Genomic DNA, 50,768 nt, shown 5'->3' with positions numbered 1-50,768 from the left:
CATGACTTGACCTACTATGTATTTCCTATACAAACCTTCTTGAGTTGCCCCGTGGAAGTGGATGCGCATTCTAGAGATTTTATTGGCTGGGTCAACCCCTAAAAGCAAATTATTTACTAATACTAGTCTAAGTGTTCAAAGGTTGCACAATTTAATCAAAAAACAACCTTTTATTAAGACATTTACTTTGCATACACTATTGTTACATGCATAAACCGCCATCTATTTCTACCACACGACCAGTAAAGAAATCATTTTCAAAAATATATTTTGCCGTGTGAGCTATTTCTTCAGCTTCACCAAGACGCCCGACTGGTTTCATTTTTTCTAGCCTATCTCGCATTTCTGGTTTCATTGCATCGGTCATAGCAGTTCTAATAACACCTGGAGCAATAGCGCCCACACGAATATTGTGTCGCCCTAACTCTCTTGCCCACGTCGTCGTCATTGCAACAACACCGGCTTTAGCTGCAGCATAATTTGTTTGACCTATGTTGCCACCTCTTGCGATGGATGACATATTTATGATCACACCTTCACCACCAGAATTAACCATATGAACGGCAGCTTCACGGCCACACAAGAACACGCCTGTTAAGTTAACATCAATTACTGATTGAAAGCTTTCTAGTGACATTTTCTTCGCAACTTTGCCGTCTTTCACTTTAACGAACATGCCATCGCGTAATATACCCGCATTATTGATTAAGCCATCTATACCATTGAAATCATCATTAATCTTACTGAAAATTGTTTCAACATCACTTTCAACACTAACATTAGCAATGTAATAGCGTACCTTTACACCCTCTTGCTCAATTAATGCTGCACTTTCTTGTAATAATTCTTCATTTAAATCAATTAGCGCAATGTTTGCTCCATTTTTTGCCAAACTGATCGCCATTGTTCTACCAAGGCCTTGTCCGCCACCTGTGATAACAATTGTTTTATCTTGTAAATTCATTTTGCTTCACTTTATTCTTTATCAAATAATTTAAAAATACTGGAGAAATCCTTACTACCTTCACCCGATGCAGCATGCATAGCATATAAACTTCTTGCTAATGCGCCCATCGGTGTTGAAGACTTACTCAATAGAGCAGTTTCCATAGCAAGACCTAAATCTTTCGCCATTAAATCAACCATGAATCCACCTTGGTAGTCATTTGATGATGGCACACCATCCATAACATCAGGACAAGGATTGTAGACATCTAAAGTCCAGTTACTACCTGAGCTTTTACTCATGATATTTGATAGTACTTTAGGATCTAACCCGTTAGCTATTCCTAATTGTAATGCCTCACTTGTACCAACCATCAAAACAGATAAAAGCATGTTGTTGCACACTTTCGCCACTTGACCAGCTCCATGCTCACCCGCATGAAATATATTTTTACCCATGGCTGATAGAATTGGCTTAACTTTTTCAAATTCATTGATTGAGCCACCAACCATAAAGCTTAATGTTCCAGCGACAGCTCCACCAACACCACCAGATACTGGGGCATCAACAAATTCAATGCCCTTTTCTGCTAAGGCTTTTGCAACATTTTGTGATGTTTCAGTATCAATTGTAGAAGAATCTATTACAATACTGCCTGGTGCTATATGATTTATTAGTCCTGAATCTTCACTAAGGTAAACTGCATCTACATGTTTACCCGCCGGAAGCATTGAAATTATAAAATCAGCCCCCTTAACGCAATCTGATGCGTTCGTCGCTGTTGTAGCGCCTTGTTCAACCACTTGATTTACAGCTGTAGCAGACAAGTCAAAGACACAAACCTGATGACCCGCTTTAACTAAATTGATAGCCATAGGGCCACCCATATTACCTAATCCGATAAATGCAATCGTTGCCATTAACCTATCCTCTTAAAGTTCTTAAAAATCTTATTTTATTGTAAGTGATTGGAGTGGGTGTTTACCTTCATCCCACTTGTCGATGAAAAACCAATCGATTGTGCTTTCATCTACTTCTTCAATTGATGAATAACGCCATTTAGGCTGGTTATCTTTATCGATCAACAAAGCACGAACCCCTTCGACAAATTCACCAAACTGGCCTGATTTAACTGAAAGGTTCAGTTCCATTCTAAAACAATCAACAAGCGTTAACCCACGTCCTTTCTCTAATTGTCGATACGTAAGCTGTGCACTTAATGGGCTACCGTGTTTCAGTGATTTCTGGCCTCGGTTAAACCATTTATCATCAATATCATGGGTTACAATATTTTCGACTATTGTATTTAGATTATCAGCATCAACTAATTGTGAAATTAATGCTTGGTGCTCTCTTAAAAACGATTTTGGTAACTCAGTTTGACTGAGTTGTTCTAACTCGAGGGTTAACGCAGAAAGTTTTTCGTGGTTTAGTGACACCGAATCACCCCAGTTAATCGTTTTTAAATTCGCAATAAACTGAGTTTCTTTGTCTTGAGAGATAAAATAGTCGGCTAACTTGCTGTATTTAGCATCTGCAGCATTAATACTCGCACCAGTAAGTCCTAAAAATAAGCCTACACCATTTGGCATTTTATTTAGAAAATAGCTTCCACCAACATCAGGGTATAACCCTATGCTTATTTCAGGCATGGCAATACGTGATGATTCAGTTACAATGCGATGACTCGCGCCAACCATCATTCCTAGCCCCCCTCCCATAACAATACCGCTACCCCATACAACAAATGGCTTATTATAGCTGTGAATTAAATAATCTAATGTGTACTCTTTAGTAAAGTATTCTTCTATACCAGGCGCGTAATCACCGAGATGATTCTTCATTTCTTGAAAGAGGTGAACTATATCACCGCCAGCACAAAATGCTTTTTCACCTTCACCTTTTAAAACGACAAGGGCAATATCATCCGCTTTTTGCCACGCTAATAATTGCGGATATAGCAAGTCGATCATTTCACCACTTAACGCATTTAATGAGCGAGGTGAATTTAACGTTGCTATCGCGATTTTTTTCCCGTTATCGCATAACTGTTCTTCAAAAAGAACGACATCGGTAGTCTTTGTCATAGTAGATGCCTTATTTATTTTGCCAAACGGGTTTACGTTTTTCTAAAAATGCTTGCACGCCTTCTTTTTGATCTTCAGAATCAAATAAGTCAACAAATGCTTTTCTTTCTTGAGGTAACGCTTCACTGATAGGCATATGACGATTTTTTTGTACTAATTGCTTACACGCAGCCACAGCAACAGGGCTTTGTTTAGCTACTTTCTTAGCCAACTCAATAGCTGATGTTAAACCTTCACCTGATGCAACAACGTCTTCGACTAAACCTATAGTTTGTGCTTTAGTCGCGTCGAGTCTTTCACCACATAAAATCATACGCTTGGTCCAACCTTCACCTACTAATATAGCAAGGTTTTGTGTACCACCAGCACAAGGTAATAAACCTACCGTTGCTTCTGGCAATGCCATTACAGCATGCTGCTCTGCAATTCTGATATCACAAGCTAAAGCGACTTCAAGACCGCCGCCCATGGCATAACCATTAATCGCTGCTATTGATACACCTCTAAATTGAGATAACGTTTCAAACGCTTGACCAAAAATATCACTCATATCACGCGCTATCGCTTTATCACCACTGGCAAAAACATTCAAATCAGCACCTGCTGAGAAGAACTTTTCCCCACCACCTGTAAGTACTAAGGCATATATCTCTTTATCGTCATTTAATGCTAAAACTAAATCACGAAGTTCTGCTAAGCTTTGCGCTGTCCATGTATGTGCAGGTGGGTTATTAAACGTTACCACCGCAGTATTACCTTTTTTTTCAACTAATAAATAATCAGACATTTAAAATCCTAAATATAAAATGTTTTTGTGCGGTTAAAGTAGTTGACCTGCACCATCAGTAAGCAGTCGTCTAGCTATAATAAGACGCATGATCTCATTCGTTCCTTCAAGGATCTGATGAACCCTTACATCTCTAAAGTGGCGCTCAATTGGATATTCTTTGATATAACCATACCCACCATGGATTTGCAGGGCTGCATCACATACTTGAAAACCTATATCGGTTGCAAAACGTTTGGCCATGGCACAATAAGCTGTTTTTTCAGGATCATTTTTATCTAATTTATATGCCGCTAAACGAACAAGCTGTCTTGCTGCAACTAGTTCAGTTGCCATATCAGCTAGTTTAAATTGTAAGCCTTGGAAAGCGGCAATAGGTTTACCAAATTGTTGGCGCTCTTGCATGTATTCCATCGCCGTATTCAATGCTTGTTGTGCAGTGCCGATAGAGCAAGTCGCAATATTAATACGACCGCCATCAAGCCCTTTCATCGCTAAAGTAAAACCTTCACCTTCAGACGCAAGTAAGTTCTCTACAGGAACTTTAACGTTATCAAAGGTAATTAATCGCGTTGGTTGAGCATTCCAGCCAAGCTTTTCTTCTGCCTTACCATAAATAACGCCTTCAGCATCTGCAGGAATAACAATAGCAGAAACACCTTTAGGTCCCGCCTCTCCTGTTCTTGCCATTACAACAAGTACATCAGTTTCACCAGCACCTGAAATAAACATTTTAGAACCATTAACCACATAATGGTCACCGACTTTTTTAGCACTTGTTCTTAATGAAGCCGCATCAGAGCCAGAACCAGGCTCAGTTAAACAGTAAGATGCTAGTTTTTCACCTGTGACTAATTCAGGACACCAAGTTTCTTTAACAGAATTTGTTCCCCATGTGGCGATCATCCATGTAGCCATATTATGAATGGTCATCATCGCTGTTGTTGTTGTACAGCCCATAGCCATTTGTTCAAAGATGATGGAAGAGTCAAGACGACTTAACCCTAATCCACCTGCATCCTCAGGTGCGTATAAACCACAAAAGCCTAACTCTCCTGCTTTAGTAATAACGTCTTTAGGGAAAATGTGCTCCTGATCCCATTTCGCTGCATTAGGAAGTAATTCACTATCACTAAATTGTTTTGCCGTATCAGCAAACATTTGCTGATCTTCAGTTAAATCAAAATTCATTTTCTATTCCTAATTTTTGCTTATAACATTTCTAACGCTATTGCTGTGGCTTCTCCGCCACCAATACATAAAGAAGCAACACCTTTAGATAAGCCTTTATTTTTTAGTGCGTGAATTAATGTCACCATAATTCTAGCACCACTTGCCCCCAAAGGATGACCTAAGGCACATGCACCGCCATTAATATTGACTTTATTCATGTCTAAATTTAAATTTTTAACTGCTAACATGGTAACCATGGCAAACGCTTCGTTGATCTCAAACAAATCTACGTCATCTGTTGTCCAGCCAGCTTTATCAAGCAACTTATTCATGGCACCAACAGGTGCGACGGTAAATTCAGCAGGTTTTTGCGCATGGGTTGCGTGGGCGACAACTTTACATAAAGGTGTTAAACCTTGCTCTTTCGCTTGAGATAACTTCATCATCACTAAAGCCGCGGCACCGTCAGAGATAGAACTTGAATTAGCTGCTGTTATAGTGCCATCTTTTTTAAAGGCTGGGCGAAGTGACGGTATTTTATCAGGACGGGCATTACCAGGTTGCTCATCAATATCAATCACTGTTTCGTTACGCCTTGATTTAACAGTTACCGGAGTAATTTCGTTAGCAAACGCACCTGTTTCAATAGCACTATTTGCGCGCTCTAATGAACGAATTGCAAAAGCATCCATTTCTTCTCGGCTAAAGCCCGTTTCATCCGCTGTTTCTTGTGCGAAACAGCCCATTGAAATGCCATCGTAGGCATTTTCTAAACCATCCAGCATCATGTGATCAATAACTTGTCCATGCCCCATTCGCATACCACTTCGTGCTTTGGGTAAAATGTACGGTGCATTACTCATGCTTTCCATACCACCTGCAATAGCGACATTTATTGAGCCAGCAATAATTGCATCGTGCGCTTGCATGGCAGCTTTCATTCCTGAACCACACACTTTATTAATAGTGGTACAAACTGTCGATAAATCTAATTCTGCGGCAATAGCGGCTTGACGAGCTGGTGCCTGTTTTAAACCAGCAGGTAATACACACCCCATAATAACTTCATCTACTTGATCGTTAGCAATTTTAGCATCAGTCATAGCAGCTTTGATTGCAGATGCCCCTAGCTGTGTTGCATCTACACCTGACAAACAGCCACCAAATCCACCCATAGGTGTTCTTTTAGCTGAGACAATGACAATAGGATCGTGAGTCGACATGAAAAATCTCCAAAAATGATACGCAGCTCACCACATAGATAAGCTTATAAATTACGAAAAATAATCTATTAAGCCTAACTTAATATTACCTTTACGCCAACGTAAACTTTAGTACTAGTCTTTATGTTCGATTTAGAGAGTGTAAGCTATGAGTTACAGTTAGCGGATGGTATTTGATTAATAGCCAACTTTTTACCGGTATTTTACTGCGGTATGAATAAAAACCACAGCTGCAAACTTTACGTTTACGTAAACTTCATGTAAGGTGAATTCATTATAGCTTTATTTAATGATAACCACGGCAAGACAATGAATACGAAAGTTAATCAAACAAAATACTCAATAAGTGAATTGTCAAAAGAATTCGACATAACAACACGAAGTATACGTTTTTATGAAGACCAAGGTCTATTGCATCCTAGCCGCAAAGGTCAAACACGAATTTATAACCAAAGAGATAGAGTTAGGCTAAAGTTAATTCTACGCGGTAAACGCTTAGGTTTTTCGCTTGCTGAAACAGGAAGGCTTTTCGAACTTTATGACGCGGATAAAACCAGTGTTACTCAGTTATCTACGATGATGAAATTGATTGCACAAAAGAAAAATGATTTAAAGCAACAACTTGAAGATATAAATGCCGTTCTTCTAGAGCTTAACGATCTAGAAAGTAATTGCCAAAACACATTAGCTAAAATAACTGCTGACCAAAATTAAGGACACCCCATATGATTTCACAATTCAGCTCACTCAACTTTAATTTAGGCGAAACCGTCGAAATGATTCGTGACACTGTTAACGCCTTTGCTCGAGATGAAATTGCACCACGTGCCGCGCAAATAGATATAGACAATGAATTTCCTGCTGACTTATGGCGTAAATTTGGTGATCTAGGTCTGCTAGGAATGACTGTCGATGAGCAATACGGTGGTTCGAATTTAGGCTACTTAGAACATATGGTTGCCATGCAAGAAATTTCGCGTGCATCAGCTTCGGTGGGTTTAAGTTACGGTGCCATGTCTAACCTTTGTTTAAATCAGTTAAACAAAAATGGTTCTCATGAACAAAAAGCAAAGTATTTACCTAAACTATGTACTGGTGAGCATATTGGTGCCTTAGCGATGAGTGAACCTAATGCAGGCTCTGATGTCGTTAGCATGAAGTTACGTGCAGACAAACAAGGTGATAAATACATTTTAAATGGTAATAAAATGTGGATCACTAACGGGCCTGATGCAAATGTTTATGTTATTTATGCCAAAACAGATACCTCAGCAGGCTCTAAAGGCATCACTGCTTTTATCGTTGAACGCGATTTCCCAGGTTTTTCTCGTCATCAAAAACTCGATAAGTTAGGTATGCGTGGTTCTAACACCTGTGAGCTCGTGTTTGAAAACTGTGAAGTACCTGCTGAAAATATTTTAGGTGAAGAAGGTAAAGGTGTTCGTGTTCTAATGTCTGGCCTAGATTATGAACGTTTAGTTCTAACTGGCGGCCCTCTAGGTATTATGGATGCTTGTATGGATCTTGTTGTGCCATATATTCATGACAGAAAACAGTTCGGTCAATCTATTGGTGAATTCCAGCTTATCCAAGGGAAAATAGCTGATATGTATACGCAAATGAATGCGGCAAAAGCATACGCGTATATGTGCGCACAAGCTGCTGATCGCGGTGAAACAACCCGTAAAGATGCTGCAGGTGTTATCTTATATTCTGCCGAACTTGCAACCAAAATGTCTTTAGATGCAATTCAATTACTCGGCGGTAATGGTTATATCAATGAGTTCCCTGCTGGTCGCTTATTACGTGATGCTAAGTTGTATGAAATTGGTGCAGGAACATCTGAAATTCGCCGTATGTTAATTGGTCGCGAACTATTTAACGAATCGAACTAATCATACAGAGAGCTATATTTTTCTAAAATTAATATAGCTCTTCACCAACTTGCTATTCCTATATAAAGGTCTTTATTGTGGCTAAAATAATTTCTAAAATTAATACTCGCAGCCAAGATTTCATTGATAATGCTGCACATATGCAAAGCCAAGTTGATGACTTGCGCGAAAAATTAAGTGATGTTAAACAAGGTGGTGGCGATAGAAGCCGTAAACGTCACACCGATCGAGGTAAATTATTACCTCGCGATAGAGTGAATGCATTACTCGATAATGGCTCACCTTTTCTTGAGTTTTCACAACTAGCTGCCTATAAAGTTTACGAAGACAATGTACCTTGTGCTGGTATTATTACTGGTATAGGACGTGTTGGTGGTCAAGAGTGTGTCATTGTTGCTAATGATGCCACTGTTAAGGGTGGTACTTATTACCCATTGACGGTTAAAAAACATATTCGAGCACAAACCATTGCTCAAGAAAATAACCTGCCTTGTATTTATCTTGTCGACTCAGGTGGAGCAAACTTACCTAATCAAGATGATGTTTTTCCTGATAAAGAGCATTTTGGCCGTATTTTCTTTAATCAAGCCAATATGTCTGCGCAAAATATTCCACAAATTGCGGTTGTCATGGGCTCATGTACTGCTGGTGGCGCCTATGTACCTGCTATGGCAGATGAGTCAATCATTGTTAAAGAACAAGGAACAATTTTCTTAGCAGGCCCACCACTGGTTAAAGCTGCAACAGGTGAAGTGGTTAGTGCCGAAGATCTAGGTGGCGCTGATGTTCACTGTAGAACTTCTGGGGTTACTGATCACTATGCTCAAAACGATCACCATGCACTAGAGATTGCTCGTAGTGCTGTGAGTAACTTGAACCGCGAAAAGCCTCTGTCTATTAAATTCGAAGCAGTTAGCGAACCTGCATACGATAGCAGTGAAATTTATGGCATTATTCCTAAAGACACTCGCCAACCTTACGATGTGAGAGAAATTATCGCTCGTATTGTAGACGGCAGTCATTTTGATGAATTTAAAGCACTTTATGGCAACACCTTAGTATGTGGTTTTGCCCATATTTATGGTTACCCTGTTGGTATTGTTGCCAATAACGGTGTGCTATTTGGTGAATCAGCTGAGAAAGGGGCTCATTTCATACAACTTTGTGCTCAACGCAAAATTCCACTGGTCTTTTTACAAAACATTACTGGTTTCATGGTAGGCAAACAGTATGAATCAGGTGGTATAGCAAAGCATGGCGCTAAAATGGTAACTGCTGTAGCTACCGCACAAGTACCTAAATTTACCATTTTAATAGGCGGAAGTTTTGGCGCGGGTAACTACGGCATGTGTGGTAGAGCGTATGATCCGCGCTTTTTGTTTATGTGGCCTAATTCTCGTATCTCTGTTATGGGAGGTGAACAAGCAGCTGGAGTAATGGCACAAGTAACTCGAGATAAGAAAGAGAAACTTGGCGAAAGCTGGAGTGAAGAAGAAGAACAACAGTTTAAAAAGCCAATTATGGATAATTATGAGCATCAAGGACATCCTTATTATGCTTCAGCTCGTCTTTGGGATGATGGCATTATTGACCCTGCCGACACTAGGCAAGTATTAGGTCTAGCCATTTCTGCATCACTTAATAAGCCAATTGAAGATACCAAGTTTGGTATCTTTAGAATGTAGGTGCCCCATGACTAGTCAACAAAACAACAAAGTGCTATTAAAAATTGATTCTCAAGGTGTTGCTACTGTAACTTTAAACAACAGTGAAAAACACAACGCCTTTGATGATGAAATTATCAAACAATTAACCAAAACCTTTGAGGCACTTTCCAGTAGAGATGATATTAGAGTTATGGTTCTCGCTTCTGAAGGCAAAAGTTTTAGTGCTGGTGCAGACCTTAGCTGGATGAAACGCATGGCGGGCTATTCTTATGAAGATAACTTAAAAGATGCCAACGCCTTAGCAAATATGCTTAAAGCCTTAAACTTTTTACCTATGCCAACCATTGCTAAAATTCAAGGAGCTGCTTTTGGCGGCGCCGTTGGTCTTGCAAGTTGCTGTGATATTGTTATTGCCAGTTCTAAAGCAAGTTTTTGTTTAAGTGAAGTCAAATTAGGTCTCATCCCTGCAACTATTAGTCCGTATGTTGTATCAGCAATAGGCTTGAAAGCCGCTAGACGATACTTTCAAACAGCAGAGCGATTTTTTGCCGATAAAGCATCGCAGTTAGGTTTAGTTGATGAAGTTGTAGAACCAGAATCACTAGCAAACGAAGTTGATAAAATGATTGCTACCCTGTTAGCTAATGGTCCTCAAGCGATGCAACAAGCTAAACAATTAGCTTTTGATGTAGCTTATAAAGAAATCAATCAAACGCTACTAACTGATACTAGTGAAAGAATTGCCAACATTAGAGTCTCTGATGAAGGTCAAGAAGGGCTTAACGCTTTTTTTGAAAAGCGCGCTGCAAATTGGCACCTTGGCACTCATGATAAAAGGAATACATAAATGTTCAGTAAAATATTAATTGCCAACCGTGGCGAAATTGCTTGTCGTATTATTAAAACTGCAAAAGAAATGGGTGTATTAACAGTTGCTGTTTATTCAGATGCCGATCAAGATGCATTGCACGTACATATGGCTGATGAAGCGGTATATTTAGGCCCGTCTCCATCAAGAGAAAGTTATCTTGTTGGCGAAAAGGTTATTGAAGCCGCTAAAATGACAGGCGCTCAAGCAATACACCCCGGTTATGGCTTTTTGTCAGAAAATGCTGATTTCTGTCGAGCTTGCGCTCAAGAAAATATCACTTTCATTGGACCACCCGTTGCTGCAATTGAAGCGATGGGTTCAAAGTCAGCTGCAAAATCCATCATGGAAAATGCCAATGTACCATTAGTTCCTGGTTACCATGGTAACGACCAATCGCCTGAGATTATCAAAGCTGCTGCTGATGATATGGGCTACCCGGTATTATTAAAAGCAACTGCCGGTGGTGGTGGTAAAGGCATGCGCCAAGTATGGAGTGAAGCAGAATTCAACGAAGGCTTAGCCGCCGCTAAACGTGAAGCTATGTCTTCATTTGGTGATGACACTATGCTCGTTGAAAAATATCTAACCCAACCTCGCCATGTTGAAATTCAAGTTTTTTGTGATAATCATCAAAATGCCGTCTACTTATTTGAACGTGATTGTTCAGTTCAACGCAGACACCAAAAAGTGATAGAAGAAGCACCTGCATTTAAAATGAGTGAATCATTACGTGCGCAAATGGGTGAAGCAGCAATAAAATCTGCTCAAGCTATCGGTTATCAAGGCGCAGGGACGGTAGAGTTTCTGCTTGATGTTGACGGTTCTTTCTATTTCATGGAAATGAATACTCGTTTACAAGTTGAGCACCCTGTCACTGAATTAATCTGTGGACAAGACTTAGTTGAATGGCAATTACGTGTTGCTGCAAATGAACAATTACCTAAAAAACAAAACGAATTAATCTTAAACGGTCATGCCTTTGAAGCGAGAATTTACGCTGAAGATGCTAATAACGATTTTTTACCTGCTACAGGGAAATTAGCGTTGTTAAAAACCCCTATCGAAAGCAAACATGTGCGAATAGATACTGGGGTTAGACAAGGCGATGAAGTCAGTGTTTTTTATGATCCTATGATAGCTAAACTTATCGTATGGGATGAAAACCGCGAAAAGGCATTACAACGGTTAGCAAAAGCATTAAGTGAATATCGTATTAATGGCGTAACCACGAATATTGATTTTCTTTACAATTTAGCTACCTCTAAGCCTTTCATAGATGAAGATATTGATACTGGCTTTATCGAAAAAAATAATGATTTAATTTTTCATAAAAACAGCCAATCTCTGGCAAATGAGCTGCCCATCGCAGCCCTGTATCTAGTGCTATCTTTACAGAAAAAAGCGAGTGAAGCAGCAAACTTAACGACAGATCCTAACTCGCCTTGGCATTTAACTAATGCATGGCGACTCAATGAAGCTCACCTGCATCAATTAACCTTATCCCATCATGATATTGAGTACGATGTTACTGTTGAACAAAAAAGGCAAGGTAGTGATAGTTACTATTTAATTAACATCAGCAATCATGACGAAGTTTTACAAACGGTTGATTGCCAAGGCGATATTTTTAATGATGTCATCACAGTTAATATAAATGGTCATCGTAGCCAAGCAACAGTATCACATGTCGAAAATAGCTTAAGTATTTACCGAGAAAATGGTGTCTTTAGCTTCACCCACATACTACCTGATTGTGGTAACCATGATTCACAAGACGACAATGGTGGTTTAACCGCCCCGATGAATGGCACTATGGTAAGCATATTGGTGGCCAAAGGCGATAAAGTCGAAAAAGATCAAGCCTTAGTGATAATGGAAGCAATGAAAATGGAGCACACCATTAAAGCGCCAAGTAACGGTACTGTAAATGAGGTGTTTTTCTCTGCTGGTGACATGGTTGATGGTGGTTCAGAATTATTAGCGTTCACTGCAACTGAGGACGCATAATGACACAGAACCATTTTCCAACCTTACCTAACCGAGTAAAAATAGTTGAAGTAGGTCCGCGCGATGGTCTACAAAATGAAAGTATGCCTGTTAGTGCTAAAGATAAGGTAGCGTTAATTGAAAAGCTTGCTCAAGCAGGTGTTAATTACATAGAAAGTGGAAGTTTTGTCTCCCCAAAATGGGTACCTCAAATGGCAACTTCCAGCGAAGTGTTCCAAACAGTTAACCGTAACCCTTTGGTAACTTATGCTGCATTAACACCAAACATGAAAGGCTTTGAAGCTGCAATGGCAGTTAATGCCGATGAAGTGGCTATTTTTGGCGCGGCATCTGAAAGCTTCAGTCAAAAAAATATCAATTGCTCTATTGATGAAAGCCTTGAGCGCTTCCAACCTATAATGGACGCGGCAAACAAAGCAAATATAAAAGTGAGAGGCTATGTTTCTTGTGTGCTAGGTTGTCCTTATGAAGGAGACATTTCAGCGGAGCAAGTTGCTGATGTAGCAGAAAAATTATTCAAAATGGGTTGTTATGAAATATCTCTGGGCGACACCGTTGGCGTTGGTAATCCTGCTAGTGTAACTGAAATGATACGCGCTGTTAGCACCCGAGTGCCAACAGAAAAACTCGCCGTTCACTTCCATGACACCTATGGCCAAGCGTTAACAAACATTTACGCCGCATTACAAGCTGGTATTACCGTTATCGATAGTGCTATTGCAGGCTTAGGCGGCTGTCCTTATGCTAAGGGGGCATCAGGTAATGTCGCCACAGAAGATGTGGTGTACTTATTAAACGGATTGAATATTGAAACTGGCATTGATTTTAACCTCTTACTTGAAGCAGGTTGGTCAATAAGTGAAAAACTCAAAAAAACACCCGTATCAAAGGTTTCTAACGCCTATTTTGCTAAAGCACAATAGCAAAATGTAATTAAGCAGTTCATATACTGCTTTTACAGTAAAACGAAAAATCACACTGTTAGCGATATCATCGATTAACAGTATCAATAGCTTTAACGAGGAGAGTAATATGGCCGGATTTGACAAAGTAGTGTCAAGCTATGAAGAAGCCATGGCAGGTTTATCAGACAATATGACTGTAATTTCTGGTGGCTTTGGGCTATGTGGCATTGCAGAAAATTTAATTAATGAAATCAAGAAAAAAGGTACAAAAGGCCTTACTTTTGTTTCAAATAATTGCGGCGTTGATGACTTTGGTTTAGGTATTTTATTACCTAATCGTCAAATAAAAAAAATAGTCGCCTCATATGTTGGCGAAAACGCTGAGTTTGAGCGACAAATGATGGCAGGAGAACTTGAAGTAGAATTAACCCCTCAAGGAACCTTAGCAGAAAAAATGCGCGCTGGCGGAGCTGGTATACCAGCCTTCTTTACTGCAACAGGCTTTGGTACCCCCGTTGCTCAAGGAAAGGAAGAAAGACAATTTAACGGTCGCGATTACATTCTAGAGGAATCGATTACTGGTGATTTCGCCATTGTTAAAGCGTGGAAAGCGGATAGATACGGTAATTTAGTTTTTAGAAAGACTGCCCGTAACTTCAACCCGCTTGCTGCGACAGCAGGTAAAATTACCGTTGTTGAAGTCGAAGAGATTGTAGAGCCAGGAGAGTTAGACCCAGATCAAATTCACACCCCCGGTATATATGTTGATCGCTTAATACAAGGTACGTTTGAAAAACGTATAGAGCAGCGTACCGTAAGACCAAGTGAAGCAGAGGCATAGGAGATTAAAATGGCTTTATCAAGAGAACAAATTGCACAACGCGTTGCTCAAGAACTTCAAGATGGATATTACGTTAATCTAGGTATAGGTATTCCTACCTTAGTGGCTAACTATGTACCACAAGGTATGGAAGTGATGCTGCAATCAGAAAACGGTTTACTTGGCATGGGGCAATTCCCTACAGAAGAGGAAATTGATGCTGACTTAATTAATGCAGGTAAACAAACAGTTACCATGGCAACTGGGGCTTCTATTTTTGATTCAGCAGAATCATTTGCAATGATCCGTGGTGGGCATGTAGATTTAACGGTACTTGGTGCATTTGAAGTTGATGTAAATGGCAATATTGCCTCTTATATGATCCCTGGAAAACTCATTAAAGGCATGGGTGGTGCTATGGATTTAGTGGCTGGTGCAGATAACATTATAGTTACCATGACCCACGCTTCAAAGCATGGTGTATCAAAGCTATTAACTGAGTGCTCTTTACCTCTAACCGGCAAAGGTTGTATTAAAAAGGTATTAACTGATCTTGCCTTTATTGAAATTAAAGAAGGTAAATTCCACTTGTTAGAAAGAGCACCAGGGGTATCTGTTGAAGAAATTAAAAACTTAACGGAAGGTGAATTAGTGGTTTCTGGCGATATTCCAGAAATGACCTTTTAATGACTTAAAAGCAAAATCGCCCAAACAGACAAGTAAATAATGTCAGTTGGGCGATTTGTAAAAACCCAACATTCTGGTCAACCTGTTACAGTAAACCATATGACAAATCAGTAACTTGTATACAATTAACCCGCTCTACCACAAGATAAACTTCAATATACAATAGACAAAACAAGCGTTAACCCTTGTCATACTTGCATTTTCTTCTGTTCTTGGTGATAATTAAAATTGACAAAGAAAAGGCAAAACCTGTGAAAGCGGGCGACGCAAAACCACCGGCCTAAAGTAATATAGATTATGTTTAGCATAATTTGTAATACCATGGTAGCGGAGTTACCACGTTCAAGGTACATCCCGTGGTTTTTTCTTTTATTAACTCAAGTATTTAAAAAGGTTACTAAAATGAAAAAATTATTAATAGCTTCTACTATCACTGTTTTAACTTTAACGTCTGCTGTAACGACGCCACAGGCACAAGCTGCTAACATTGCTCAAAGCATATGTGAGTACGTTGCTGCCGATGACAAGAAACGCATGCGTTCATTTTTAAAGACGAATAAATTAAAAATTCGTCGTATCTTCGATGGTATTCAGTGTAATGGTAAGAACTTATTAGAGTTTGCTGCGGCTTCTGGGTCTGTTAAAACTGGTTCTTTGATGATTTCTAAATTACCAAAGAAAGTAGTTTCAGCCAATTTAGCTTCAATACAAACTGGATCGCAACCATTGATTGATGCTGCTAACGCTCGCGTTAGTAGTTAATTATTTTCAAATAGGCACACTACTTACTCTTATTTTATAATAGTGAAAGTTAGAAGGTTTACTTGTTAATAATTCAATGTCATTTAAAAAAGCCAGCTTATGCTGGCTTTTTTTATTCCTCACTGAAACTAGAATAGTTTCTAAAAACATCATACACTTACGTTATAGCTATTGTCTTGTATAGCTTGTCTTTTTCGTGATACCTATTTAAAAAAGTTCATTTTATGACGAACAAACGCAATTATCTTGATAGTAAAAATGCACTTGTATTAACAGGCGGTGGCGCTAGAGCGGCGTATCAAGTCGGTGTGTTAAGTGCAATAGCTAAATTTGTTCCCAGAAATCATGGTATCCCCTTTCCCATTCTCTGTGGTACATCAGCTGGAGCAATTAATTCGACAGCACTAGCCTGTTATGCCTCTTGTTATCACTTAGGTGTAAAAAAACTCGAATGGGTATGGAAAAACTTTAATATTGAAAGCATTTATCATTGTCAGGCATCTAAAATAGTTAGTCATATTAGTTTGGGAATGCTCGCTAGCTTTCAGGCTGATTACGCCAACAAAAAACCCAGAAGTTTATTAAATAATGCGCCTTTAAGGCTATTACTCAACAAAATGCTAGATTTTCAGCGCATTGATAATAATATTTTAAGGGGCTATTTATCTGCTGTTTCTGTAACCGCGTCAAGTTACAGTAATGGCGACTCAATTAGCTTTTATCAATCTGTTGATAGCATTAAACCTTGGCATAGAGTAAAAAGGCGCGGAGAAGCAACCCAACTAAATACTGAGCACTTAATGGCATCCTCTGCTATTCCGATGGTTTTTCCTTCAGTTAAAATTAAAAACCAACATTTTGGCGATGGCTCAGTCCACCAGTTATCTCCTCTTAGTCCTGCGATTCATTTAGGTGCTAAACGAATTTTTGTCATCGGTGTAGAACAGCCCAAAGAGCCACTTTTTGGTAGTGAAAATAACCCTCACCCGCCAAGCTCTGCAACAATTGCTGGCCACTTATTAGACTCTATTTTTGCCGACACTATGCACAGTGATTTAGAAAGAATGAAACGTATAAATAATACATTAACGTTAATTCCTGAGGAAGTGAGAAATAACAATGATGGCTTACAACATATAGACAGCTTTGTACTGAACCCCAGTCATGATTTTAATGCAATTGCTGCCTCTTTTTATCAAGACTTACCTATGTCAGTAAAATTATTACTAAGAAGTGTTGGTATAGGCAATGATGCTGAATCAAGTATCGTTAGTTACTTACTTTTTGATAAAAACTTCTGTAGTGAATTAATCAAACTAGGCTTCAATGATGCCATGGCTAAAGAAAAAGAAATACGAGACTTTCTTTTTCTTTAGGGGCGGCTATTAATGGCCTTCTTGTAAAAAGCGCTCTGCCCTCTCTACCCGTCTAGGTTTACCGCGTAAAATCAATGTATCTTGAGGTAATAACTCCATCCCTATATCAGGGAATTCATATTCAGTTTCTTCTCTTCTTAGAGAGATAATAAAAACTCGTCGACTTTCTAAATCTAATGATTGCAGTGTTTTTCCGCACGCGTATGAATCATCAGTTAAAATAATGGCGTGAGCAAACTCTATCTTATCAATACCTGAAGAGCTCATATCAGTATGTTCACCCTGAAAAAAACCATGTAAATGGTTGTAATGATTCTTACGCTCTTTTTGAACTCTTCTCATAATTCGAGAAAACGGTACGCCAGATAACGAAAGTACTTGGGATACTAACATTAAACTTCCTTCTAGGCTTTCAGGTACAACTTCGTTGGCACCGGCACTTTGTAAAACACTGAGCTGATCATCATTACGTGTTCTTACTAAGATGGGTACAGATTCAGACATAGAACGAACTTTTTGTATTACCTCTACCGATTGCTTGTCTTCACCAAAAGCAATCACAACTAACTTTGCCTCAGTAAGATAAGCCGCATTAAGTATTTCCGTTTTGCGAGACGAACCAAACAGAACATTTTCACCGGCATCACGCGCTTTACGTGTTCGTAATGGGTCAATATCAATAGCAACAAAATCTATGCCTTCTTGCTTTAAGAAACGGCTTACCGTTTGACCGATACGGCCAAAGCCACAAATAATCACATGATCGCTCAACGTTTTATTTTCTGGTAGCGACTCTAAATCATGTTCATCAATGACTTTTTCCTGACTCAAAAACAATGACCAAGATCTTGCGTTGTCAATCATATAAGGCGTAATTGCCATACTCAGCACCCCTGCACCTAAGAGCATAGATGTTACATTTACAGGAATGATTTCGCTTTGGTTAGCTAAAGCAATTAATACGAAACCAAACTCCCCCATTTGCGCGAGCATAAGCCCAGATGCCCAAGCATCTTTTTTTGACTCTCCTGCTTTTACAGCCAGTAATTTTATAATAATAACTTTGACCAACATGAAACTAACCATCAGCGCAAGCAAGGAGAATGGAGATGACAATAACAAGCTAACATCTAACTTCATGCCAACAGTGATAAAGAATAAACCTAATAAAATATCTCGATACGGCCTAATATCAGCCTCTAGTTGATATTTATATTCACTTTCACCAAGCATCATACCTGCTAAAAATGCACCTAACGCCATTGACAAACCAAACCACTGAGTTAATGCAGAAGCCAGTAAAGTCACTAATAAAGTTGTTAAAACAAATAGTTCATCGGTTCTAACTTGTGCAATAACATTAAAAACCCTCGGTAATAACCATTTACCTATCATCATTAACAAGACAACAACAACAACACCTTTAATCATTGCAACCAATAATGCTAATAACATAGAGCTTTCGCTCCCTTGCGCTAACATCGGAATAATAATAAGTAATGGCACAACAGCTACGTCTTGAAACAATAAAACAGCCACTGATAATTGGCCTGATTTACGATTCATCGCTCCCGTTTCACTCAATTGACGAATAACGATTGCTGTTGAAGAAAGCGCTAAAATACCACCAATAACAAATGCGGCACTTAAACTTAAACCAAAAAATAGTGAGGCAATTAAGAATATTAACAACGAAATACCAACCTGCATACTTCCCACAGAAAGTACTAGGTGCCTCATGGCGATAAGCCTAGGTAAGGAAAACTCTAAACCTAAAGTAAAGAGTAAAAATACAATGCCTAACTCTGCAAAGTGATCGTAATCAACTTGTTCTTGAGCAATATTCAATCCGTGCTGACCTACCAACATACCTGCAACAAGGTAGGCTAAAATAGCGGGTAACTTTAAGCGACGAAATAACCATACAACAATCACTGCACTTGCGAGAATAGCTAGAATTTCAATATGTCCAGTCACGTAACATCCTTAAAAGATCACATCGATAAAATAATGTTTATAGGCGGCAATTCTTTGCCGCTAGTGAGAACAAAACATTTCATGTTGACGACGTTGTAAAAATTAATTGTCAATTTACTGACAAAACTCAAATTTTATTATTATTAATACTGACAATAATAGAATGATTAATCAATAAGTTAAAATAAGTTAACCTTATAACCGCTAAGCATCGCTTAACAGCATATCACCTTTAACTATATGGCACACAGATTGCTTAATAGGTAGATGGTAACGAATACACTGTAAGCGATGTAAGTGAGGTTATAATATGCAAACATTAAATGTACTTGATAATAGATTTTCACCTTTTAATACTTTTAGTACTTTATCAGCAGATACTTTAACTGCTGATGCTCTTGCCGCTCAAAATTTCGTTGATAGTAAAAAGTTAACCAAACGCAGTACATTATTAATTATTGAACAACTACAAACGACACTAGATTTAGAAGAGTTGTTAACGCTTTTTGCTCAAGAAGTCGCACGATACTTTGACTTCTCAGGATTATATTTCAAATGCCCGTCTTTAAGTAAAACACTAAGAGGCAGCAGAAAAGCAAAACAAGAGCGTCAGTTTCAATTAAAAGTAAACGATGACTATATCGGCACGCTTACTTATAGTATAAACGCGCCTATCAGCATTGCTAGCTTTAAAATCCTTGAACAATTACACCAGTGTTTATTACACCCGTTAAAAAATGCTATTGCTTACCATCAAGCAATGCAACTGGCGATGCAAGACGCATTAACAGGTTTAGGTAATAGACGCTACTTTAATGAGCAACTAAAGCGTGCTATGCATAATGCCAACAGACATCACAGCCTAGTCGGGTTAGTAGTTGGAGATTTAAATAAATTTAAGGCAATTAATGATAACTTTGGCCACCCTGCAGGTGATAAAGTGTTAATTGAATTTGCTAATGTGCTTAAAACTTGTATCCGAGATTCAGATAGTTTATTTCGCTTTGGTGGCGATGAGTTTGCCATTATTGTTGAAAATGCTAATGACAGCGCGTTAAATATAATTGAACAAAGAGTATTGCAAGCTTTACCTGAAAATGTGCTACTTGCTCAATACAAGCTAGGTTGTAGCCTAGGTAGTACTTTTATGAATAGAGCCGATGATGAACACAGCTTCTTCGAGCGTGCAGATCAAGCGTTATATAGAAAGAAAATAAATCAAACTCAAAGACTTTCTGTGGTATAGCACTGATTATTTAGTCTTTATACTTTACCAACAAGTGTAGAAAAAGCGCGTTTTCGCTCATCGGGGGTACTTCCTACAAGTAGCCGACAAAATCGTACTGCATGGGAAAAACATTGCTGAATAGTTAACCGTTTTCCATTTATCTTTCCCTTCTCTTCTAAAGATAAATGATGAAATACCGCTCTGAAAAAGGACTTTTCTAAAAAAAAAGCTTTGGCGTAATGTGAAATAGCGTCTTCAACACTTGGGTAGAATACTCCATCAAATTGAAATTGAGTTAAACTAATGGCAGGTTCAATAACAAGGCCCTTAATAACTAACGGCCAACCTTGATAATTGACCCTAGATTTAGCAACCTCATACATAAACCAAGCACTTCGTTGAAAACCGGCAAAATTACCCTCTTCAAATTGGCTTTCAGCTAATGACTGTTGCGTCCAATTTATACCTATAGCAAGGTCTTTTCGATAATGCTGAATTAAGAATTGTTTAACATGTTCTTTTACTTGCCAAATACTATCAACTTTACATTGAGTCGCCACTCGAAAACATTCATTACAGCTAGGTATAGATAATCGTACATGAGGGCAATTAAAAGTAAGGTGTAAATCCTCATCTAGCTCATGACTACTTTTAATGGGTGGAAAAACAAATAACGTTGAGTAGGGTTCACCGCAAAACCAACAAAGATGCCTTTTATCAAAAGGGGTTTCACACTGTTCAACGTTATCTTTACTTGATGTATTCATAACGATAGTACACTAACTAAATGCTAACGCTTCTTTTTAATTTTACTGTTATATTTACTATTAGTACGCATAGCTTTATTTTTTTGGTGTGCTTTCTTTTTATCACTTTTTTTGGCGATAGCCTGATTCTTTTCTTGTGTTGCACGATACCTATTTTTACTTTCACGCTTTAAGGTTTTTTCTTGATATTCAAGCGCTTCATTGCGGTTAAATTCATAACCAGGAACAATTATACGCTCAAATTTTCGGTTAAGTAATTCTTCTATATTGCCTAAGAATTTTTCATCTTTTGGACTAACTAACGAGATAGCAGTACCTGACTTTCCAGCTCGACCTGTTCGGCCAACCCTATGTACATAGTCTTCGGCTAAAAAGGGAAGATGAAAGTTAACCACGTAGGCTAAATTATCAATATCTAAACCTCGAGCTGCTACATCCGTGGCAACAAGTACCCTAACACTACCTGCAACAAATTGCTCTAACGCTTTGTTTCTAGCGCCTTGCGCTTTATCACCATGACATAATGCCACTTTAATGCCATCAAGCTTTAACTCTTTAGCAAGAATATTGGCACTTTCTTTGGTACCTGCAAACACTAAAACTTGTTGCCAATTATTTACCCCGATAAGCTCAGAGAGTAACTCACGTTTTCTTGCTTCACTTACCCAATAAACTGCTTGTTTAACTTTACCCGAGGTACTATTTTCTTTCGCAACACTCACTGTTTTAGGTGTCATTAAGAGTTGATTAGCTAACGATTTAACTTTTTCAGAAAAAGTTGCCGAAAACATTAAGGTTTGATGCTTGTGTTTAATAGACATCATTAGTTTTTCGATATCAGATAAAAAGCCCATATCTAGCATTCGATCTGCTTCATCTAATACTAAAAACTTCACTTGGCTAAGGTTGACATTCCTTAAGGCAACATGTTCTAACAAACGGCCAGGTGTTGCTACCAAGATATCTACCCCCTGTTTTAAAGTGTTTCCTTGTGACGCCATTTTACCACCACCATAGATTGCGGCACATTTTACAGGTAAGAATTCGCTATATGTTTTAATATTCTCAGCGACTTGAATTGCCAGTTCTCGTGTTGGCGTTAAGATTAATGCTCGAATATTATGCTCTGTGTTGTGCTCAGAGCTTTGTGTTGAACTGTCAGTTTTTTTTATTTTTTCACTGACAATACTGTCAATAATGGGCAATGAAAATGCCGCTGTTTTACCTGTGCCTGTTTGAGCACTAGCCAATAAGTCATGACCTTTTCGAATTAAAGGGATAGCTTTTTGCTGGATTGGAGTTAAGTTTTTATAACCGCACGCTTTAACCGCTTTTAATAAATCAGCCGATAAACCAATTGCATCAACACTCATATATCCTCCAAGGACAATACTAACCACTAAAATAAGGGTGCGGATTATAATACAAAGTGTGACAAAAAGCAGAATTATCCTTTACACTTTTTAAGAACCTTTCAGGTCTTGAAATAATAAAGGCCACCTAAGTGACCTTTATTATTGAATAAGCATACTAAAAACAATTCACAAGTACATAAAACGCATTAATGAGTAACATTAATCTTTTCTAGCATGTTTGAAGTATCCAAACTTGAATCAGGACCCATCCTAAAATCAAGTTGAACAAGCTGGTCTTTGTGATAGGAATCACTAGGCTCATATTTCCATTGACGTAGAGCAACCTTAGCCACTTTATCAAACACACCTTTGGGTAACGCTTTAACGACACTAACATTTTTAACATTGCCGTCAGCATTAATATCAAACTTTAACACTACAGCACCTTCAGTACCTTCTTTTGCTGCTTTAGTAGGATATTTCGGCTCAATCCTTATGACAGGATACGCCTCTTTTTTTATACCACCCTTTAAGTCTGACTTTTCTTTGCCAATACTTCCAGCAACACTAACAGCTGACAGAAGTGAAATCGATAAAACAGACACTATGGCTAGTGTTGTACTGCTACTTTTTGTAACTGTTTTTATGTGCTTTAAACGTTCAAACATAATTTTTTTATCTCCATATTCATTAAATGATAGCTTAGCAAAACTTAATGGTGGCGTAGTTTCTGCCGTCACAAGTAATGCTTTGCTATAAGTAACCCTGCTCTCTGTTTGTTTGCGCGCCAAAACAGTTTGATCACAGGAGAGTTCTTGATCTCGACGAAAGCGAAAGTAGCTCAGCCAAACCAAGGGATGAAACCAAAATAGCGTAATAAAACTAAACGCTAGTAAGTTCCAATAAATGTCATTGCGATCAAAATGACAAATTTCATGTTGCAAAATTAATTGCTGCTGTTCTATTGAATAAATTTCTTCAAAATCTTCTGGAATAACAAGCTTTTGTTTTAGTAACCCCACAAGCATTGGGCTATAGACATGACTGCTACGGTATAAAATAAGTCCTTTAGGAAAACAGACGTTTTCAATGCCTTTGGATACTTTTGTTAAAAATAGGTTGTTATTAAATTTAATATGACTTAGGCAAGCAAACACGATTAAGCAAGCACTAATACCTAGCCATACAGCGCCAAACAAGTCAGTATAATTAATCTGTTGTAATGCGACTTTAGGTAAAATGATATATTGGCTGTATAAGCTTTGTTCGCTATTAACTCTAATAAAATTATCAAAAGGAATATTAAAAAGTAATAATGCTAGTGGTATAGTTGCCCATAATGCATAGGTGCCGTTAGCACCGAGTTTTTTAAGCAATTGGTTGTGAGTTAATAGTGCAACCGTTAACAAGACGGTAAGTGGGTATAGCTGTAAAGCAAGAAAATCAATCATTCTCCTTCTCCCATTGAGAAATAATTTCTTTTAATTGCGATATATCTTCTTTTTTTAACTCTTGGTTTTTGGCAAAACCCGCAATAAGTGGAGATACTCGCCCGCTGAATAGTCTTTCGATTAAGCTTTTACTTTCGTATTGGGTATAAGCCTCTTTCTCTAGCAAAGGGTAATACAGGTACTTGCGTTTTTCTTTTTGAAAGCCCACCGCCTCTTTCTTAACTAAACGATTAAGCAATGTTTTAACGGTTTTATCATGCCAAGGTTTTATTATATTTAAGGTAGCAATAAGATCATTTGCGCTGGCAGGATACTTTTCCCAAAGCGCATTTAACACTTCATATTCAGCTTTACTAATGTCTTTCATTTTTGTTCTCGCATCTTAATTTCTTAGTAAAAAATATTCACCAATGATTACAAATGTAATCATTGGTGAATAGAATTACACTTGTAATCTATAATGTCAAATATCTTTTTTAAACTTTAAAGATGCGCATTCCCTGTATTAATGTTTATAATTAAATCATAATAATTCACTATTTATGTTCCCTTGTTTGTTTTAAGGATCCTGCTTGATAAAAAGAAAATTTTTAATTTTTATACAATTCACTTTTCTATTTACTTCTAATTGTTTGGCTGAACAAGGTGTTAGCTCTACAACAATAAAGCTAGGAATGTCTAATGCATTAACAGGCCCTGCATCACAATTGGGAAAAGAATTACACAAAGGCTCTAAAGTTTATTTTGATAAAATCAATAGAAATGGGGGAATATCAGGTAGAAAAATTGACTTAATAAGCCTTGATGATGGCTATGAACCCTTAAAGACTATAGCCAACACTCACCAATTAATTGCCCAAGAAGTGTTTGCCTTATTTGGTTATGTAGGAACACCAACCTCTCACGCAATCCTTTCTATTCTTAAACAAAAGAACACCTTATTTTTAATGCCGTTCACCGGTGCTGATTTTTTAAGAACACCTGAACATAAGAATATCTTTAATTTAAGAGCCAGCTACCAACAAGAAGCAAAGTTACAACTTGATTTTTTAATTAAGGAAAAGGGATTTAAAAAGATAGCACTGGTCATTCAAGCGGATCAATTTGGTTTAGCTGCGGAAAAGTTTTTTTTACACTACATGAAGGAGTTTAATCTTACTCCTACGGTAACAAGTAGGTATCGAAGAAATAGTGATGATATCTCTCAGGTGCTTTCAACGATAAAACCTAAAGACCTTGATGCGGTTATTTTCGTTGGTACGTACCAACCTTTAGCTAAATTAATTAACCTTGGTTTCGAACAAGGCTTTACTCCTTTTTATACTACGTTGTCATTTATTTCTAGTGCCGATTTGTACAGTCGATTAAAATATAAAAGTCGAGTGATGGTTTCAGAAGTAATGCCAGAGCCAACTCGTTGTTCTTGGAAAATTTGCTATCAGTTTATCGCTGATATGAAAAAAGCGGGAATTACTCAACCTAATAGAGTTCAATTAGAGGGGTACCTTAATGCTTATATTTTTTCAGAAGTTGCTAAGAAATGCCAAGCGATGTTAACCAAAACATGCTTTATCAATCAATTTGAGCAACTATCACTTAGAGATAAAACGATCCCTTTACAATATTCAAATCAAAACCATCAAGGCCTTCAACAACTGTACCGGTCGTTCAGTATTGGCGCATCAAAAGAAAAGAGCTAACTTTTAGTTTTTTCTTTGCTTATTGACCACGTTTCAAATACAGCTGCACTGACAACTAAACAACCGCCTATTATTGAAATTACACTAACTCTTTCTTGTAGTAACATAAAGGCTAAAATACTACCGTATAATGGCTGTAAACAAGAAATCAAACCTGCAGTTGTTGCAGATAAATGACGCAAACTTGATGCAAATAAGGCATGTGGTGTCGCGGTAAAAACGATGCCAACAAGTAGTATCAATAACCAATCATTATCACTGACTTGTGATACAGGCACTTCAACAAACATACATAACATCACAAAGGCAACTAACGTTTGATAGAGCATAGTGTGAGGGCCTGAATAATGAGAAAAGTAATTTTTATGAACGATATTCCTTAAAGCAAAAAATACAGCTGATACTATACCCGTAAGAATACCTAGCGTAGTTTCATTGCCTAAACTTACCTCAGGTATCAATAAGAAAATCCCTAATACAACAACAACGGCGATAAAAATATCTTTTACTTTAGGTTTTTGCTTACTAAATAAAGGCTCTAAAAAAACAGTAATTACAGGGTAAGTAAAAAATGAAATTATACCTATCGTTACACCTGCCATTTGCATACTAGCAAAATAAGTCACCCAGTGAATGCCTACAACCACACCTAGAAGTATTGCCACGGCATACTCTTTTTGACTCGCCAAGGTAAGTTTTTTTCGCTGTACTAGCAGTAAAGCCAGTAATGTTAAAAAGGCAACAGCAACCCGATATACGGTTATATCAAGTGCTGGTAATTGAATTAACTTTGAAAAAAGTGCCGTACCACCAAAAAGTAATACCGCTGAATGTAAATAAAATAAACTTTGCTGCTGAGCTTTCATAAAAATAGCTTAATATAAGGTAATAAATAGATTGGCAGGGTAAATCGTTAATCTAAATCACTGATCGCCCAAGTGACGATATGATCTTCAAAATCATCTAGGCTAACTTCATCATCTTTAACTATTTTCCCTCTGACTGACATACCAGCTTTATGCATTTCAGCCTTCTTACCTTTATGTAATAAAGGGTGCCATGATGGAAGGCCTCGACCCTCTTGTATACGACGATAAGAGCAACTTGGCGGCATAAAAAACACCCCCTCAATATTATCTTGAGTAAGTCTGACACAATCAGGAACAAGCTTAGTTCGTTGCTCATATTTAGTACACTGACAAGTTTTTTCGTTCAATAAGTAACAAGCAATATTTGAATAATATAGGCTTTCACCTTGTTGAATATGATCTGTCGGTAACAATGACACTTCATTATCGGCTTTATCATCATCAATAAAGGTATGTAAACAACATTTAGCACAGCCATCACATAACGATTCCCATTCTTCACGGCTCATTTCAGGTAACGTTTTCGTCTGCCAAAATGGCTCTACTTTTGATCTACTAATAGGCTTTTTATTTTTCTTCTTTGTCATGCTGCTTTCTATTTAATTGGAGGAAACTTGATACGATCAGATAAATGGCCTACTGAACTTACAAAGTAGTATGATAAGTTCCAATGCATTAAGCTCTTATAATTGTTGTAAGCTAAATAAACTCGACCATTTTCATCGTCAGGAAAAACCAGTGCCGCTTTAATATCAACAGAAGGTAAATTGGTTCCATCACTTCTTCTAACGCCAAGAGCTTGCCACTCAGCAAGAGGTTTTTCAGTTTTCGCCCAAGCCTTTAACCAGTTTTTTCTACTACCAGTATTTTTAGGAATAGCGAGAGTGTTATCAAACCCTTCAGGTAGCTTAACTTGGCGTCCCCATGTTAATTCATCGCTCCAACCTTCTTTTTGCAAGTAATTTGCCATTGAAGCAAACACATCGGCTTGATTAGTCCAAATATCTTTCTTACCATCGCCATCACCGTCCACAGCATAAGCTAAAAAAGAGGTGGGCATAAACTGGTTTTGCCCCATAGCACCAGCCCAAGAACCTTTCATTTTATCAATACTGATATGCCCTTCATCTAAGATTGTTAATGCAGCAAAAAGTTGCTTTTTAAAGAAAGTTTCCCGGCGACCTTCATAAGCTAACGTAGTTAATGCAGAGATAACATTATAGTTACCCATTATTTTTCCAAAGTTGGTTTCAAGCCCCCATAAAGCAACAATGAATCTAGGTTGAACATTGTACTGCTCGCTAACTTGCGTCAATAGCTCATAATGTTTTTTATATAATGTTCGCGCCTTTTCAATCTTCCAGTTAGGGACACGCTTTGGTAGGTAAGTATCTAACGTTTCTACTTTTTCAGGTTGACTTCTATCAGCTTTAACTGCACGTTTATGAAACTTAACTTTAGAAAAACTACTATCGACTAATGCTCGATCATAACCTAGTTCAAGGGCTTCTTTTTTTAATAAGCCGACGTATTGTGCAAAGCCTTCATCGGTTAACACTTTTTTCTCTGTCGCAGCCTGCACATGACTATTAACAGTAAATAAAGTCAGTAGAGAGAAAGAAATACAAGCTATTTTCTTGATCATGTTATTCAGCTCCTTGCTCTTTTTCAGCCGTCATTGCTGCTTTATGTTCTTTTAATAAATCTTCCGTTGGAGGTGGTAATTGAAGATAAAAACCATGTTCATCTAGGCTTTCTTTAACTTTATTAATGTCTGCCATGCCAAGTTTATCTTTAGTAGCCAAATTAACAATAGTAACTAATACGGGGGTTCCAAACGTTTTCATTAACGCTTCAGGTACAGCGCTGAAATCATCACGTTTTTTTATAAATAAATACGTTTGTTGTTTTTTGGGGCTTTTATAAATTGCACATAGCATAATGGAGACCTATAGATAATTTAAACAAGAGTTAACTAAGAGAATAATATCGAGCATATATCGCCTAAAAACAATATATCATGAGCTAAGAGCGATGTTCAGTGATTTATTGTTAACAATTCACTAAATTATTTCGCATTGAATGTTACTAAGTCTTATTTAGCAGCAATACCAACGGCTTTATTGAAAATTATTCGCTGAAAATTGCAGTAATTCATCACCTAGCACCTTGTTACGCCAGCCAGACAATAAATCAATATCACCTTTATTCAGTTCATCGTTTGAAAGTTTGAAATGCCATGTCAAAAACTGATTAATTTGTTTCTTTGAAGCGAGGTTTTCTACAGGAATCTCTTTTGTTTTCGATACTTTTGCCACAAACTGCTTAACACTTTTGAAAATTTGTTTATAACCTGGGTACTCGTCTAAACGCTTCACTTTTGCAGGGTAATTCTGTTCGCTTTCTTGTTCAGCTTTTTTTAGCACGTCAAGCATCGCTTTGCCTTTGTGGCGAATATCTAATTGCTCAGGTCCTTCCAACTGAAACATTGCAGCGGTACTTGAAGGGTTGTATTGCGCTAATGCCATGATGGTATGATCTTTAGCAATAAAGCCAATAGGTAAATCACGTTTTTGGGCTTGCTGATAACGCCAAATAGTTAAGTATTTAAGTCGGTTAAGCTGTACAGGGTTTAATCGCCACGCTAACTTAACAGAACGATATAGAGTGCTTTCTTCAACGGGAGTGAATTTTTTCTCAATTAACGCTTGTGACTCTTCTTGAGCATAATCAAGAAAACCTACTTGCTTTGTTTCAGCAAGCAAAGTTGGAAATAACGCATGAAGGTGTTCTACATCAGCACTTGCATACACAAGTTGTCGTTGACTTAATGGTCTTTTTGTCCAATCAGTTCTTGATTCTGACTTATCTAACTCAATATCAAGGTAATGTTTAACCATAGCAGCATAACCGATTGACAAGCCATGACCTAAAAATGACATCATGATTTGTGTATCAATCAAATTTTCAGGCTTACAGTGTCCTGCTGTCATAAAAACTTCAAGATCTTCTGAACATGCATGTAGCACTTTAAGAATATTTGGGTCAGTTAATAACTGCCAAAAAGGGGTTAAATCAGTTACCGCGATAGGATCAATTAACGCAAGCTCTTTACCGTTAGACACTTGCAATAAGCCTAACTTTGCATAAAGGGTTCTGGTTCTAACAAACTCAGTATCAATTGCTAACATGCTTGCTTGTGATAATGTGTCACAAAGCTGTTCTAAATCTTTCTGGTTATCAATATATTGATAGGTCATACCATTTACTTCTTTATTTTCTATACCACTATTTATGACGACGTCGAGTACTTAATTTTTGACGTTGCTGATGCTTTTTAACCGAACGACGTATTCTGCGGCTTTTCGCATTATCCATCGCTTTTTCATCAACTTTCACTTTACTTTGCGTTTCAGGCTTTAACTGCACTAACTTACGGTAATAGTTAACCTCTTTTAACCCTAGCTCTTTCCAGCCACCTAAAGGTAGTTGTCTTTGCATCTCCATATCGCCATAACGAACACGGATCAAGCGACTAACCTGTACATCTTGACTTTCCCACAAACGACGTACTTCACGGTTCCTTCCTTCTGACAAGACAACATGGAACCAATGGTTTCTGCCCTCACCACCTCGATAAGATATTTTTTGAAAACGCGCGGGACCGTCTTCTAATTTCACCCCAGTTCTTAAGGTTTGTAACATCGCTTCATTGATTTCACCAAAAACACGCACTGCGTATTCACGCTCAACTTTTTGCGACGGGTGCATTAATCGATTGGCTAGCTCACCATCAGTGGTAAATAACAACATTCCAGAGGTATTAATATCTAAACGTCCAACCGCAACCCAGCGCCCTGTTTCTAATGGAGGTAAACGATCAAATACCGTTGGTCTTCCCTCAGGATCTTTACGGGTACACATTTCACCTTCTGGTTTGTTGTACATCAAAACACGACAAATGGTTTCATCTTGAGCGGTAAGTTTTACTTGATGACCGTCTATACGAATCTGCTCTGTACCATCAACTCTATCGCCTAAATATGCAACCTTACCGTCAATACTAACGCGCCCTTCGCTAATGTATGTTTCCATTTCACGACGAGAGCCTTGTCCAGAGCGTGCTAAGACTTTCTGTAACTTTTCAGAATCTTTCACACTGGCCTTTTGAAAGTTAACTTTGACAGGTTTTGGTTGCTCTTTTTTTGGTTTTTTGCCTTTTACATCTTTACCTTGTTTAGAACCCGCTTTCTTGCTTTTACCTCGAGTTCCGTATTTGTTATCACCCGCATCTTTTTGGCTATCTTTCTTTATCTTACTTTTTGGTGACTTACTGGTTGATGGTTTCTTGTTGGCTTCTGTTTTCGTAGACATAATTTTTCAACTCCGTCAGTAGTTTCTCCCTTGTAGAAAACTTCTGACTCACATGTTGTTAAATAGAGGTAACCTAAGTTACTCAAATGGTGAAGGATCACCTTCACCAACTCGGATTATTTCAATGGCATCATTTGAGAAATCGATTACCGTTGTTGGGTGCTCACCTAAATGACCACCATGAATAATAAGATCTACCTGATGTTCTAATACATCTCTTATTTCTTCTGGATCATATTCAGCCATATTTTTGCCTGGCATGATCAAACTGGTAGACATTATAGGCTCTGCCAGTTCAGCCAACAAGGCTTGGGCTATGTTATTATCAGGTACTCTAATGCCTATCGTTTTCTTTTTCGGATTAAGTAGGCGCTTGGGTACTTCTTTACTTCCTTTAAAAATAAAGGTGTAAGCACCTGGTGTATTGCTTTTAAGTAACCGATATGCGCTATTATCAACACGGGTATACTCAGATAATTGCGATAAATCTTTACACACTAAAGTAAAGTTGTGCTCTTTAGTGATGTCTCTTATTTGGCAGATTCTTTCTAATGCTTTCTTATCACCCAAATGACAACCTAATGCATAGCCTGAATCAGTTGGGTAAACAATGACCCCACCTTGATTTACGATAGCGACGGCTTGCTTCATTAATCGACCTTGAGGGTTATCAGGATGAACATAAAAAAACTGACTCATAATAAATCCTTAATACTGCTTTAAATAAATAACAATGGTTAAGCCCACTGTTTCCATATAGGAATTGCGCCATCTGGTAAGGTTAAGTGACGACCTAGATCACTCCATTTGCTGGGACGATGAAAGTCTGATCCCAAAGAAGCGAGCAAATTATATTCTAAACAGTAGTTTAGCATTGTTTGCCTTTGTTGTTGATTCATTTGTGGTAAAACAACTTCTAATCCATCACCTTGGTCTTCCTTGAATTGTACGATTAATCTTCTCAGCCACTTTGCCGATAAATCATATCTAATCGGGTGAGCCATCACCGCGGTTCCACCAGCTTGATGAATAACTGATATCGCATGTTCTATAGAGCACCAATTAGGTTTTACAAATGCCCTTTGCCCTTTACCTATGAACTTATCAAATGCTTTTTGCATGGTAGAGACATGACCTTGTTGATGTAAAACGCGAGCAAAGTGTGCTCGCGTTATCGAGCCTTTACCAGCAAGTGATAAGGCCTTGTCATAAACATCATCAAAACCACATTTAGCCAGTTTTTCGCCCATTAACTCTGCCCGAATTTCTCGTGCGTTTTGTTGCTCTGAAATGAGCTGCATTAAGTCAGCATGATTTTTATCGACATTAAGTCCCACAATATGAATCTCGAAACCATGCCAAGCCGTTGAAATTTCAATGCCTGGTATTAACTTAATTGGAACATTTTTTTCCTTGATATAAGCATCAGCTATATCAAGTGCTTGAGTTGTATCATGATCAGTAATAGCCAATACATCTATTTGATAATTCCAAGCCCTATCAATTAAGGCCTGTGGAGATAGTTCACCATCAGAACAATGGGTATGACTATGTAAATCAATACGACCATGGGAAATACCATCAGTTTTTTTTATGATATGTGGAAAATCAACGGTTGACAGCAAAGCCATAATATTGTCTTCTATAGGGGATAACTTATTATAATGATAAGTTTACTGATTAGAGCAATATAATGATACAAGCAAGTCCATTTTCTTTTGGCGTAATAAACGCTAAAGCAATTAAAAATTGGTGGTGGCATAACTCTATATAACGGGTTGTGATATTTGCTGTATCTAATTTTCAGATAGAATCAGAAAAAATTTCAAAAAACCCGCTTTTCACAGCGGGTTTTTTACGTTTAGCCACAAAAATTGTATACAATAGCATGCGGTTTATTTTCCAACCGCAACATTAAACAGGAATGAAAGATGAACAGAACAAAAACATGGTTTATTTGGTGGCTTTTGCCCATTTATGCAGGATGACATACGTAATTAACATCAAATAAAAGTAGAACTAACATGAGTAATACACAAAATATCCCAATGGAATTGTCTGTACAGACAACAACACAAAGTGCACCTTATCAGAGCGACCCTTTAGCGGTTTATCAACTATTGTGTCAGCAGCACTCAAATAATATTTTATTAGAGTCAGCTGAAATAGATAAAAAGCACTTATTAAAAAGCTTACTACTAACTAATGCTGCAGTAAAAATTGTCTGTAGGGGCAACCAAGTTACCTTCAAAGCGCTTACAGATAATGGTAATTTAGCGATAGAGTTTGCTAAAGCACAGTTACAGCATAAAGCAGAACTGTCTACTAACGCCAAAAACACTACGCTAACAGCTGTTTTTCCTGCTGTACCTGAAGAACTTGATGAAATGTCTCGTTTAAAGGCAACTAACCCGTTTGAAAGCTTACGATTATTTCAACAAGTTAAAAATCAAGAACATCACCCTTTTTCAGTATTTCTCGGCGGTGCTTTTGCCTTTGATATGATGTCAATCGCTGAAACACTCCCCGATGTCAATGAAGGTGAGAATTCTTGCCCTGATTTTGTTTATTACTTAGCTGAAACATTAGTGGTTATTGACCATGAATTGCAAAGTACAGAAATAATCAGCAACTCATTCTTTCGGGCAGGCGATTGTATTAGTAACGACATAACACTATCGGCTCAAAAGAGAATTCAAACCATCGTTTCGCAGTTAGCTTCCCCTATTACTGCGCCGTGTGAATTTAAAAGCGACGTAGCTCAAACAGATGAACATTTAACTACCGATATCAGTGATAAAACCTTTTGTGAAATAGTAGAGCAATTAAAAGAGAACATCCGCGCAGGTGATATTTTTCAAGTGGTGCCTTCAAGAACCTTTTCTCTCCCCTGTGCAGACAGTATTTTGTCTTATCAAGCATTGAAGGTAAGTAACCCTAGCCCATATATGTTCTACTTAAAAGATGATGATTTCTGTATTTTCGGCGCTTCACCAGAATCAGCAATAAAATACCAGCAACACAATAGACAAGTAGAGATATACCCTATCGCAGGCACCAGACCTCGCGGTTTTAATGCGCAAGGTGAAATATCTCTTGATTTAGACAGTCGTATAGAACTTGAACTCAGACAAGATAAAAAAGAATCTGCTGAGCATATTATGCTGGTCGATTTAGCTCGAAATGATATCGCTAGAGTCAGTCAGGCGGGTACTCGTTATGTTGCTGATTTATTGAAAGTTGATCGCTACTCACACGTAATGCACCTAGTATCAAGGGTTTGTGGCACTTTACTCACTGAGTTAGACGCCCTGCATGCTTACCAAGCATGTATGAATATGGGCACCCTTTCAGGTGCGCCAAAAGTGAAAGCAACCTCACTTATTCGAGAAGTAGAAGGTAAAAGACGAGGCAGTTATGGTGGCGCTGTTGGTTATTTAACAGGACAAGGTGATATGGATACTTGTATTGTCATTCGCTCAGCCTTTGTTAAAGGCAATGTTGCTCAAATACAAGCGGGTGCTGGTGTAGTTTATGATTCAGATCCACAAAGCGAAGCTAATGAAACCCGTCAAAAAGCACAAGCGGTTATTTCGGCAATAGGTCGAGCCAATCAAGAAGCCAGCATAAGAAAGACTAGGCAACTTGCCCAAGACTTAAGTAAGGAGCATTAATCATGACAAAATTATTCATGTTAGATAACTTAGACTCATTTACTTATAACTTGGTTGATGAATTTCAATGCCTTGGTTATCAACCTACCGTTTATAGACATACCTTAAGCGCTGAATTTATTTTCAGCAAAATAAAGGCTCATCAAGATGAAACAAATGAGCCCGTAATGCTCGTGTTATCGCCTGGTCCAGGTGAGCCCAAAAATGCTGGCTGTTTAATGGAGCTAATTAAACTATGTGCAGGCAAAATCCCTATGTTAGGTATATGCCTTGGCCACCAAGCATTGATTGAACATTATGGTGGCAAAGTTGGACGCGCAGCAGAAATTGTTCATGGTAAAGCCTCATCAATTGAACACAATGGTAAAGGTGCCTTTGCCAATATAATTAATCCGCTACCTGTAGCAAGATATCACTCACTTGTTGGTCTTAACATACCGTCTCAACTAGATGTGATTGCTCATTATCAACAAATGCCTATGGCCATATGCCATCACCATGACGGCGTTTTAGCGTATCAATTTCACCCTGAATCTATTTTAACCACATTCGGCGCAACGCTATTAGCTCAAAGTATTGATTACTTAAAGCAACATAAAGTTAACCATGTATTAAACACCGAGGGTGTATGATGAATATTTTAAATTTATTAATAGACGGTAAAAACCTGTCTCAATCTCAAAGCCATACATTTTTTAAAGCGGTGTTACTCGGTAATGTTGAACCTGCTTTATTAGGTAGTGTGCTAACCGCCTTAAAAATAAAAGGCGAAACTCCTGAAGAAATTGCTGGTGCAGCAGTTGCTATAAGAGAAGCCGCGACCACTTTCCCTTCTCAACCTCAAGAGGTTTCTGATTGTGTAGGCACAGGCGGAGATGGAGCAAACACGATTAATATTTCTACCACTGCAGCAATCCTTGCCGCAGCTTGTGGTATAAAAATGGCAAAACACGGCAACCGAAGTGTTTCAAGCATGTCTGGTTCAGCTGATTTACTCGAAGCCTTTGGGGTAAATTTAATGATGTCACCTGAAACGGCCAGTCATTGTCTTGCACAAGCGAATTTATGTTTTTTGTATGCTCCTGCTTATCATTCAGGTTTTAAACATGCAGCTCCTGTTAGAAAGGCGATGGGGGTGAGAACCCTTTTTAATATCCTTGGCCCGTTAGTAAACCCAGCTCAACCTAAAGTCATGCTGTTAGGTGTTTATACTCCTGATTTATTACAAACAATGGCACAAGCCTTGTTATTAACAGGTGTAGAACGTGCTTTCGTCGTTCATGGTAGTGGTTTAGATGAAGTTGCCTTGCACGGTGAAACACAATTAATTGAAATTACTAATGGGGAACTTATAAAGCGTACCATTACCCCTGAAGACTTTGGGCTTGATACATACCCTCTTGACGCTATCAAAGGTGGTACACCACAAGAAAATGCAGATATTATTAAAGCAATATTATCAGGTAAAGGCCAAGCAGCACACAACGCCGCTGTGGTAATCAACTGTGCATCATTACTTTATTTACATGGTAAAGCAGACAGTTTAAAAGCAGGACAAGAAATGGCTAGCCAAGTATTAGCCTCAGGTAAAGGGTTAGAGACTTTAGCGCAGCTAGTGTCTCTTTCAAATGAAGGAGCAAAACAATAATGGCTAACATTTTACAACAAATAGTCGAAAACAAACGTATCGAAATTGATGCACTAAAAAAATCGAAACCACTTGAAAGCTTCATCAGTGAACTTGTACCGACGAACAAAGATATGTACAAAGCTTTGCGCAGAACCCCTGAGAAACCTGAAGCTGGTTTTATTTTAGAATGTAAAAAAGCCTCACCTTCTAAAGGATTAATTAGACCTGACTTTGACGTAAAAAGTATTTGTAAAACCTATGATAAATATGCCGCTGCTATTTCAGTGTTAACCGATGAAAAATACTTTCAAGGCACATTTGACTACTTACAAACTGTTTGTAATACCGTATCTTGCCCAGTGTTAAATAAAGATTTTTTCATTGATGTTTATCAAGTTTACTTAGCGCGGTATTACGGAGCAGACGCAATTTTATTGATGCTTAGTGTCTTAGACGATGAAGAGTATCTAGCTTTGGCAAAGGTGGCTGAGCAATATAATTTAGCTATTTTAACTGAAATATCTAATGAAGAAGAAAAATTAAGGGCAATTAATTTAGGTGCGAAGCTCATTGGCATAAATAATCGCAACCTAAGAGATCTAAGTACCGATATTTCTCGTACCTTTGATTTTGCACCGAGTATTCCAGATGATCGTATTATTATATCTGAATCAGGTATTTATTCTAACGACCAAGTACGTGAACTTGCACCTGCTGTAGATGGGTTTTTAGTAGGAAGTTCATTAATGGCAATGGATAATAATCCATATAACGATATTGATTTAGCATGTAGAAAACTAATTTTTGGTAATAACAAAGTTTGTGGCTTAACCTCTGCTGAATTTGCTAATGCATCAGCTTCAGCCGGTGCTCGTTATGGCGGGTTGATTTTTGCTGACAAATCTCCTCGCTGCATCAGCGAAAGCCAAGCGCTCAATATAGTTAACAACCAATTGATTGCCAAACTAGAATACGTCGGTGTGTTTGTAAATCACAAGCGACAAGCCATTGTTGATTTAGTTAAAACACTTAACTTATCAGCAGTGCAGTTACATGGTGAAGAAAACGAGCAATACATAACAAGCTTAAGAAATCAGCTCAATGAACGTGGCCTATCTGCGTGTCAAATATGGCAAGCCAATGCGGTGGTAGATCAAGTTCCGACATTAAGTGAAGAAGTTGAGCATCATGTTCTTGATGGTAAATCTCCTGGTAGTGGACAAGCTTTTAATTGGCAAACACTTGCTGAAACAGCGCAAAATTTATCAAAGAGTTTATTAGCAGGTGGACTTAATGAAGAAAATATCCACTTAGCGATAAACCAATTAACAGAATTAGACTTATTCGGCCTAGACCTCAACTCAGGTGTTGAATCTAGCACAGGCATAAAATCGAGTGAAAAACTAACCGCTGTTTTCACTCAAATTAGGAATTATTAATATGCAAGATAATACAAAAGAAAACTCAAATGTAAAAAAAACGTCATTACCAGCCTATTTTGGTGAGTTTGGTGGCATGTACGTTGGTGAATTGTTGGTGCCAGCTCTTGAACAGCTAGAGCAAGCCTTTATCGACTCACAAACCGATGAAGCATTCTTAACAGAGTTCAATAACTTACTTACGAAATATGCAGGTAGACCAACACCATTAACATGTTGTCGAAATATTGTTAAAAACCCATTAGCAAAAATTTACTTAAAGCGTGAAGATTTACTTCATGGCGGCGCACACAAAACTAACCAAGTATTAGGTCAAGCACTACTCGCTAAACGCATGGGTAAAACCGAAATCATCGCAGAAACAGGCGCTGGGCAACATGGTGTCGCCACGGCAATTGCCTGCTCATTACTTGGTTTAAAATGCCGCGTTTATATGGGTGCTCTCGATTGTGAAAGACAACAGCCTAATGTCTTTAGAATGAAGCTTATGGGCGCTGAAGTTATTCCTGTTACAGCTGGCTCTGGCACATTAAAAGATGCGGTAAATGAAGCATTAAGAGATTGGTCTGCCAACTATGAAGATGCCCACTATTTATTAGGAACTGCGGCTGGTCCTCACCCATTCCCAACAATAGTACGTGAATTTCAAAAGATGATTGGTATTGAAGCTAAAGCACAGTTTTTAGCGGAAGAAGGACGTTTGCCAGATTATGTAATTGCTTGCGTTGGCGGTGGTTCAAATGCTATTGGCATGTTCCAAGATTTCATCAAAGAAGAGGGTGTTAAGCTTATTGGCGTTGAACCCGGTGGTAAAGGCGTAGATACTGATAAACATGGTGCGACCTTAGCAGCAGGTACTAAAGGCATGCTTCACGGTAACTACACCTATATAATGCAAGATACATTTGGACAAATAAATGAATCTTATTCGATTTCTGCTGGTTTAGATTACCCTGCTGTTGGCCCTCAACATGCCCACTTAAAAGAAACAGGCCGAGCTCAATACGTGCCGATTAATGATGATGATGCCTTAGCGGCGTTTCAAACATTGGCGAAAAGTGAAGGTATTATACCAGCATTAGAATCATCTCATGCTTTAGCGCAAGCACTAAAAATGGCAGAAGCAGCAACTGAAGAAACCATTTATTTAGTCAACCTTTCGGGTCGTGGTGACAAAGATTTGGCTCATGTTCATACCGTGCTTTCTGCTCAAGGAGAAGTATAATGACAACAATAAAAACAGTTGGCGCAAGATATCAAACAGCATTTTCTCAACTTAAAGAAAACAATCAAGCAGCCTTTATTCCGTTTGTAACAATTGGCGACCCTAACGCTGAACAATCATTAGCGATAATTAAAAGTTTAATTGATGCTGGTGCCGATGCACTTGAACTAGGTATCCCTTTTTCGGATCCTAGTGCTGATGGTATTACTATTCAAAAGGCGGGGCTTCGAGCGTTAAGTTCAAATATTAATACGGATGTCTGTATCGATATTTTAAAGCAAGTAAGGGAGTATGCCCCGCAAATTCCTATTGGCTTGTTACTTTATGGTAACTTAGTTTTTGCCCGTGGCATTGATAAGTTTTATCAAGATATGAGTGCAGCAGGCGTTGATTCTGTACTTATTGCAGATGTTCCTATTCGTGAAAGTGAACTTTTTAGGGCTGCGGCTTTAAAATATAATGTCGCGCCTATCTTCATTGCCCCACCTAATGCAAGTGAAGAAACATTAAAACACGTTGCAGAATTTAGTGAAGGATATACATACATTTTAAGTCGTGCTGGAGTTACCGGTGTTGATAGCGGTGCTTTAACACCTGAATCATCAGCCAAGCGCTTAATCAACTCACTTGCACAATACAGTGCAGCGCCGCCCGTAGTCGGTTTTGGTATATCCTCGCCTGCTCAAGTTAAGGATGCTTTAGCGGCTGGCGCATCGGGTGCCATTAGCGGATCAGCGGTAGTTAAAATCATAGAAAAAAACCTCAACGATAATGAGCGAATGCTAGTAGAGTTATCAACTTTTGTCCGTGATATGAAAGCAGCATGTACATTGTAGAAAAACAATAACCTCTTGTTTTTAAAAGAGTAAAAATAGCTAAAAGAGGAGTGATAAACACTCCTCTTTTTTTGTCTTCTTTTAATCAAATTAACATTCCTTTATCTGTAATACCATTTTGCATAAAGAGCCACCTTCTGCAATTAACGCCTTGTCTCTACCCCTTTAAAATATCACTAAGAGATCGCTTTCTTATACCGGTTGGTATAAACACTAAAAAATAATGATCAAAATCTCGTTAATACTAAAAAATATTTAATAAAAATTTGAGGTCTGTACTCAGCTAAAAATGAAACCCAAACCATTGAATACAATATACTTAATGTGTTTTATTTCGAAACATCCCCTTTAAATATAAGTATTCATTAGCTTTTTCTTAACTGGTTAAATATTGAGCCTTGATAAAAATCATGCTAGCTTATTAAAAAACTAATCATACTAATAGAGGTTTTATGACAAAGTTAGAATCGATTGCTGTAGCAATACTCATTGTCGCATCAGGTGCATATGTTATAAATAGCATATCAAGTTCAGACGACACTGCGGCTGAAAAAGTTGACAGCAAAATAGACACTGTTCTTACAACGCCAACTAAAAAGGCACCTGTAAATCAGCCGTTACCACCAGTCAGAGAAGACACAAGAGTCAACCATGCTGCCCTACCGGTCGCACATGGTTATGCTGATGCGTCAGGCAAGCAAATTAACCCTGAAACTGGCCAACGACTTCCGCCGCCGCCGCCATTACCCGCACCAAATAAAAGAAGAGCTCAGAGTAACGCTGCTGACCAACATGGGCATGAGACCATACACTCTTCCCATAAACGAGGTAGCGATGTACCGCCTCCAGTTGGTGCCAATGGATAACAAAGAAACCAGAAATATAAAAGCCAGTTGTTAACTGGCTTTTATATTTCTGGTTATTTATTAATCTTTGAAAACCTATAAGTAAATTTCGATTATGTTATCAATTAAAGGATCACACCTTATTATCTATTTTAAGTTTATCTTTATAATTACAAACTAAATCAAAAGTTATGTATCTAAAACTAGGTCGTGTTGACCTTTGTTGATATTTTCAGCAATGCGCTATTTTTATCAATAACAAAGCAGTATGAACGTAATTTACGTTGCTCCAAATAAGTAAATACTAATGCCGCTAGGGCAAAAATATAGTCATTGGCCTTAGGACTGATGCTACCCCCTCTTTACTCTGCGTTAAAAGCTACTGATTTTGCGAGTAAACTACGCAATTTTGCCTTAATTAAAGGCGTTTTATCTATCAGCTGAATTATTACACAAAGGTAAACACGCCCTAATCACTTTGCAATTATTGATAATAACAACACAAATGCATCCCTCTTAATTAACAATTAGCCACTCATGACATTGTTACATAAATATTAAAATAGAATAAAAATTGATCAATAAAGAACCAAATAATCTCATCGTAATGTATACAATTAACAATACATGTAATATATTGCATACAACATACATTTAGAGTTAATGCTATTTAGTGCCTTAATAGTCTCAATTTATAAAAAGGTTTAACCGAAAAGTTTACGAAATTATTAGTTAAAGAACACAGTTTACAACTGTGCAATTAATCACTTAATAACTGTCACTTATTATTTTTTCTCCAAGTGATCTTCCCAAACAGTTATTCAGCAAAAAATGCAATGCTAGCGCTTTTCTAGCAAATCAATTTAGTTATTGATGTAAGAGGAATCTCGCAAAAGCCTATAACAATTATAAATTAACGGATAAGTGTTGCATAACTTATCCCTTAGCAAAAATGGGAACTTATATGACACATTCTGTCGCTAAAAAGTTACTTACTGCTGCAGCTATTGCGGGTGCTTTTGCATCACATAATGCACAGGCAAGTGAGACTCCACTCTGTGGTAGCACCACCAAAACAGGTGGTGCATTAACGATAGGCCAAACCGAGTGTATAGCTGGTAATGGCCTTTATTTCTATCTTGACGTTGAAAACGATAATACTGCTTTAGAATTAACCACCACAGGTGGTACAGGTGAAGCAGATATTTACATTAGTTCGTCTTCTTGGGCAACACATTCAAACTACACACAAAACACTAACAGTACTGGTACTAATGATCGTTTAAGCGTTAATGCCAATGCAGGTCGCCTATATGTAAGTATATTTGGGATTCATGAACAAGTTACCTTCAGTGTAAGTGAAACCATTGATGATACTAATGGTGAGTCTTGTACAAACCCAAGTAGCGATAACGCCACATTAACAATAGGTGAAACACGCTGTACTAAAGGTAATGGTTTATATTTCAAAACCGTTATCGAAGAAGATGGCACACCACTAACTATTAGTACAGCTGGTGGTACAGGCGAAGCAGATATTTATGTTAACGATAGTAGCTGGGCTACACGAAACAGCTATACTGCAGCTTCTGCTAATACAGGCACTGAAGAAAGCTTAACCGTAACCGCAAATGCAGGTACTTTTTACATCTCTTTAATGGGAATTCATGAAGGCGTAAGCTTAAGTTTAACTTCTGGCAATGATGATTCAGGCAATGGTGATGGCTCTGGCGACAATATTCCTTCACTACCTGCTAACCCGGGTATGTGTGGTGATGACACCATCGTTGATCAAGAAATCACCTTCAACCAGATAGAGTGTGTAAACGTTTCATCAACTGCCTCATACGCAACTTTTATCCCTGCAGATAATACTGAAATAACACTATCTACCGCTGGCGGTACTGGTGAATTAGTTATATATGCTAGCCAAGAAGGTTGGGCGCGTAGCGATAGTTATGAGTTTGCCTCTTCTGGTACAGGTACAGAGCAATCAGTTACTTTTGTAGCGAATGAAGGTTGGTTATATGTGCAACTAGATGCAAATAGTGTTGGGGCGTCTGAAGTAAGCTTCCTCGTTGCGACTGATACATCAAAGTTCCCAACAACAGGTGGTGGAAATGATATCCCTGATGATGGTTTGCCAACTGACGCGACTCGTTTCTTAGGACTTAATGGCGCAGATCTTGTTGAACGTATTGCCATTTCTCATCCACAAAATGTTAGCCCTATTTATAAGATTAGTGGAGCAGATGCGACGCAGGTATACTCTGAAGCGAATATGATTGCTATCGCCAATGCTATCAATACACGCGCTCCAGGATATACGGGTACAGATACAACAGGGTTGCAATCATTATTATACTTCTTACGCGGTGCTTATTATGTACAGTTTGCTCATCCAGAAGATGTGCCTGAGTATACTTCTGCTGTAACAGATGCTATTGCAACAGCGCTTAGAAACTTATTTAACAACACTAACACTTGGATAGTTAGCGAAGAAAACGGCAACGTATTAAAAGAGGCGTTGATTACCGTTGATTCTGCCTACTTAGGTGCTGCTTTTAACGATATAACCATTAAAGTACTTAATGACTATAATGCCGATTGGAAAGCAAGCTTTGCTATGAATGCTGCCGCTAATTCAGTATTTACTACGTTGTTCCGCGCCCAGTGGGACGATTCGATGAAAGCATTATTTACTGAAGACGATAGTATTTTAGATGCATTAAATAACTTCCAATTAGCACATCGCGATGCCATTGGTACAGACGCAGAGTATGTATTATTAAACGCAGTAAACGAAATGGCACGTTTATATCACGTTGATGCATTGTTCCCTCGCGTTAAGTTACTGGTGAAAGCGGTACTCGATAGCACAAGTAAAGATGACGAAACTAAAGCCTTATGGATAAAAGCAGCTAGTATGTCTGATTATTACGATCGTGCTGATTGTGGCTACTATGGTATTTGTGGTTTTGCTTATACTTTAGAAGCTGAAACATTAGCTTTTAACTATAAATGTTCTGATAGCCTAAAAATCCGCGCTCAACATATGTACAACGATCAAGCCGCATGGATTTGTCAAGTATTAGGCGGTCAAGAATCTAACTTCCATGAGATCTTAGCTACGGGCTACCAACCTGTTTCTGACGATAATAACCAAGCGCTTGAGCTCGTTATTTTCGATTCATCAGAAGATTACAAAACCTATGCAGGTCAATTCTTCGGTATTGATACTAATAATGGTGGTATGTATTTAGAAGGTGCACCAATTAATGAGAAGAACCAAGCGCGTTTCATTGCCTATGAAGCCGAGTGGATAAAACCTGAATTCCATGTTTGGAACCTACAGCATGAATACGTTCATTATTTAGATGGTCGTTTCGATTTATATGGAGACTTCCAACTAGGCATGACGGCTAGCACTGTCTGGTGGACTGAAGGTTTAGGTGAATATATTTCTCAAGGTGATGGTAATGAGTATGCAATCTCTGTAGGTCAATCGCAGGAAGTTACCTTATCAGAAATCTTTAACAATACCTATGACTCAGGTCAAACCCGTGTTTATCGCTGGGGTTACCTAGGGGTTCGCTTTATGTTTGAAGAACATAGAAATGATGTAAATCAAATGCTTAACTTAACCCGCACAGGTCAATACCCTGAGTACCAGACTTATTTAGATAATATTGGCACATCTTATGACAGTGAGTTTACCGATTGGTTAGTTAACGGTGTTGTATTAGGTGATAGTAATATTGTTGAGTTAGGTCCAAACGATGAAAGTTCAACTGCTTCAGGTACAGCTGGCAACTGGGCCGGGGAGCCAGTAACCATTAGTACGGACTTCTCACCATGTGTAGTTAACGTTACTGATAATGCTTATGATGCTGAGAATAATACTGTAACTACAAATCAAATTATTGAGTGCATTAACTCTTCAAATGGTCAAGCTTCATTAGTCATTGCTAACGATGGGGGGTTATCGACTCGTTTTAAACTAACGACTAGCGGTGGCTGGGGTAACGCAGATATCATTTTTGGCGCTGACAACTGGCCTTCGGCACAAGACAATGATGGTTACGCAAACGGAGATGGTAATTGGGACAGCCTAGAAGTTCAGCTAGACCCTGACGTTTACTGGCACTATATCACTTTAGATGGTGAGTTTGGTGGCGTTGAACTGAGAATCACTGAACAGTAACTTTATCCAATTTAATAAATAGTTAACTACTTTAATGATAAAGCCCAACAAATTAATGTTGGGTTTTTTTTATTTAAAATTCGTAGCACATTTACCATACAACTAGACATTAGCAATGTAGCTGTAGTCAGCAAGATAAATATTAGCAGCAGTAAGTTACCTTGACGGATGAAAAGGAGCCCACCTTTGAAATCGTTAAATATTAAAATCGAATAAAAATCATCCAGAAAAGATCCATATAGTATGAATTGCATATGTACAATTAATACTATTTATAATATATTGCATACAATGTTTTTTTTCACTTACGTTTTGTAACATCTTCGGATGCTTCTACTTTACCTGTTTAGTAAAAAATAAAAAAATTTGGTTAGTTGAATAACTCAGTATGCAACTGAACGACTAACAACTCAGTAACAATCACTTTTATCAATTAAGTGAATCTCCCAAACCGTTACTCGAAAAATGCAATGCTAGCGCTTTTCTAGCAAGTCAATATAGCTATTGATGAAAGAGGAATCTCGTAAAAGCCTATAACAATTATAAATTAACGGATAGGTATTGCATAACTTATCCCTTAGTAAAAAAACGGGAACTTATATGACACATTCTGTCGCTAAAAAGTTGCTTACCGCGATCGCTGTAGCAGGTGCTTTTGCATCACACAGTGCTCAGGCAAGTGATACCCCTCTATGTGGTAGCACCACCGCATCAGGTGGCGCACTCACGGTTGGCCAAACTGAGTGTACCTCAGGCAACGGCCTATACTTTTATGTCGATGTTGAAAACGATAACACTGAACTTGAGATTTCTACCTCTGGTGGAACAGGTGAAGCTGATATCTTAGTCAACACCTCTGGGTGGGCAACAAGCTCTAGCCATACTCAAAGAACAAATAATGAAGGAACTGAAGAGTCATTATTGGTAACAGCGCAAGCTGGTCGTTTATACATCAGTGTATTTGGTAATCATGAACAAGTAACACTTAATGTAAAAGAAGCTGGTACAGATAATGGCAATGATAATGGTGAGCTTTGTGCTAACCCTAGTAGTTCGAACGCAACATTAACACTTGGTGAAGTAAGATGTACCTCAGGTAATGGATTATACTTTAGTACCAATGTTGAAGAAGATGGCACACCACTGACCATTACGACGACTGGTGGTACTGGTGAAGCTGACATTTATGTAAACTCTAGCTCTTGGGCTACACGTAGTAGTTTTACTGCTTCGTCAGTAAACTCTGGTACTGAGGAATCATTATCAGTTACTGCAAATGCAGGTACCTTCTATATCTCTCTCATGGGTGCTCACGAAGGCGTTACATTAAGCCTGAATGGTGAAACCGATTCTGGCGGCGGTGATAACGGCGGCGGTGATAACGGCGGCGGTGATAACGGCGGCGGTGATAACGGCGGCGGTGATAACGGCGGCGGTGATAACGGCGGCGATCCGGTACTTTGTGGTGCTAAAACTACATCAGGTTATGCTTTAACACTTAATCAAACCGAGTGTATTTCAGGTAATGGTCAATACCATTATTTAGATGTTGAAGCAGATAACACAAACCTTACTATTACTACAACAGGTGGTACGGGTGAAGCAGACCTTTATGTTAATACTGGTGGCTGGGCTTCTTCAAGCAACAACATAGCCTCTTCAGCAACAACAGGTACTACAGAAGAAAGTATTTCATTAACTGCTGATGCAGGTCGTTTATATATCACTATCTTTGGAAATAACGATCAAGTTACTTTTAGTGTAAGTGATGGCTCAAACGGCGGTGATAACGGCGGCGGTGACAACGGCGGCGGCAATGACGATTACGTAGTTATTGACAAAAATGTTGTTGTTTCTATCCCTGCACCAACGTTAACATCGGCTAGTCAATTTACTGATGTTGTTAATGAAATCATTGCAGGCTCATGGGCTGACTGGGCTGCTATTGCTAGCAGAGCAGAAGATCCAATTGGTGATGTTGCTGATGCAATTCACTTCTTAGCTGCACAAGATGACATCACAAGTACAGATCTTGATCAATTAGTTTACTTCTTAAGAAACTACTCATTCAACGGTACAACTGGTGATTTTACTGCTGATGAAGTAACTCGTTTAAGCAATGCATTACATGCTGTTGCGAAAATGACTGACTTCCACTCAACTGAAGCGCCAGCTGGTTTAATTCAAGAAGGTTATGCAACAGCAATGTTAAACTTAGCATTAGCACCTGCAAGTGACGCCTTTGAAGAGCACATTCCACATTTACTAGCCTTAACTCAGTATTACTCTGAATTAACTAATCCATATAGCTACGACAATTTTGGTTACAGTACTAACCAACTGTTAAAGGCTTTTTATGATATGGCTTTTGAAGGCAAGTCTAACGCTACATTGAGTACTGCCTTTAATAATCAAATGTTATCAGTAATTTCTGCGTTACGTGCTTATGGTTTAGGTGAGACAGCCTTAGACTTACGCTGGGATGCTGATAGTGATAGAAAATGGATATTAGCACATACTTTATTAGCGCTAGGCCATGTAAGTAACCTTGCAGATGATGCAACAAAAGAACGCATTGATAGCATTGTTATTGAAATCTATAACAAAGTAACTACTGATATTTCTGAAGAAACAGCTAAACGTGAAATAGGTACAACCTATCTTGACGCTGTTGGCCGTACTTGTGATGAAAATGATGCATTAGCTAATTACTGTTTACCTGAGTTAACTGCTGAAGATGTGTTATCTACGACTTATCAATGTAATGACAACTTAACTATCCGTGCTCAATCTATGACCCCAGAGCAGTTAGATAGTTCATGTCAAAAGATGTCAGCAATGACTGATAAGTTCCATAACTTCTTTAATACAGGTAACCAGCCCGTTGCTGATGATACTAATGCGAAATTAGAAGTCGTTGTTTATGCATCGCCTGAAGATTATGAGCAATACGGTTATGACTTCTTTGGGCATAACACAGATAATGGTGGAATTTACTTAGAAGGTGATCCTTCAGTTGAAGGTAACATTGCACGTTTTCATGCTATGCAATGTCCAGAAAGCTGGGTAGGTTACTCTTGTGAAGCTGAAGGTGATGTTTATAATCTTGAACATGAATACACTCACTATCTTGATGGTCGATATAATTTATATGGTGCTTTTGAGTATCATTTAAATACCGTATCTTGGGCTGAAGGTTGGGCAGAGTATTTATCTAAAGGTGTGGGCGATACTCGAAACTTAGGTGACCTTGCAGGTGAAACTGTGCCACCTTTGCATAATGTTTTATTCATGGATTACTCTTTTAATAATTTATATCCATGGTCATACATTACTATGCAATACCTCGCTGAAAACCGTAAAAGTGATGTATTAGCAGCAGCACAAGCGGCTCGTAATAGTGACAAAGCTGCATTCGATGCTGTGTTAGCAAATATTGTTGCCACTGATACCGATTACACTGACTGGGTATTAGCTAATACCGATGCAATTGCTCCTCCTCCTCAAGTTATTCCAGCAGCCAATACGTTTGGTAGTTGTGACCTTGTATACCAATATGTACGCAATAGTGATATTGCTGCTGAAGTCTCAGTAACAAACACTACTGATACTCCCGTAACATTATATTGGGTTAATAACCAAACAGGTGAAGTTAACTATGACAACCCTTATGCTACTTTAGCGCAAGGTGAGAGTTATAGTGCTGATTACTGGGCAAATGGTGATCGCTTAGTGGTTACTGATAACTACAAGAACTGTTTAGGCGTTGCTGTAATGACAGAATCAGTGAATACTTTCACTGTTGATGCTGAAATGGTTAAAGATGCAGTCTCTGTTGAAGTTATTCCTGCTGCAAATACTTTTGGTAGCTGTGACTTAACAAACGCTTACGAGCGTAGTGCAGATGGTGCTGAGATTTCAGTTACTAATACCACAGATACGCCTGTTAGCCTTTACTGGGTAAGTTCAACGACAGGTGAACCAAACTTAGATAACAACTACCAAACCTTAAACAATGGTGATACCTACAGTGCAGATTACTGGGCGCAAGGCGACCGTATGATGATTGCAGAAAGCAACAACAAGTGTTTAGGTATTGCTGTATTAACTGAAGCTGTAAATACCTATGTAATTGATGCTGATTCATTTACTGATGGCGACGGTTCTGGTGATGGTTCAGGTGACGGTTCTGGTGATGGTTCTGGTGACGGTTCTGGTGACGGCTCTGGCGACGGCTCAGGTGACGGCTCTGGCGACGGCTCTGGCGACGGCTCTGGCGACGGCTCAGGTGACGGCTCTGGCGACGGTTCTGGTGACGGTTCTGGTGACGGTTCTGGTGACGGTTCTGGCGACGGTTCTGTTATTCCTACTCTACCAACTAATCCGGGCATGTGTGGCGCTGATACAATTGTTGAGCAAGAATTAACCTTTAACCAAGTTGAGTGTGTAAACATCTCAGGCTCTTCTTCTTACTATATTTTTGTTCCACATGACAACGTTGAAATAACCATGTCTACTGCTGGTGGTACTGCTGATTTAGCAATTTACACAAGCGCTGAAACATGGGCAACAACGAGTAATTATGAACATGTATCAACAAATACTGGTACTAGTGAAACAGTTACTTTTACTGCTAATAAAGGTTGGTTATACGTTTTATTAGATGCTAACGGTGGCGATGCTAGCGAAGTTAGCTTCTTAATTGCTACTGATACGTCTAAGTTCCCTTCAACAGGAGGTGGTAATGACATCCCTGATGATGGTTTCCCTACTGATGCTACACGTTTCTTAGGACTAAACGGCGATAACCTTGTAGAGCGTATTGCAATTTCTCATCCACAAAATGTTAGCCCTATTTATAAGATTAGTGGAGCAGATGCGACGCAGGTATACTCTGAAGCGAATATGATTGCTATCGCCAATGCTATCAATACACGCGCTCCAGGATATACAGGTACAGATACAACAGGGTTGCAATCATTATTATACTTCTTACGCGGTGCTTATTATGTACAGTTTGCTCATCCAGAAGATGTGCCTGAGTATACTTCTGCTGTAACAGATGCTATTGCAACAGCGCTTAGAAACTTATTTAACAACACTAACACTTGGATAGTTAGCGAAGAAAACGGCAACGTATTAAAAGAGGCGTTGATTACCGTTGATTCTGCCTACTTAGGTGCTGCTTTTAACGATATAACCATTAAAGTACTTAATGACTATAATGCAAATTGGAAATCTAGCTTTAACATGAATGCTGCAGCAAATGCTGTTTTCACTACTTTATTCCGTGCTCAATGGGATGAAGCAATGCAAGCACTATTCATTGCTGACGATAGTATTTTAGATGTTTTGTTTAACTTCCAAAATGCTAACCGTGACATGATTGGTACTGATGCTGAGTATGTTTTATTAAATGCTGTTAACGAAATGTCTCGCTTATATCATATCGATGAGTTATTTCCACGTGTTAAGTCGTTAGTTAAAGCGGTACTTGATAGCTCAAGTAAAGATGACGAAACTAAAGCATTATGGATAAAAGCAGCTAGCATGTCTGATTTCTACGATCGCGCAGATTGTGGTTATTATAATATCTGTGGTTTCGCATACACCTTAGAAGCTGAAACATTAACCTTCAACTACAAGTGTTCTGATAGCTTGAAGATTCGTGCTCAGCACATGTACAACGATCAAGCAGCTTGGATTTGTGAAGTATTAGGTGGTCAAGAAACAAACTTCCATCAAATATTGAACACAGGTTACCAGCCAGTTGCTGACGATAATAACCAAGCATTAGAACTTGTTATTTTCGACTCATCAGAAGATTACAAAACCTATGCAGGTCAATTCTTCGGTATTGATACTAATAATGGTGGTATGTATTTAGAAGGTGCACCAATTAATGAGAAGAACCAAGCGCGTTTCATTGCCTATGAAGCCGAGTGGATAAAACCTGAATTCCATGTTTGGAACCTACAGCATGAATAC

40 protein-coding genes and 1 riboswitch (1 of these 41 cut by a window edge) are annotated in these 50,768 nt (G+C 38.4%); of the genes, 21 read left to right on the top strand and 19 right to left on the bottom strand.

Features of this window, described 5'->3' with window-relative positions; translation table 11 throughout:
• Positions 1-202: 202 nt before the first annotated feature.
• Genes D1094_RS13985 through D1094_RS13960 form a run of 6 tightly spaced genes read right to left on the bottom strand, consistent with a single transcriptional unit; the run spans position 203 to position 6,216 of the window.
• Positions 203-964, bottom strand: a complete 762-nt coding sequence (locus D1094_RS13985) for an SDR family oxidoreductase (protein WP_118960733.1) — start codon at positions 962-964, stop codon at positions 203-205.
• Between the two features lie 11 nt (positions 965-975).
• A complete protein-coding gene (gene mmsB, locus D1094_RS13980; protein WP_118960732.1) occupies positions 976-1,866 on the bottom strand; it encodes a 3-hydroxyisobutyrate dehydrogenase in 891 nt (296 codons plus the stop codon).
• Between the two features lie 30 nt (positions 1,867-1,896).
• Positions 1,897-3,033 carry an enoyl-CoA hydratase/isomerase family protein gene (locus D1094_RS13975; protein ID WP_118960731.1) on the bottom strand — a complete coding sequence of 379 codons (1,137 nt, stop codon included), beginning with the start codon at positions 3,031-3,033 and terminating at the stop codon, positions 1,897-1,899.
• A 10-nt stretch (positions 3,034-3,043) separates the two neighbouring features.
• On the bottom strand, positions 3,044-3,820 hold the full coding sequence (locus D1094_RS13970) for an enoyl-CoA hydratase (protein WP_118960730.1): 777 nt from the start codon (positions 3,818-3,820) through the stop codon (positions 3,044-3,046).
• Positions 3,821-3,853: 33 nt separating this feature from the next.
• Positions 3,854-5,011 (bottom strand): acyl-CoA dehydrogenase family protein, encoded by a 1,158-nt coding sequence (locus tag D1094_RS13965; RefSeq protein ID WP_118960729.1) that lies wholly within the window; start codon positions 5,009-5,011, stop codon positions 3,854-3,856.
• Between the two features lie 20 nt (positions 5,012-5,031).
• Positions 5,032-6,216, bottom strand: a complete 1,185-nt coding sequence (locus tag D1094_RS13960; protein ID WP_118960728.1) for an acetyl-CoA C-acyltransferase — start codon at positions 6,214-6,216, stop codon at positions 5,032-5,034.
• A gap of 309 nt (positions 6,217-6,525) precedes the next feature.
• Here D1094_RS13960 and D1094_RS13955 point away from each other — a divergent pair, with 309 nt between their 5' ends.
• From D1094_RS13955 to D1094_RS13910, 10 genes are all read left to right on the top strand, one after another.
• Positions 6,526-6,930: a MerR family DNA-binding transcriptional regulator gene (locus D1094_RS13955; RefSeq protein ID WP_118960727.1), complete on the top strand. Its 405-nt coding sequence runs from the start codon at positions 6,526-6,528 to the stop codon at positions 6,928-6,930.
• Between the two features lie 11 nt (positions 6,931-6,941).
• The gene (locus D1094_RS13950; RefSeq protein WP_118960726.1) at positions 6,942-8,111 is read left to right on the top strand and encodes an isovaleryl-CoA dehydrogenase; all 1,170 of its coding nucleotides are present in this window, start codon (positions 6,942-6,944) and stop codon (positions 8,109-8,111) included.
• A 77-nt stretch (positions 8,112-8,188) separates the two neighbouring features.
• Positions 8,189-9,796: a carboxyl transferase domain-containing protein gene (locus tag D1094_RS13945; protein WP_118960725.1), complete on the top strand. Its 1,608-nt coding sequence runs from the start codon at positions 8,189-8,191 to the stop codon at positions 9,794-9,796.
• Positions 9,797-9,803: 7 nt separating this feature from the next.
• On the top strand, positions 9,804-10,625 hold the full coding sequence (locus tag D1094_RS13940; protein ID WP_118960724.1) for an enoyl-CoA hydratase/isomerase family protein: 822 nt from the start codon (positions 9,804-9,806) through the stop codon (positions 10,623-10,625).
• Positions 10,626-12,656, top strand: a complete 2,031-nt coding sequence (locus D1094_RS13935) for an acetyl/propionyl/methylcrotonyl-CoA carboxylase subunit alpha (RefSeq protein ID WP_118960723.1) — start codon at positions 10,626-10,628, stop codon at positions 12,654-12,656.
• Positions 12,656-13,579 carry a hydroxymethylglutaryl-CoA lyase gene (locus tag D1094_RS13930; RefSeq protein WP_118960722.1) on the top strand — a complete coding sequence of 308 codons (924 nt, stop codon included), beginning with the start codon at positions 12,656-12,658 and terminating at the stop codon, positions 13,577-13,579. The genes D1094_RS13935 and D1094_RS13930 overlap by 1 nt, the downstream gene beginning before the upstream one ends.
• 109 nt (positions 13,580-13,688) lie before the next feature.
• Entirely contained in the window at positions 13,689-14,402 is a 714-nt protein-coding gene (locus D1094_RS13925; protein WP_118960721.1) for a CoA transferase subunit A, read from the top strand.
• Positions 14,403-14,411: 9 nt separating this feature from the next.
• Positions 14,412-15,068: a 3-oxoacid CoA-transferase subunit B gene (locus D1094_RS13920; RefSeq protein ID WP_118960720.1), complete on the top strand. Its 657-nt coding sequence runs from the start codon at positions 14,412-14,414 to the stop codon at positions 15,066-15,068.
• A 231-nt stretch (positions 15,069-15,299) separates the two neighbouring features.
• Positions 15,300-15,409, top strand: a riboswitch (cyclic di-GMP riboswitch).
• 61 nt (positions 15,410-15,470) lie between these two features.
• Entirely contained in the window at positions 15,471-15,830 is a 360-nt protein-coding gene (locus tag D1094_RS13915) for a DUF3718 domain-containing protein (RefSeq protein WP_118960719.1), read from the top strand.
• Between the two features lie 224 nt (positions 15,831-16,054).
• Entirely contained in the window at positions 16,055-17,206 is a 1,152-nt protein-coding gene (locus tag D1094_RS13910; protein WP_118960718.1) for a patatin-like phospholipase family protein, read from the top strand.
• Positions 17,207-17,215: 9 nt separating this feature from the next.
• On the opposite strand, the gene D1094_RS13905 is transcribed toward D1094_RS13910, so the two are convergent.
• Complete coding sequence (locus D1094_RS13905) at positions 17,216-19,183, bottom strand: monovalent cation:proton antiporter family protein (protein WP_118960717.1); 1,968 nt, start codon at positions 19,181-19,183, stop codon at positions 17,216-17,218.
• Between the two features lie 310 nt (positions 19,184-19,493).
• Here D1094_RS13905 and D1094_RS13900 point away from each other — a divergent pair, with 310 nt between their 5' ends.
• A complete protein-coding gene (locus D1094_RS13900; protein WP_118960716.1) occupies positions 19,494-20,429 on the top strand; it encodes a GGDEF domain-containing protein in 936 nt (311 codons plus the stop codon).
• Between the two features lie 17 nt (positions 20,430-20,446).
• On the opposite strand, the gene D1094_RS13895 is transcribed toward D1094_RS13900, so the two are convergent.
• The 4 genes from D1094_RS13895 to D1094_RS13880 form a co-directional block, all read right to left on the bottom strand.
• Positions 20,447-21,178 carry a hypothetical protein gene (locus tag D1094_RS13895; RefSeq protein WP_118960715.1) on the bottom strand — a complete coding sequence of 244 codons (732 nt, stop codon included), beginning with the start codon at positions 21,176-21,178 and terminating at the stop codon, positions 20,447-20,449.
• A 23-nt stretch (positions 21,179-21,201) separates the two neighbouring features.
• Positions 21,202-22,551: a DEAD/DEAH box helicase gene (locus D1094_RS13890; RefSeq protein ID WP_118960714.1), complete on the bottom strand. Its 1,350-nt coding sequence runs from the start codon at positions 22,549-22,551 to the stop codon at positions 21,202-21,204.
• Positions 22,552-22,739: 188 nt separating this feature from the next.
• Entirely contained in the window at positions 22,740-23,984 is a 1,245-nt protein-coding gene (locus D1094_RS13885) for a TonB family protein (RefSeq protein ID WP_118960713.1), read from the bottom strand.
• Positions 23,977-24,351 carry a BlaI/MecI/CopY family transcriptional regulator gene (locus D1094_RS13880; RefSeq protein WP_118960712.1) on the bottom strand — a complete coding sequence of 125 codons (375 nt, stop codon included), beginning with the start codon at positions 24,349-24,351 and terminating at the stop codon, positions 23,977-23,979. The genes D1094_RS13885 and D1094_RS13880 overlap by 8 nt, the downstream gene beginning before the upstream one ends.
• Positions 24,352-24,556: 205 nt before the next feature.
• Here D1094_RS13880 and D1094_RS13875 point away from each other — a divergent pair, with 205 nt between their 5' ends.
• Positions 24,557-25,684, top strand: a complete 1,128-nt coding sequence (locus D1094_RS13875; RefSeq protein WP_147361080.1) for an ABC transporter substrate-binding protein — start codon at positions 24,557-24,559, stop codon at positions 25,682-25,684.
• Here D1094_RS13875 and D1094_RS13870 read toward each other — a convergent pair.
• The 8 genes from D1094_RS13870 to D1094_RS13835 form a co-directional block, all read right to left on the bottom strand.
• Positions 25,681-26,550 (bottom strand): DMT family transporter, encoded by an 870-nt coding sequence (locus D1094_RS13870; RefSeq protein ID WP_118960710.1) that lies wholly within the window; start codon positions 26,548-26,550, stop codon positions 25,681-25,683. The genes D1094_RS13875 and D1094_RS13870 overlap by 4 nt on opposite strands.
• A gap of 47 nt (positions 26,551-26,597) precedes the next feature.
• Positions 26,598-27,140, bottom strand: a complete 543-nt coding sequence (locus tag D1094_RS13865; RefSeq protein WP_118960709.1) for a YcgN family cysteine cluster protein — start codon at positions 27,138-27,140, stop codon at positions 26,598-26,600.
• Positions 27,141-27,148: 8 nt separating this feature from the next.
• Entirely contained in the window at positions 27,149-28,198 is a 1,050-nt protein-coding gene (locus D1094_RS13860) for a lytic transglycosylase domain-containing protein (RefSeq protein WP_118960708.1), read from the bottom strand.
• A gap of 1 nt (position 28,199) precedes the next feature.
• On the bottom strand, positions 28,200-28,493 hold the full coding sequence (locus D1094_RS13855) for a YcgL domain-containing protein (RefSeq protein WP_118960707.1): 294 nt from the start codon (positions 28,491-28,493) through the stop codon (positions 28,200-28,202).
• 180 nt (positions 28,494-28,673) lie between these two features.
• Positions 28,674-29,813: a ribonuclease D gene (gene rnd / locus D1094_RS13850; RefSeq protein ID WP_118960706.1), complete on the bottom strand. Its 1,140-nt coding sequence runs from the start codon at positions 29,811-29,813 to the stop codon at positions 28,674-28,676.
• Positions 29,814-29,841: 28 nt separating this feature from the next.
• Complete coding sequence (rluB, locus tag D1094_RS13845; RefSeq protein ID WP_182440193.1) at positions 29,842-30,711, bottom strand: 23S rRNA pseudouridine(2605) synthase RluB; 870 nt, start codon at positions 30,709-30,711, stop codon at positions 29,842-29,844.
• 294 nt (positions 30,712-31,005) lie between these two features.
• A complete protein-coding gene (locus D1094_RS13840; RefSeq protein ID WP_118960704.1) occupies positions 31,006-31,626 on the bottom strand; it encodes an L-threonylcarbamoyladenylate synthase in 621 nt (206 codons plus the stop codon).
• 38 nt (positions 31,627-31,664) lie between these two features.
• Positions 31,665-32,558, bottom strand: coding sequence for an RNase RNM (locus D1094_RS13835; RefSeq protein WP_118960703.1), 894 nt, complete (start codon positions 32,556-32,558; stop codon positions 31,665-31,667).
• Positions 32,559-32,951: 393 nt separating this feature from the next.
• Between D1094_RS13835 and D1094_RS13830 the strand changes: the two genes are divergently transcribed.
• The 9 genes from D1094_RS13830 to D1094_RS13790 all read left to right on the top strand — a co-directional run.
• Positions 32,952-34,601, top strand: coding sequence for an anthranilate synthase component 1 (locus tag D1094_RS13830; protein WP_118960702.1), 1,650 nt, complete (start codon positions 32,952-32,954; stop codon positions 34,599-34,601).
• Between the two features lie 2 nt (positions 34,602-34,603).
• On the top strand, positions 34,604-35,233 hold the full coding sequence (locus D1094_RS13825; RefSeq protein ID WP_118960701.1) for an aminodeoxychorismate/anthranilate synthase component II: 630 nt from the start codon (positions 34,604-34,606) through the stop codon (positions 35,231-35,233).
• Positions 35,233-36,249, top strand: a complete 1,017-nt coding sequence (trpD, locus tag D1094_RS13820) for an anthranilate phosphoribosyltransferase (RefSeq protein ID WP_220452560.1) — start codon at positions 35,233-35,235, stop codon at positions 36,247-36,249. The genes D1094_RS13825 and trpD overlap by 1 nt, the downstream gene beginning before the upstream one ends.
• On the top strand, positions 36,249-37,670 hold the full coding sequence (gene trpCF, locus D1094_RS13815; protein ID WP_118960699.1) for a bifunctional indole-3-glycerol-phosphate synthase TrpC/phosphoribosylanthranilate isomerase TrpF: 1,422 nt from the start codon (positions 36,249-36,251) through the stop codon (positions 37,668-37,670). Before trpD ends, trpCF begins: the two co-directional genes overlap by 1 nt.
• Before the next feature lies 1 nt (position 37,671).
• Positions 37,672-38,895, top strand: coding sequence for a tryptophan synthase subunit beta (gene trpB, locus D1094_RS13810; protein ID WP_118960698.1), 1,224 nt, complete (start codon positions 37,672-37,674; stop codon positions 38,893-38,895).
• The gene (trpA, locus tag D1094_RS13805; protein ID WP_118960697.1) at positions 38,895-39,731 is read left to right on the top strand and encodes a tryptophan synthase subunit alpha; all 837 of its coding nucleotides are present in this window, start codon (positions 38,895-38,897) and stop codon (positions 39,729-39,731) included. The genes trpB and trpA overlap by 1 nt, the downstream gene beginning before the upstream one ends.
• 452 nt (positions 39,732-40,183) lie before the next feature.
• Positions 40,184-40,597 carry a hypothetical protein gene (locus tag D1094_RS13800; protein ID WP_118960696.1) on the top strand — a complete coding sequence of 138 codons (414 nt, stop codon included), beginning with the start codon at positions 40,184-40,186 and terminating at the stop codon, positions 40,595-40,597.
• A gap of 943 nt (positions 40,598-41,540) precedes the next feature.
• Positions 41,541-44,780, top strand: coding sequence for a collagenase (locus D1094_RS13795; RefSeq protein ID WP_182440192.1), 3,240 nt, complete (start codon positions 41,541-41,543; stop codon positions 44,778-44,780).
• Positions 44,781-45,380: 600 nt separating this feature from the next.
• Positions 45,381-50,768 carry the 5' portion of a collagenase gene (locus D1094_RS13790; protein WP_118960694.1) on the top strand. Its footprint extends 840 nt past the window's final position, so 5,388 of the gene's 6,228 nt are visible here — the first part of the coding sequence; its start codon is at positions 45,381-45,383; its stop codon lies beyond the right edge, outside the window.

This window comes from Colwellia sp. RSH04, from assembly GCF_003545765.1.
In the GTDB taxonomy this organism is placed as follows: Bacteria; Pseudomonadota; Gammaproteobacteria; order Enterobacterales; family Alteromonadaceae; genus Colwellia.
The sequence above is the reverse complement of the archived record's forward strand: the minus strand, read 5'-3'. Positions and strand labels throughout refer to the sequence as shown.

Bases quoted from the DNA above. Each gene is read 5' to 3' on its own strand.
- D1094_RS13965 (WP_118960729.1), bottom strand. From the start codon at position 5,011: ATGAATTTTGATTTAACTGAAGATCAGCAAATGTTTGCTGATACGGCA.
- D1094_RS13935 (WP_118960723.1), top strand. From the start codon at position 10,626: ATGTTCAGTAAAATATTAATTGCCAACCGTGGCGAAATTGCTTGTCGT.
- D1094_RS13800 (WP_118960696.1), top strand. From the start codon at position 40,184: ATGACAAAGTTAGAATCGATTGCTGTAGCAATACTCATTGTCGCATCA.
- D1094_RS13930 (WP_118960722.1), top strand. From the start codon at position 12,656: ATGACACAGAACCATTTTCCAACCTTACCTAACCGAGTAAAAATAGTT.
- trpA (WP_118960697.1), top strand. From the start codon at position 38,895: ATGACAACAATAAAAACAGTTGGCGCAAGATATCAAACAGCATTTTCT.
- D1094_RS13825 (WP_118960701.1), top strand. From the start codon at position 34,604: ATGACAAAATTATTCATGTTAGATAACTTAGACTCATTTACTTATAAC.
- D1094_RS13860 (WP_118960708.1), bottom strand. From the start codon at position 28,198: ATGATCAAGAAAATAGCTTGTATTTCTTTCTCTCTACTGACTTTATTT.
- D1094_RS13870 (WP_118960710.1), bottom strand. From the start codon at position 26,550: ATGAAAGCTCAGCAGCAAAGTTTATTTTATTTACATTCAGCGGTATTA.
- D1094_RS13895 (WP_118960715.1), bottom strand. From the start codon at position 21,178: ATGAATACATCAAGTAAAGATAACGTTGAACAGTGTGAAACCCCTTTT.
- D1094_RS13890 (WP_118960714.1), bottom strand. From the start codon at position 22,551: ATGAGTGTTGATGCAATTGGTTTATCGGCTGATTTATTAAAAGCGGTT.
- trpD (WP_220452560.1), top strand. From the start codon at position 35,233: ATGAATATTTTAAATTTATTAATAGACGGTAAAAACCTGTCTCAATCT.
- mmsB (WP_118960732.1), bottom strand. From the start codon at position 1,866: ATGGCAACGATTGCATTTATCGGATTAGGTAATATGGGTGGCCCTATG.
- D1094_RS13910 (WP_118960718.1), top strand. From the start codon at position 16,055: ATGACGAACAAACGCAATTATCTTGATAGTAAAAATGCACTTGTATTA.
- D1094_RS13835 (WP_118960703.1), bottom strand. From the start codon at position 32,558: ATGGCTTTGCTGTCAACCGTTGATTTTCCACATATCATAAAAAAAACT.
- trpB (WP_118960698.1), top strand. From the start codon at position 37,672: ATGCAAGATAATACAAAAGAAAACTCAAATGTAAAAAAAACGTCATTA.
- D1094_RS13960 (WP_118960728.1), bottom strand. From the start codon at position 6,216: ATGTCGACTCACGATCCTATTGTCATTGTCTCAGCTAAAAGAACACCT.
- D1094_RS13885 (WP_118960713.1), bottom strand. From the start codon at position 23,984: ATGATTGATTTTCTTGCTTTACAGCTATACCCACTTACCGTCTTGTTA.
- D1094_RS13970 (WP_118960730.1), bottom strand. From the start codon at position 3,820: ATGTCTGATTATTTATTAGTTGAAAAAAAAGGTAATACTGCGGTGGTA.
- D1094_RS13950 (WP_118960726.1), top strand. From the start codon at position 6,942: ATGATTTCACAATTCAGCTCACTCAACTTTAATTTAGGCGAAACCGTC.
- D1094_RS13975 (WP_118960731.1), bottom strand. From the start codon at position 3,033: ATGACAAAGACTACCGATGTCGTTCTTTTTGAAGAACAGTTATGCGAT.
- trpCF (WP_118960699.1), top strand. From the start codon at position 36,249: ATGGCTAACATTTTACAACAAATAGTCGAAAACAAACGTATCGAAATT.
- D1094_RS13855 (WP_118960707.1), bottom strand. From the start codon at position 28,493: ATGCTATGTGCAATTTATAAAAGCCCCAAAAAACAACAAACGTATTTA.
- D1094_RS13925 (WP_118960721.1), top strand. From the start codon at position 13,689: ATGGCCGGATTTGACAAAGTAGTGTCAAGCTATGAAGAAGCCATGGCA.
- D1094_RS13830 (WP_118960702.1), top strand. From the start codon at position 32,952: ATGAGTAATACACAAAATATCCCAATGGAATTGTCTGTACAGACAACA.
- D1094_RS13880 (WP_118960712.1), bottom strand. From the start codon at position 24,351: ATGAAAGACATTAGTAAAGCTGAATATGAAGTGTTAAATGCGCTTTGG.
- D1094_RS13795 (WP_182440192.1), top strand. From the start codon at position 41,541: ATGACACATTCTGTCGCTAAAAAGTTACTTACTGCTGCAGCTATTGCG.
- D1094_RS13985 (WP_118960733.1), bottom strand. From the start codon at position 964: ATGAATTTACAAGATAAAACAATTGTTATCACAGGTGGCGGACAAGGC.
- D1094_RS13920 (WP_118960720.1), top strand. From the start codon at position 14,412: ATGGCTTTATCAAGAGAACAAATTGCACAACGCGTTGCTCAAGAACTT.
- D1094_RS13840 (WP_118960704.1), bottom strand. From the start codon at position 31,626: ATGAGTCAGTTTTTTTATGTTCATCCTGATAACCCTCAAGGTCGATTA.
- D1094_RS13955 (WP_118960727.1), top strand. From the start codon at position 6,526: ATGAATACGAAAGTTAATCAAACAAAATACTCAATAAGTGAATTGTCA.
- D1094_RS13915 (WP_118960719.1), top strand. From the start codon at position 15,471: ATGAAAAAATTATTAATAGCTTCTACTATCACTGTTTTAACTTTAACG.
- D1094_RS13900 (WP_118960716.1), top strand. From the start codon at position 19,494: ATGCAAACATTAAATGTACTTGATAATAGATTTTCACCTTTTAATACT.
- rnd (WP_118960706.1), bottom strand. From the start codon at position 29,813: ATGACCTATCAATATATTGATAACCAGAAAGATTTAGAACAGCTTTGT.
- D1094_RS13940 (WP_118960724.1), top strand. From the start codon at position 9,804: ATGACTAGTCAACAAAACAACAAAGTGCTATTAAAAATTGATTCTCAA.
- D1094_RS13865 (WP_118960709.1), bottom strand. From the start codon at position 27,140: ATGACAAAGAAGAAAAATAAAAAGCCTATTAGTAGATCAAAAGTAGAG.